General features: G+C 29.3%; 53 protein-coding genes (1 of these 53 running past the window's edge). 7 read left to right on the forward strand and 46 right to left on the reverse strand.

Features of this window, described 5'->3' with window-relative positions; all coding sequences use genetic code 11:
• Nucleotides 1–165: 165 nt before the first annotated feature.
• The 9 genes from LJD32_RS03825 to LJD32_RS03865 all read right to left on the reverse strand — a co-directional run bounded on the left by LJD32_RS03825 (nucleotide 166) and on the right by LJD32_RS03865 (nucleotide 9,756).
• A complete protein-coding gene (locus LJD32_RS03825) occupies nucleotides 166–1,473 on the reverse strand; it encodes a sensor histidine kinase (RefSeq protein ID WP_032090662.1) in 1,308 nt (435 codons plus the stop codon).
• Nucleotides 1,473–2,126: a response regulator transcription factor gene (locus LJD32_RS03830; protein WP_022001805.1), complete on the reverse strand. Its 654-nt coding sequence runs from the start codon at nucleotides 2,124–2,126 to the stop codon at nucleotides 1,473–1,475. The genes LJD32_RS03825 and LJD32_RS03830 overlap by 1 nt, the downstream gene beginning before the upstream one ends.
• A 94-nt stretch (nucleotides 2,127–2,220) precedes the next feature.
• A complete protein-coding gene (gene glmM, locus LJD32_RS03835) occupies nucleotides 2,221–3,573 on the reverse strand; it encodes a phosphoglucosamine mutase (RefSeq protein ID WP_227391784.1) in 1,353 nt (450 codons plus the stop codon).
• Between the two features lie 12 nt (nucleotides 3,574–3,585).
• The gene (locus LJD32_RS03840) at nucleotides 3,586–4,986 is read right to left on the reverse strand and encodes a YbbR-like domain-containing protein (protein WP_227391785.1); all 1,401 of its coding nucleotides are present in this window, start codon (nucleotides 4,984–4,986) and stop codon (nucleotides 3,586–3,588) included.
• Complete coding sequence (gene cdaA, locus LJD32_RS03845) at nucleotides 4,979–5,791, reverse strand: diadenylate cyclase CdaA (protein ID WP_032090665.1); 813 nt, start codon at nucleotides 5,789–5,791, stop codon at nucleotides 4,979–4,981. Before cdaA ends, LJD32_RS03840 begins: the two co-directional genes overlap by 8 nt.
• A 79-nt stretch (nucleotides 5,792–5,870) precedes the next feature.
• Entirely contained in the window at nucleotides 5,871–7,283 is a 1,413-nt protein-coding gene (locus tag LJD32_RS03850) for an MFS transporter (RefSeq protein ID WP_032090666.1), read from the reverse strand.
• On the reverse strand, nucleotides 7,267–7,923 hold the full coding sequence (locus LJD32_RS03855) for a YczE/YyaS/YitT family protein (RefSeq protein WP_032090667.1): 657 nt from the start codon (nucleotides 7,921–7,923) through the stop codon (nucleotides 7,267–7,269). The genes LJD32_RS03850 and LJD32_RS03855 overlap by 17 nt, the downstream gene beginning before the upstream one ends.
• Before the next feature lie 2 nt (nucleotides 7,924–7,925).
• On the reverse strand, nucleotides 7,926–8,582 hold the full coding sequence (locus LJD32_RS03860; protein ID WP_081918962.1) for a cyclase family protein: 657 nt from the start codon (nucleotides 8,580–8,582) through the stop codon (nucleotides 7,926–7,928).
• Nucleotides 8,575–9,756: an iron-containing alcohol dehydrogenase gene (locus LJD32_RS03865; protein WP_227391786.1), complete on the reverse strand. Its 1,182-nt coding sequence runs from the start codon at nucleotides 9,754–9,756 to the stop codon at nucleotides 8,575–8,577. Before LJD32_RS03865 ends, LJD32_RS03860 begins: the two co-directional genes overlap by 8 nt.
• 106 nt (nucleotides 9,757–9,862) lie before the next feature.
• Between LJD32_RS03865 and LJD32_RS03870 the strand changes: the two genes are divergently transcribed.
• On the forward strand, nucleotides 9,863–10,696 hold the full coding sequence (locus LJD32_RS03870; protein WP_119363815.1) for a MerR family transcriptional regulator: 834 nt from the start codon (nucleotides 9,863–9,865) through the stop codon (nucleotides 10,694–10,696).
• 8 nt (nucleotides 10,697–10,704) lie between these two features.
• On the opposite strand, the gene typA is transcribed toward LJD32_RS03870, so the two are convergent.
• From typA to LJD32_RS03900, 6 genes are all read right to left on the reverse strand, one after another.
• Nucleotides 10,705–12,522, reverse strand: coding sequence for a translational GTPase TypA (gene typA / locus LJD32_RS03875; protein ID WP_119363816.1), 1,818 nt, complete (start codon nucleotides 12,520–12,522; stop codon nucleotides 10,705–10,707).
• A gap of 105 nt (nucleotides 12,523–12,627) precedes the next feature.
• The gene (locus tag LJD32_RS03880) at nucleotides 12,628–13,422 is read right to left on the reverse strand and encodes a Cof-type HAD-IIB family hydrolase (RefSeq protein WP_032090671.1); all 795 of its coding nucleotides are present in this window, start codon (nucleotides 13,420–13,422) and stop codon (nucleotides 12,628–12,630) included.
• Nucleotides 13,423–13,513: 91 nt separating this feature from the next.
• Nucleotides 13,514–14,428 carry an Rpn family recombination-promoting nuclease/putative transposase gene (locus LJD32_RS03885; RefSeq protein WP_227391787.1) on the reverse strand — a complete coding sequence of 305 codons (915 nt, stop codon included), beginning with the start codon at nucleotides 14,426–14,428 and terminating at the stop codon, nucleotides 13,514–13,516.
• A gap of 61 nt (nucleotides 14,429–14,489) precedes the next feature.
• The gene (locus LJD32_RS03890; RefSeq protein WP_147580297.1) at nucleotides 14,490–15,653 is read right to left on the reverse strand and encodes a MalY/PatB family protein; all 1,164 of its coding nucleotides are present in this window, start codon (nucleotides 15,651–15,653) and stop codon (nucleotides 14,490–14,492) included.
• A gap of 2 nt (nucleotides 15,654–15,655) precedes the next feature.
• Nucleotides 15,656–16,501, reverse strand: coding sequence for a DUF3737 family protein (locus LJD32_RS03895; protein WP_147580298.1), 846 nt, complete (start codon nucleotides 16,499–16,501; stop codon nucleotides 15,656–15,658).
• 1 nt (nucleotide 16,502) lies between these two features.
• Nucleotides 16,503–16,736, reverse strand: a complete 234-nt coding sequence (locus tag LJD32_RS03900) for a hypothetical protein (RefSeq protein ID WP_199588461.1) — start codon at nucleotides 16,734–16,736, stop codon at nucleotides 16,503–16,505.
• Nucleotides 16,737–16,865: 129 nt separating this feature from the next.
• Between LJD32_RS03900 and LJD32_RS03905 the strand changes: the two genes are divergently transcribed.
• The gene (locus LJD32_RS03905) at nucleotides 16,866–17,786 is read left to right on the forward strand and encodes a LysR family transcriptional regulator (protein WP_227391788.1); all 921 of its coding nucleotides are present in this window, start codon (nucleotides 16,866–16,868) and stop codon (nucleotides 17,784–17,786) included.
• Nucleotides 17,787–17,817: 31 nt separating this feature from the next.
• Entirely contained in the window at nucleotides 17,818–18,732 is a 915-nt protein-coding gene (locus LJD32_RS03910) for a prepilin-type N-terminal cleavage/methylation domain-containing protein (protein WP_227391789.1), read from the forward strand.
• A gap of 442 nt (nucleotides 18,733–19,174) precedes the next feature.
• On the opposite strand, the gene LJD32_RS03915 is transcribed toward LJD32_RS03910, so the two are convergent.
• The 7 genes from LJD32_RS03915 to LJD32_RS03945 all read right to left on the reverse strand — a co-directional run bounded on the left by LJD32_RS03915 (nucleotide 19,175) and on the right by LJD32_RS03945 (nucleotide 31,464).
• A complete protein-coding gene (locus LJD32_RS03915) occupies nucleotides 19,175–20,614 on the reverse strand; it encodes a glycoside hydrolase family 1 protein (RefSeq protein WP_032090681.1) in 1,440 nt (479 codons plus the stop codon).
• A gap of 118 nt (nucleotides 20,615–20,732) precedes the next feature.
• Nucleotides 20,733–23,099 carry a diguanylate cyclase gene (locus LJD32_RS03920; RefSeq protein WP_227391790.1) on the reverse strand — a complete coding sequence of 789 codons (2,367 nt, stop codon included), beginning with the start codon at nucleotides 23,097–23,099 and terminating at the stop codon, nucleotides 20,733–20,735.
• 29 nt (nucleotides 23,100–23,128) lie between these two features.
• Complete coding sequence (locus LJD32_RS03925; RefSeq protein ID WP_227391791.1) at nucleotides 23,129–24,259, reverse strand: GGDEF domain-containing protein; 1,131 nt, start codon at nucleotides 24,257–24,259, stop codon at nucleotides 23,129–23,131.
• Nucleotides 24,260–24,335: 76 nt separating this feature from the next.
• Complete coding sequence (locus LJD32_RS03930) at nucleotides 24,336–25,403, reverse strand: 6-phosphofructokinase (RefSeq protein ID WP_032090684.1); 1,068 nt, start codon at nucleotides 25,401–25,403, stop codon at nucleotides 24,336–24,338.
• A 10-nt stretch (nucleotides 25,404–25,413) separates the two neighbouring features.
• Entirely contained in the window at nucleotides 25,414–27,453 is a 2,040-nt protein-coding gene (gene ppk1 / locus LJD32_RS03935) for a polyphosphate kinase 1 (RefSeq protein ID WP_227391792.1), read from the reverse strand.
• 114 nt (nucleotides 27,454–27,567) lie between these two features.
• The gene (locus LJD32_RS03940) at nucleotides 27,568–29,247 is read right to left on the reverse strand and encodes an EAL domain-containing protein (protein ID WP_227391793.1); all 1,680 of its coding nucleotides are present in this window, start codon (nucleotides 29,245–29,247) and stop codon (nucleotides 27,568–27,570) included.
• A 12-nt stretch (nucleotides 29,248–29,259) separates the two neighbouring features.
• The gene (locus LJD32_RS03945; protein ID WP_227391794.1) at nucleotides 29,260–31,464 is read right to left on the reverse strand and encodes a GGDEF domain-containing protein; all 2,205 of its coding nucleotides are present in this window, start codon (nucleotides 31,462–31,464) and stop codon (nucleotides 29,260–29,262) included.
• Between the two features lie 357 nt (nucleotides 31,465–31,821).
• On the opposite strand from LJD32_RS03945, the gene LJD32_RS03950 reads away from it, so the two are divergent.
• Together LJD32_RS03950 and LJD32_RS03955 are read left to right on the forward strand one after the other, a co-directional pair.
• Nucleotides 31,822–32,262 carry a transposase gene (locus LJD32_RS03950; protein WP_227391795.1) on the forward strand — a complete coding sequence of 147 codons (441 nt, stop codon included), beginning with the start codon at nucleotides 31,822–31,824 and terminating at the stop codon, nucleotides 32,260–32,262.
• Between the two features lie 62 nt (nucleotides 32,263–32,324).
• Nucleotides 32,325–32,609: a hypothetical protein gene (locus tag LJD32_RS03955; protein WP_227391796.1), complete on the forward strand. Its 285-nt coding sequence runs from the start codon at nucleotides 32,325–32,327 to the stop codon at nucleotides 32,607–32,609.
• 481 nt (nucleotides 32,610–33,090) lie between these two features.
• Here LJD32_RS03955 and LJD32_RS03960 read toward each other — a convergent pair whose 3' ends face one another.
• The 5 genes from LJD32_RS03960 to LJD32_RS03980 form a co-directional block, all read right to left on the reverse strand.
• Nucleotides 33,091–34,575 carry a glycoside hydrolase family 1 protein gene (locus tag LJD32_RS03960; RefSeq protein WP_227391797.1) on the reverse strand — a complete coding sequence of 495 codons (1,485 nt, stop codon included), beginning with the start codon at nucleotides 34,573–34,575 and terminating at the stop codon, nucleotides 33,091–33,093.
• 122 nt (nucleotides 34,576–34,697) lie between these two features.
• Nucleotides 34,698–35,636 (reverse strand): hypothetical protein, encoded by a 939-nt coding sequence (locus LJD32_RS03965; protein ID WP_227391798.1) that lies wholly within the window; start codon nucleotides 35,634–35,636, stop codon nucleotides 34,698–34,700.
• Nucleotides 35,637–35,717: 81 nt separating this feature from the next.
• Entirely contained in the window at nucleotides 35,718–36,365 is a 648-nt protein-coding gene (locus LJD32_RS03970; RefSeq protein ID WP_227391799.1) for an RNase H family protein, read from the reverse strand.
• Between the two features lie 62 nt (nucleotides 36,366–36,427).
• Nucleotides 36,428–37,372 (reverse strand): 3-hydroxyacyl-CoA dehydrogenase, encoded by a 945-nt coding sequence (locus tag LJD32_RS03975; protein WP_227391800.1) that lies wholly within the window; start codon nucleotides 37,370–37,372, stop codon nucleotides 36,428–36,430.
• A 115-nt stretch (nucleotides 37,373–37,487) separates the two neighbouring features.
• Complete coding sequence (locus LJD32_RS03980; RefSeq protein WP_227391801.1) at nucleotides 37,488–40,082, reverse strand: YhgE/Pip family protein; 2,595 nt, start codon at nucleotides 40,080–40,082, stop codon at nucleotides 37,488–37,490.
• A 150-nt stretch (nucleotides 40,083–40,232) separates the two neighbouring features.
• Here LJD32_RS03980 and LJD32_RS03985 point away from each other — a divergent pair, with 150 nt between their 5' ends.
• Nucleotides 40,233–40,664 (forward strand): Rrf2 family transcriptional regulator, encoded by a 432-nt coding sequence (locus tag LJD32_RS03985; RefSeq protein WP_032090692.1) that lies wholly within the window; start codon nucleotides 40,233–40,235, stop codon nucleotides 40,662–40,664.
• Nucleotides 40,665–40,708: 44 nt separating this feature from the next.
• On the opposite strand, the gene LJD32_RS03990 is transcribed toward LJD32_RS03985, so the two are convergent.
• From LJD32_RS03990 to LJD32_RS04000, 3 genes are read right to left on the reverse strand one after another with little or no spacing between them, the layout of a single operon-like run.
• Entirely contained in the window at nucleotides 40,709–41,302 is a 594-nt protein-coding gene (locus LJD32_RS03990) for a hypothetical protein (RefSeq protein WP_227391802.1), read from the reverse strand.
• A gap of 11 nt (nucleotides 41,303–41,313) precedes the next feature.
• A complete protein-coding gene (locus tag LJD32_RS03995; protein WP_147580314.1) occupies nucleotides 41,314–41,868 on the reverse strand; it encodes a chromate transporter in 555 nt (184 codons plus the stop codon).
• A complete protein-coding gene (locus LJD32_RS04000; protein WP_032090694.1) occupies nucleotides 41,865–42,425 on the reverse strand; it encodes a chromate transporter in 561 nt (186 codons plus the stop codon). Before LJD32_RS04000 ends, LJD32_RS03995 begins: the two co-directional genes overlap by 4 nt.
• Nucleotides 42,426–42,521: 96 nt before the next feature.
• Between LJD32_RS04000 and LJD32_RS04005 the strand changes: the two genes are divergently transcribed.
• Nucleotides 42,522–43,376: a LysR family transcriptional regulator gene (locus tag LJD32_RS04005; protein ID WP_227391803.1), complete on the forward strand. Its 855-nt coding sequence runs from the start codon at nucleotides 42,522–42,524 to the stop codon at nucleotides 43,374–43,376.
• Nucleotides 43,377–43,401: 25 nt separating this feature from the next.
• On the opposite strand, the gene rsmH is transcribed toward LJD32_RS04005, so the two are convergent.
• From rsmH to LJD32_RS04085, 16 genes are all read right to left on the reverse strand, one after another.
• Nucleotides 43,402–44,448: a 16S rRNA (cytosine(1402)-N(4))-methyltransferase RsmH gene (gene rsmH / locus LJD32_RS04010; RefSeq protein WP_227391804.1), complete on the reverse strand. Its 1,047-nt coding sequence runs from the start codon at nucleotides 44,446–44,448 to the stop codon at nucleotides 43,402–43,404.
• Between the two features lie 131 nt (nucleotides 44,449–44,579).
• Nucleotides 44,580–45,455 carry a YitT family protein gene (locus LJD32_RS04015; RefSeq protein ID WP_022001217.1) on the reverse strand — a complete coding sequence of 292 codons (876 nt, stop codon included), beginning with the start codon at nucleotides 45,453–45,455 and terminating at the stop codon, nucleotides 44,580–44,582.
• The gene (locus LJD32_RS04020; RefSeq protein WP_147580318.1) at nucleotides 45,436–46,194 is read right to left on the reverse strand and encodes a copper homeostasis protein CutC; all 759 of its coding nucleotides are present in this window, start codon (nucleotides 46,192–46,194) and stop codon (nucleotides 45,436–45,438) included. The genes LJD32_RS04015 and LJD32_RS04020 overlap by 20 nt, the downstream gene beginning before the upstream one ends.
• An 8-nt stretch (nucleotides 46,195–46,202) precedes the next feature.
• A complete protein-coding gene (locus LJD32_RS04025; protein WP_022001215.1) occupies nucleotides 46,203–47,309 on the reverse strand; it encodes a Sapep family Mn(2+)-dependent dipeptidase in 1,107 nt (368 codons plus the stop codon).
• A 1-nt stretch (nucleotide 47,310) separates the two neighbouring features.
• Nucleotides 47,311–48,267 (reverse strand): N(4)-(beta-N-acetylglucosaminyl)-L-asparaginase, encoded by a 957-nt coding sequence (locus LJD32_RS04030; RefSeq protein WP_022001214.1) that lies wholly within the window; start codon nucleotides 48,265–48,267, stop codon nucleotides 47,311–47,313.
• Nucleotides 48,268–48,305: 38 nt separating this feature from the next.
• Complete coding sequence (locus tag LJD32_RS04035) at nucleotides 48,306–48,827, reverse strand: GrdB-related putative oxidoreductase (RefSeq protein WP_022001213.1); 522 nt, start codon at nucleotides 48,825–48,827, stop codon at nucleotides 48,306–48,308.
• A gap of 13 nt (nucleotides 48,828–48,840) precedes the next feature.
• Complete coding sequence (locus LJD32_RS04040) at nucleotides 48,841–50,193, reverse strand: PTS sugar transporter subunit IIC (protein ID WP_117783191.1); 1,353 nt, start codon at nucleotides 50,191–50,193, stop codon at nucleotides 48,841–48,843.
• Between the two features lie 16 nt (nucleotides 50,194–50,209).
• Nucleotides 50,210–50,533 carry a PTS sugar transporter subunit IIB gene (locus LJD32_RS04045; protein ID WP_022001211.1) on the reverse strand — a complete coding sequence of 108 codons (324 nt, stop codon included), beginning with the start codon at nucleotides 50,531–50,533 and terminating at the stop codon, nucleotides 50,210–50,212.
• 15 nt (nucleotides 50,534–50,548) lie between these two features.
• A complete protein-coding gene (locus LJD32_RS04050) occupies nucleotides 50,549–50,869 on the reverse strand; it encodes a PTS lactose/cellobiose transporter subunit IIA (RefSeq protein WP_147580319.1) in 321 nt (106 codons plus the stop codon).
• Nucleotides 50,870–50,955: 86 nt separating this feature from the next.
• Entirely contained in the window at nucleotides 50,956–51,504 is a 549-nt protein-coding gene (locus tag LJD32_RS04055; RefSeq protein ID WP_227391805.1) for an RDD family protein, read from the reverse strand.
• 12 nt (nucleotides 51,505–51,516) lie between these two features.
• Nucleotides 51,517–53,412 (reverse strand): BglG family transcription antiterminator, encoded by a 1,896-nt coding sequence (locus LJD32_RS04060; RefSeq protein WP_195933024.1) that lies wholly within the window; start codon nucleotides 53,410–53,412, stop codon nucleotides 51,517–51,519.
• Nucleotides 53,413–53,515: 103 nt separating this feature from the next.
• Entirely contained in the window at nucleotides 53,516–54,196 is a 681-nt protein-coding gene (locus LJD32_RS04065; RefSeq protein ID WP_032090698.1) for a response regulator transcription factor, read from the reverse strand.
• Complete coding sequence (locus LJD32_RS04070; RefSeq protein WP_227391806.1) at nucleotides 54,196–55,560, reverse strand: ATP-binding protein; 1,365 nt, start codon at nucleotides 55,558–55,560, stop codon at nucleotides 54,196–54,198. Before LJD32_RS04070 ends, LJD32_RS04065 begins: the two co-directional genes overlap by 1 nt.
• A gap of 16 nt (nucleotides 55,561–55,576) precedes the next feature.
• Nucleotides 55,577–56,230, reverse strand: coding sequence for a potassium channel family protein (locus LJD32_RS04075; protein ID WP_032090699.1), 654 nt, complete (start codon nucleotides 56,228–56,230; stop codon nucleotides 55,577–55,579).
• Between the two features lie 8 nt (nucleotides 56,231–56,238).
• Nucleotides 56,239–57,564, reverse strand: coding sequence for a TrkH family potassium uptake protein (locus tag LJD32_RS04080; protein WP_147580323.1), 1,326 nt, complete (start codon nucleotides 57,562–57,564; stop codon nucleotides 56,239–56,241).
• Nucleotides 57,539–57,671 carry the end of a hypothetical protein gene (locus LJD32_RS04085; protein ID WP_117783195.1) on the reverse strand. It continues 290 nt past the right edge of the window, so 133 of the gene's 423 nt are visible here — the last part of the coding sequence; the start codon falls outside the window, past its right edge; its stop codon occupies nucleotides 57,539–57,541. Before LJD32_RS04085 ends, LJD32_RS04080 begins: the two co-directional genes overlap by 26 nt.

Genomic DNA, 57,671 nt, shown 5'->3' on the forward strand with positions numbered 1-57,671 from the left:
TAAATATTTTCAAACTTTTTCATAAAATCACTTGAATTTTATATAGTTAGCTCCTTAAAGTTTATTATACTCTTTTTCTCTATTTTTGAGAATTGATAACTCTAAAATAGTGCCACTCTTTATCAAAAAAAGCAACACTTTTTAAAAAAAAGATTAATCATTCGACTAATCTTTCTTTTGAATAATAAAACTTACACCATCAACTCTATTAACAGCTTCAACTTTATATCCATACATTGTTACTGTTTTATAAACAATAGATAATCCTAAACCAAATTGTCCTTTATGTCCTATTTCATAAGGTTGAAATAAAGATTCAGGATTTGAATTATCTATAGGTTCACCATCATTAAATATTTCTAAATATTGATCTTTTAAAATAATTTTAATTTCATGGTGTACATAACGAGCAGCATTTTCTATAATATTTTCAATACAAATACGCCAATAATCATCTTTTCCTTTAAAAGATGAATCTTGTAAATCTGTAATAATTTCTATTTGTGGATGCATAGCTGTTAATTGGAAAACAATATGTTCAATCAATTCTTTCATTGAACATGTTTCATCTCCAATTTGTCCACTTATGTAATCTAATCGATTTAAATATAGTAAACTTTTTACTTTCTTTTCTAACCGATCTGTATTTTCTAAAATAACATCCACTGATGAATCTTTATCTCCATAAGGATAAATATCATCCTTAATACTTTGAGCATATGTTTGAATTAAAGCAATGGGTGTTTTTAAATCATGAGAAATGTTATGAATCATTTCTTCTTTAATTTCATTTTGTCGATCTATCTCTTCTTTCATTTCTATTAATGAAGAAGATAAAACACCTATCTCATCTTCTCTTTGAATATGCAATTCACTTTCTTTATCATTTTTTATATCATCTATATAATTTTTAATAAGTTTCAATGGTTTTATTAAAGATGAAACCCAAATAAACAAAGCAAGTCCAATAATTAAAAAAGCAATATAAAAGATATCAATAACTTGATCCTTTAGATTATTAATCAATGTTTTAGAATAATCACTATAAACAAGTGAAATAATATAATTAGAATCATCCGCTTTTACAATTTGATAATATACTGTTTGGTCTTGCATTTTAACCTTTTCTTGTAATTTCTTTTTATTTTTCTTAACCATCTTATAAAGATCATTTTGAAAAACATAATCTAATATTTGATATTTCTTAGCAGAAATATTTTGCGCTGTTGTAAGCGTATCTTCATTAATGTTATAAGTAAAATGATAAATTTGTTTATCTGAACCTGCATAATCAGGAGAAAAATCATATGAGTAAAAATCATTTTGTGAGCGTGTCAAAACATCATACATTTCATTATCAATAACATGTGTTAAGTTGTTATCAATAATAGGCAATAGAATTGCTAAAACACCTATCGCAATAATTGAAAAAATAATAACAAGTTGTTTTTGTAAAGAATATTTCGTAAGCATTAATCTAAACGATATCCAAATCCATAAATCGTACGAATATTAATTTCTGGCATTTTTTTACGCAATCTTCGAAGTGTATCATCAACGACACGATCACTACCAAAATAATTTTCGTCCCATACTTTTGATAAAACTTGTTCTCTTGAAATAGCTAATCCTTTGTTATTTAAAAAGTAAACAAGTAGATCATATTCTTTTGTTGTTAAAATGATTTCATTATTGTTATAGAAGACTCTTCTTTTTTCTAAATCAATATCATAACCATCTATTTGTATCTTAGATGGATTATCATAAGCACGTTTTAATAAATTATTAATTCTTAAAATAACTTCTTTAATATTAAATGGTTTTGTAATATAGTCATCTGAGCCTTTTTCTAAACCAATAATACGATCAAATTCTTGATCTCTAGCTGACATAAATATAATTGGCATTTTAGGCTTACTTGCCTTTATTTCATTAAACAATTCAAAACCACTTGCCTTATCTAACATAATATCTATAAGCCATAGATGTACATCATCATCTTTATGAAGTAAAGCTTCATCATACGTATAAAATGAGCAAACACTATAGCCTTCTTTTTCTAAATAAGTTCTTACCAAATCATTTAGATTTTTTTCATCATCTATAATATTAATTTTAAATAACATCTTCTTCACCTCATTTGTATCCTATTCTATTATGACCTATTATAGTTAAAATATTGCCATAATATATGGCAATATTTTGTGATAATATGTGATTTTATCTTTCAATAACAAATCCGCGTTCTTTCATTTTAGAAATGATATAATCTACAGATTGTAAACATTTTTCATTTGTATCCGCTTCAACCATAACACGTACAACCGGTTCAGTTCCTGATTCACGAACAAGAACACGTCCTTCATCACCTAACTTATCTTCAACTTCTTTAATGACTTTTTGTACTTCAACATCATTTTGAGCTTCTTTTTTATCTCTTACATATACATTTTTCATTAATTGAGGATAAATTGTTACAGGTTCAACTAATTGAGCTAATGTTTTTTTGCTTTCAATAACTGCTTCCATAATTTTTAAAGATGTTAAAATACCATCTCCTGTTGTGGCATGTTTAGAGAAAATGATATGTCCTGATTGTTCTCCACCAATACAATGACCATTTTTCACCATGTTTTCATTAACATATTTATCTCCAACAGCTGTTTTTTCATATTTAATACCTTCTTTATCTAACGCTTTATATAAACCTAAGTTAGACATAACTGTTGTAACAATTGTATCATTAGATAATTCACCATGTTCTTTTAAATATTTACCACAAACATAAAGAATTAAATCACCATCAATAACTCTTCCAAATTCATCAACAGCTAAACAACGATCAGCATCACCATCATAAGCAAAACCAATATCTAATCCTTTAGATTTTACTAGTTCTTGTAATGATTCAATATGTGTAGAACCACAGTTTGTATTAATATTTAAACCATCTGGTTCACTATGAATCACATAAGTTTTTGCTCCTAAAGCATCGAAAACACTTTTAGCAAGATTAGAACTAGCACCATTAGCACAATCTAAACCAACACGAATATTTTTAAAAGCACGTGTAGGAATAGACATTAAATATCCTAAATATCTATTTCTACCTACTGAATAATCTGTTGCACATCCAATTTCATCTTTTGTAGCAAATGGAATTTCATCTACTTCGCCATCAATGTATTGTTCAATTAAATTTTCAACCCTCGCATCCATTTTATGACCATTACAATCTAAAACTTTAATTCCATTATCATAATATGGATTATGTGAAGCAGAAATCATAATTCCACAATCAAAACCATCTGTTCTTGTAATATAAGCAACACTTGGTGTTGTTGTTACATGCATTAAAGAAACATCTGCACCACTTGCTGTAAGTCCAGCAACAAGTGCATATTCTAACATATAAGAACTTCTTCTTGTATCTTTCCCAATAACAACTTGAGCATGATCTTTATTTCTTCCAAAATACCACCCAATGTATCTTCCTACTTTATAAGCATGTTCAACTGTTAAATCTTTATTAGCTTCCCCACGAAAGCCATCTGTTCCGAAATATTTTCCCATTTTAAATCTCTCCTATTTCTTTATATTTACGCGAATCTGTTCATCGCTATCTAAACGATATGTTAAAGTTTCGTCACTTAATTCTACTTCTAATTTCACATTATGTCGACCCTTTTTTAACCCAACGACATCTACATAGACCTTAATGTCATCATTTGTAAGAGCATTAATACGATCACTTGTACCAATAACTGTTAAATTGCATGTATCGCTTGACATAGAAACATTGCTTTCTTTGCCATTTTTTATTTGAATTGGTATATCCGTAAATTGTCTTTGTTCAGAAGGAACAAGCGTAATTGTTCCATCCACTTTAGTAAATGACATCTTATTAACTCCTGAAACACTTAACAATTTTAAGTCTTTAAATGTACGACCTTCTTCCAAATCACTTACATCCACTTTAACTTTAATATTATTAATATCCTTTAATTTACTTTCATCACCATAAATCTTTACTTTATCTTTTGAAAAAATCATTTGATCTATTGCATATCCATTAGCCACATTTCCTGTATATTCAGGTACAAGTGGAACTGTCTTACTATAATTAGACAATGAACAATCCACTTTAACAATTGAAGGAATAACACTTACATTTAAAGCTTTTCCACTTCGATCAAAAGCCTTTACTTTACATTCTTGAGTAAACGAATCTGTCACTCCCTTTAAATCAATAATTGCTTCAACAGAATAAACATTATCAATATTATCTTGTGAACCCCTTACTTCTACTTCACTATGTTCAATACTATCTACTGAAACAGAATGTTTATCCTTTAAGCTATCTTCATTTTTAAAACGATATCCTAAACTAAACGTTTTAGTTACCTTTTGTGAAACTGTTACCGTTACTGTTTGAGGAACAATGAGAACTTCTAAATCATTAGAGAAATTTCTTGATTTCAATTCTACTGTCTGTTCACCTTCCCCTATTCCCGAAAAATCAGCATATATTTCATAATTTTTCATCAATTTAGCATTATAAATATCAATAGAAGGACCAACTAAGCCTACACTTACAGTCTCTGGCATTCCAGCAACAACAAAATCATCTTGTAAATTTTCTATTTTCACAGGGACTTGTTGAATATAATCTCCTGAATTAGGTGTTGAAAATAAATTTTCAAAATTACCTCCATTAACTGTAAATAGTAAAATCGTTGCTAAAATAAATGATAATATTTTTAAAGATAATCCTGATTGTAACATTCTATCTAAAGTAGAATTAATAAAATTCATCACTTTAATAGCACCATTTACAAAAGCTCTTCCCCTTAAATCTATTTCATCATTAATAGATTGAGGAGTGATATGTTTTTCTTCTGTTTTTGGTTTTTCTTTTTCTTTTGAAATAAAATTTAAGAAAAAATCAGTTGTTGAATCACGATGTTCTTGATTATTTTTACTCATCTTCATCACCTTCTTCATCTTCTGATTTAAACCAACCTAGTTCATTAACTAAGCTTGCTCTTAATTCCTTTCTTGGAATTTTAATAAGTTCTCCTTTGATAGCAAAAGAAATCGTTCCTGTTTCTTCAGAAACTACAACTGTTAATGAATCAGTAATTTCACTTATTCCTAAAGCAGCACGATGTCTTGCCCCATAAATAGGTGAAAGATCCTTTTGAGTTGGTGGGAAAAAGGCAGCTGCACAAACAACACGGTCATCTTTAATAATAACTGCCCCATCATGTAAAGGTGTTCCTTCCCAAAAGATCGTATTAAATAATTCTGATTTAATATCGGCATTGATTTTAGTTCCTGTATTAATATAATCTATTAAAGATTGTCCTCTTTCAAAAGTAATCAAGGCCCCTGTTTGTGTTTCTGATAACTTTGTCACTGAATCAACAATTTCATCTAACAAATGTTCCTTTTGATCATTTGATAAACGTTCCATATGATAATCTCTTTTAGTTTGTCCCATTTTTTCAAGTAATGAACGAATTTCTGGTTGAAAGATTACAATTACCGCAATAATTCCCCAAGTCAAAACCGTATCTACTAAATAAGACATTGTTGAAAGTCCTAAAACACTTGTTACTAATTTAATTAACAAAATAATGAGAACCCCTTTAAATAACTGCATCGTTCTCATATTTTGTTTAAACATACTAATTCCTAAATATAAAATATACCACACTAATAATAAATCAATAATTGTACGAATAATGTTTAAAATTAATGATAGATTAACTTCTATACCTGCTATCATTTTATCCCCTACTTTCTTCAAACATATTATACTTGATGTTTTCTATTTTATAAAGAAAAGATAGATTTTTATTCAAAATCTATCTTTTCATCTTTATTATTAACAAATCTTTAAATTCTTCAATATTAATTTCTTGACCTTGTTCTTTTTTCTTTAAAGCTTCTAAAACATCTTGATATCTTTTCTTCGTAAGTGGATTTGTCATCATACAAATAATAGATAAAAGTAAACACATACACGTCACACCTATAAATAAAAGAGCAATTCCATGTTGTGTTGCTAAACTTTGGGTTGCTAATTGACCATTATAACCAATTTTATCCATACAGTTTCCTAAGATACTTACCCCAATAGCTGCTGCTATTTTTTGTGAAACAGTAGCCATTGAATAAAAAATACCATCTTTTCTAACCTTATTTATCAAACAATCAACTTCTACGCAATCACTAATCATTGCATAAATCACTTGATATAAAGCATTAAGTCCAACTACTAAAATACTTGTCATGATAACAGGACCAATAGCTGATTTTGGTTTTAAGATAAATAGAGGAAATACAATCATACATACAAACCAAATCCCCATCGAAATACACCAAGCTTTAGCTTTAGAATATTTGATGGACCATTTATTAATAGGAAACACCCAAAACAAAGCAACAATCCACATAATAATATTGACCATCGACACTTGCATATTACTTAATTGTAAATTATAAGTAAGGTAATAAACTAATACGCCTAAAAATACAGCTTGTGCTAAAATAGCAAAAATAAATGCTGCTGTTAAATGTAAAAAAGCTTTATTTCTTAATGGTCCATTTAATAAATCTTTAAAAGTTACTTTTTCTTTAATGATGACTTCTTGATTTTCATAACCTTTAGAAACTTTCCAACCAATTAAAATACTGATTGTACAAATAAAACCAAAAATAGCAAAACAAACAGACCAAGCATTCTTTATACTTCCTACAAAAGGAGCTAAAAAAGAAGTATATGCCATGATACCACTTCCTAAAGCAACCCCTACGATAGCCCAAAATGTTCTAATAGTGGCTAGTCGACTTCTTGTATCATAATCATTTGTAACTTCACCACTTAAAGATGTATAAGGAATATCTATTAATGTTTGAAATGTATAAAATAAAATGGCAACAACAATAAAATAAATCTTTTGTGTGGTTTCTACAAAATTCCATGACGTAAATAAAAGCCATGTAACAATTCCAAAAGGAATGGCAAAAGCAATTAAAAATGGTCTTCTTCGTCCTTTTTGAGGATCTCTTGCATCAGAAATCATTCCTACTAGAGGATCTGTAATGGCATCCCAAACAGTCCCAATAGTCATAATAAAACCTGCAAAACTTCCTGAAAGTCCTACAACATCTGTAAAGAAATATAAACCATAAGTCGTAAACATTGTAAATGTAAACAATGTTGCAAGACCAGGTAAGCCATACAAATACATTTGTTTTTTAGTCATCTTTTTCATCTGTCATCCCAGCTATCTTATAAGTATAAGGTTTAAAATAAGGTAATAATTGATCAATAACTGGTCCATAAACAAAAACTGCAATCAGTGTTCCTATCCCCCAAGAAGCTCCCATAAAAACTCCCAAGGCAAATAAAATACAATAAGAAACTGATAAACCTATACCATAACTCTTATGTAATAAATCAGCCATTGCAAAAGCAAAAATATCACTTGATTGATATCCAAGACCAATAGGAATATAGTAGGCTAGAGTAAGGATAATGATTAAAGATCCAGCAATAATGCAACCTACTTTTAAACCAAATGACATCGCATCTACAGGTGGTAATATTGGTGCTAAAAAATCTAACCAAACATTTTCAAATGGACCTATTAAAAAGCACCAAGCTAATGTTCCTAAATGTACTAAATCTCTTCTAATAATTAAAAATACAAAGAAAACAATTCCTTCAAAAACAAGTGCTGCTGTTCCTAATTGAACATGAAAAACATTAGATAGTCCTATTTCAAAAGTAGTAAGAGGATCGCTTCCCCATTCTGGTGAAACAAGTAAAGCGACCCCTAGAGCACAAAAGAAAATAGAAGGAATAATTGCAAGTAATCTACGTGTATATCCTAGAATAATCTTTTTATCCATCATTAATCCTCCCACTCAACAGCAATTGCTCTTACTGGTGAACCATCACAACCTACAACTTTCATTGGAATAGCAATAATATAAGGATTTTCAAAATCAATTCGATCAAAATAAGCCCAGTTTTCTCCAATCATTAAGCGTTTTTCAGAAAATAAATCATGAACTGGGAATTCTGTTCCACCTGTTTGATCAGCATTAATTGTATCAATTCCAATAAATCTAACACCTTGTTCTACTAAATAATGAGCAACTTCTCCATTAACATAAGGATGATGGAAAAATTCTTCTGTTCCTCTTTTTTTATACCAATTTGTATTAAATAAAACAATTTTACCAGGTGTAATTTGTTCTTTATAAGGTTCAATATCTTCCATTGTAATTGCTTCTTCAGCTTTTTTATCAGTGACTCTTACAACAATAGCATCTCCTAAAAAGAAATCTAACTCCATTTGATCAATTGTTGCTCCTTCATTAGAAAAATGATAAGGGGCATCTACATGTGAACCTGTTTGTGTTCCCATTACTAATGTTGATAAATTATAACCTTCATTTTCTAAAGTTGTTGCTACAGTAACTGACGGTTCAGGATCTCCTGGATAAATTGGTGTATCAGCTGTAAATTCCCATGATAAATCAACAATTTTTTTAATCTTATGCATTTTCTTTTTCTCCTTCATCTTTATAAGCTTTTTTTAATAATTCTAAGTAATCTTCTTTATGAATTTCTCTTGCATTATCATTTGATAAAACATTATCTGCTGATCTTTGAGCAATTGCATCAAACTTATCTTCAGTAATCCCTTTTATTTCTTTAATTTTAGGAATATTTAATCTTCTATTTAAATCTTTTACATATTGAACTGCACTATATGCATACTCTTGATCATTCATACCATTTCTTTCAATACCTAAAGCATCAGCAATATCTACAAATCTATCTAAACATGCAGGAATGTTGTATTCCATAATATATGGTAAAAATAAAGAATTAGCGACACCATGTGGTGTATCAAACCATGCACCAACTGTTTCAGCAAAGGCATGAACAGCACCAACATTAGAGCTAATAAATGACATACCTCCTATTGTACTTGCTATCATCATATTTCTTCTTGCTTCTTTATCATGACCATTTACATAAGCTTTTTCTAAATTTTGAGCAATTAATGAAATTCCTTTTAAAGCAAGCGCATCTGTAATTGGTTGATGAACTTTAACTGTGTAAGCTTCTATACAATGTGTTAAAGCATCCACTCCACAAGATGCTGTCAGTGATTGTGGTAAATCTAAAGTAATTGTTGGATCACAAATTGCAAGTGTTGGAATCATATGAATAGGATCCCCAACTGTCATTTTATACATTCTTGCTGTATCTGTAATGACTGCACACCATGTAACTTCACTTCCTGTTCCAGCAGTTGAAGGAATACAAATAAGTGGTAAAATTGAATGTTCTAATTCTACATCTCCCCATTCAACAGTTGTTTTTCCGTTTGTAACAATTGCAGCAACTGCTTTTGCTTGGTCCATTGCTGACCCTCCACCTAAAGCAATGATGGCATCTACCTTTTCTTCAATAGCAACTTTTGCCATTGCATCACAATCTTCTGCTCTTGGATTAGGTTTTACGTTTGTTTCTAATAAATATTCAATTCCTTCTTTTTCTAAACTTTCTTTTAATACTTGATAATGAGCTGATTTAGATAAAAAATCATCTGTAACAATCAACACTTTCTTAAACCCTAATGTTTTTACTTCATTCCCTGTTTCATTTAAAACACCATATCCTTCTACAATACGTGTTCCATGAAAAAAATTATTGACTTCTAACATATTTTCCTCCTGTTTCTTAACTCTACGTTTATTTTATGCTATATTGTAACTATACAATCAAGTGTTATTTGTGAATTTTTTAATTTAGGAAAGGATTGGCTAAAAAATGGATAATTTTTATGTTTCACCAACAGAATTTGCAAGTATTTCAGGAGTGAGTCGTCAAACTTTAATTTTTTATGAAAAAAAAGGTATCTTTTTACCTGCATATAAAAACGAAAAAGGCTATAGATTTTATTTAATGTCTCAATTAGACATTATAGCTACTATACAGTCTCTTCAAAAGATAGGACTTTCTTTAGAAGAAATCAAAGATTATATTGAACATCGTAATGCTCAAAGTACGTATGAATTATTTTCTAATAAGATTAATACTTTAAAAGAGATTATTACTACCTATCATAAAATGATCAATATGATGGAAACAAAATGTCAACTTATTACCAAAGCTAATCAAATATTGACAGATATGGTATATATCGAATATCGAGATGAGATTAAAATTATTAAAAGTGATTATATTCCTTTTAATAGTAAAGAAATCAATCAGTATAAAATTTTAGGAGAACATATTAAATATAGAAAAAAACAAAACCATTCCTTAGGACATGCTATTAGTGGAATGGTTGAATGGAAAAAAATGTTAAAGTCAAAAAGAAAGAAAACATTTTATCAATATTATTATACAATTTTAGATAATCAACTAGAAGATGAAAATTATGATATTATACCTTCTGGTAACTATTTAGTTATTTATCATAAAGGAACTTATGAAACATCTTATCAATCCTATCATCTTTTTTTAGATTATGCTAAAAAAAATCATCTAGTATTAGATGATATTGCTTATGATGAAAGTTTAATTGATGAACTTACTGAAGCAAATCCACAAAATTATATTACACAAATTAGTGTCAAATTTAAAAAAGAGCTCGAATGAGCTCTTTCTTATCCGTTATTTTTTCTATATTGTTGTCTTCTTTCGTTTTCAGTTAAATAGCGTTTTCTTAAACGAATATTATTTGGTGTTACTTCTACAAGTTCATCTTCATTAATATAATCTAAACAAGATTCTAGATTAAATTGACGAGGTCTTTTTAAAACAACTGTAGAATCTTTTGATGATGAACGTGTATTTGTCATTTGTTTACCTTTAGTAACATTAACAGTTAAATCATTATCTCTACTGTGTTCACCAACAATCATACCTTCATAAACATCCACACCAGGACCAACGAACATAACTCCACGATCTTCAACACTTCCAAGTGAATAAGCTGTAGTTTGTCCACTATCAATTGAAATTAAAACTCCTAAGTTTCTCTTACCAACTGTTTCACCTTCCATTGGACGGTAATCAATAAATGAGTGAGAGATAATTCCATATCCTTTTGTCATAGTTAAGAAGTTTGTCATAAATCCAAATAAACCTCTTGATGGAATTGTATAAACAACACGTGTTTGTCCATCACGAGAATCCATTGTTTCTAAGACACCTCGACGATATCCAAGTGATTCAATAACCGCTCCAATACAATCATCAGGTGCTTCAATAGTTACTTCTTCATATGGTTCACATAAAACACCATCGATTTCTTTCATGATTGCTTTAGGTTTAGAAACTTGTAATTCATAACCTTCACGTCTCATATTTTCAATTAAAATAGATAAGTGTAATTCTCCACGTCCAGAAACGATCCATTCTTCTCTATTTTGAATTCTTTCAATTTTTAATGAAACGTCTCTATTTGTTTCTTTAAATAATCTTTCTTCAATTTGTCTAGCTGTCACAAATTTACCATCTTGACCAGCAAATGGTGAAGTATTTGTTCCAAAAACCATTTGAATTGTTGGTTCATCAACATGTAATAATGGTAAGGCTTCTTCTTGACCAGTTGTACATACTGTTTCACCAACACCAATATCAGCAAGGCCAGCAATAGCAACGATATCTCCTGCACTTGCTTCTTCAATTTCAATACGGTGTAATCCAATAAATCCATATAATTTTTGAATTCTAAATTGACTATGGCTTCCATCAGCTCTTACACAAGTGACTGATTCATTAACATGAATCTTACCTCTTTGAATACGTCCGATTCCAATACGTCCTACATAATCATTATAGTCTAATAAAGCTGGTTGGAATTGTAAAGGTCCATCAACATCTACTAATGGTTCAGGAATTTCTTTGATAATCATATCAAATAAACAATCCATATTTGGTACTTGTGTTGAAATATCAGGATCTAAACTTGATGTTCCTTGTAAAGCTGAAGTATAGATTGTTGGGAATTCTAATTGGTCATCATCTGCGCCTAATTCCATAAATAATTCTAAGACTTCATCCATAACTTCATCAATACGTGTTACAGGCCTATCTACTTTATTAATAACTACGATAGGTTTTACTTTAGCAGCTAAAGCTTTCTTTAAAACGAAACGTGTTTGTGGCATTGTTCCTTCATAAGCATCTACTACTAATAAAACACCATCTACCATGTTCATGATACGTTCTACTTCTCCACCAAAGTCAGCATGGCCTGGTGTATCCATGATATTGATTCGATAATCTTTATAATTAATTGCTGTATTTTTAGCAAGAATTGTAATTCCTCTTTCTCTTTCAAGGGCATTGCTATCCATCGCACGTTCACTAATTTGTTCACGGTCTTCTAATGTTCCAGATAGCTTTAATAATTGGTCTACTAATGTTGTTTTTCCATGGTCTACATGGGCAATAATCGCTATATTTCTAATATTCATACGCTACTCTCCCTTCGATAACTTCCTCATTATATCATAATAATTTGAATTGTCATTATTTATTTTTTATGTCAAGAATTATTTTTCAATGTAAGAGTTTACACTCTATAATTCATTCAATACTTCTTGTTTGATCACCTCTAAAACACCTTGATGATCATTACTTTTAGCAATGCCATAAGCAATATCTTTAATACGTGGAACAGCATTGGCCATAGCATAACTATATTTTACCGCTTTAAGTAAAGTATAATCATTCATTTGATCACCAAACGCCATACATTCTTCCGGTTTGATATTTAATTTTTTTTGTAATAACTTGATAGCTACCCCTTTATTAATATCTTCATTTTGAATATCGATCCATTCATTACCTGAAGTTGTTGCCTTAACACCTTTATCTAATCCTCTAGCAATATCATCAGCATAACGGATAATTTGATGACTAGGATCATAGATTGCTATTTTCATAATTTCGTCATCAATTTCATCATAACTTTCTACAAATTGATAATTACAATAATATGTACGAACAACTGATTCTAAATGTTTAAATTCACTTAAACAATACGCACTTTTTACACCACATAAAATCATATTCAATTCAGGATGTTTTTCTACTAATTGAATAACCGCTTGTACTTGTTCCTTTTTTAAAGTATTAGTTGAAATAAGTTTTGCTCCTTTAGCTATATAACTCCCATTTTCACCAATAAAATACATTTCATTAGAAATTGGTAAAAATTTTTGATATAAACGGAAATATTGATTTCCTGAAGCAATTACAAACTTAATTCCTTTTTTTCTAAGTTCAGCAAAAATATCAAAAAATTCCATTGAAAATCTTTTAGAAGAATCTAAAAAAGTTCCATCCATATCTGTTGCTATTAATTTAATCATTCACTTCTCCCCTTTTTCTTCAAAAATATATTAAAGAAATATAATTTATTTTTCAATATTAAAGCAAAAGAAAAGTACGATTTTTCGTACCTTACTTTCCTATTATTCTCTTTATTACTTCTAAATCTTCATTATTTAATAACATATCAAAGATTTCATCATACTGTTTTTCTGTGAGATTTTCTAACCAACTTATATCTTCATTTGGATATTTCATTTTATAGAACTTTATGACATGCGATTTCGATTTTTCTTTTTTTCCTTCAGCTCTTCCTTCAGCCTTTCCTTTAGCTTCTCCATCGACATAATGAGCTATCTTATCAAATTCAGCCTTTTCATAAGCCCAGGCTTCTTCTCTTAAATTCATATCTTCCATAAACTTATCATATTTTTCTTTCATGATTTGTCCCACCCTTGTCATCTTTATTCTATCACATTCATTACCTTTTTCAATGACATAACAAAGCTCTTCTAATTCATTTAAATGATCTTTTCCCTTTTCTTTAACTATTTTTTCAATTTCTTTTAAAAACACATAATAAATATGTATTAAACTTCCTTTATCATCATAATATTTATTATCCATAATACTAAATTTTCTTATTAATTCATGATATTCCTTATCTTCTTCATGATAAAGAATTATTTGATATACCGGTTGTAACTTTCGATATTCATCTCCACTTTTTACTTGTGAAGCAATATTTTTAAAAGCATAATATTGAAATCTTCGATGCAAACTTTCAAATAATCCCGTTGATTGCACTTCAATATTGATATACTCTCCTTCTTGGGTTTTTACTCTAACATCTAAAATAGATCTTTTTTCCCGATAGTGATGTGTCATTAACTCTGAATTAATAACATAAAGTTCTTTACAGCGAATAGGTGTTATTTCTTCAATAATCTTTTTTAGAATATACTGGCATCCTTCATCTTCATTATCATAAACAAAATACTTAAATAATAGGTCATTATAAAATGGTATGGTTATCTTCTCTTTCATCTTTTGGTCCTCCTATTATTTATATTGTATTTTTTCATACGTTTTTCTTTAAAAAAAGAATTTATTTGTTTTGATACAAATAAATTCCTTCTTTAAAACGATTTAAACCATCTTTTAATCTTTCAAATGGGCAAGCTACATTCATACGAATAAAAGCTTTTCCATTTTCACCATATTCTAGACCATCACTTACATAAAGACCTGTTTTCTTTCTTATAAAAGAAGTGAGTTCAACACTATCTAAACATACCTTATGACAATCGATCCATAAAAGATAAGTTGCTTCTGTAGGCACTACATAAACATCTTTGATTTCTTTTTGAATAAATGAAATCGCATAATCTTTATTATTTTGAATATATTGATTTAATTCATTAAGCCAATCTTCACTTTGATTAAAAGCTGCCTTTGTGGCACAAATCGCAAAACTATTTGGTTCTGCCACTTCATCCGTATTAATTCCTCGATTGACTTTATGTCTTAATACTTCATTTGGTACAACAATACAGGCTGTTTGCATCCCTGCCATATTAAAGGCTTTGGTTGGTGCAATACACATAATTGTATTTTCTAAATTTGTTTTTGAAACGGAAGCAAAAGGAATATATTCTTTTTGAGGATTGGTAATATCACAATGAATTTCATCACTTAAAACAATAACATGATGTTTTGCACATAAATCACCAATTCTTTGTAAAGTTTCTTTATCCCAAATTTTACCTATTGGATTATGGGGATTACAGAAAATCATTAATGTTGTTTGACTTAAAGAAAGTTTTCTTTCTAAATCTTCAAAATCAATATGATATTCTTTTCCATCAAAAACAAGGTCACTTGATAAAACATGTCTTCCATTATTTAAAATAGAATTATAAAAAATATTATAAACTGGTGACATAATCAAAACATTTTCACCTACTGTTGTCACCTTTCTAACTACCGAAGAAATAGCAGGAACAACTCCTGTAACAAACATCATCCAATCTTTTTCCATATGAAAATGATGTCTTCTTTCCCACCAATTTTGATAAGCTTCAAAATAATCATCAGGTACCGTATTATAACCAAAGATTTTATGATCCACCCTATTATGTAAAGCATCTATAATAGCTGGAGCTGTTTCAAAGTCCATATCAGCTACCCACATAGGAAGTTCATTTTCTTTAACATCCCATTTATATGAATTTGTATTAAAACGATTGGTCATCTTTGAAAAATCGTACATCTTTACATCTCCTTTAATTGAATCTTTGTTTGACTTGGATCAATGATTTGATCATCAATAATCATTTCACCAATACTCTGTGCACTAATTTTACCAGAAATAGGATTTGTAATACTATCAATATGACTTACAATTTGTGCATCAATATCTTTGCAGAATTCAAAAGCTAGAGTGGTATTAATTAATTTACAATTTACCATCTTTAATCCTTCGATATAACATAATCCTTGTAAACTTTCAATTGTACAATTCACAAAAGTAATATTTTTCGTATTCCATGCTAGATATTCACCAATAATTACTGAATCATAAACCGTTACATTTTCACAATTCCAAAAAGCATCTTTTGAAACAAGTTTTGAATTTCTAACAATAATATTCTTACCACCATCAAAGCAATAATTTCCTGATAAATTCAAACCATCAATTTCAATATTTTCACTATTCATTCCAAAGTAATCACCTTTAGCAACCACATTATATAACTTAATATCACTACATTTCCATAAGGTTTCTTGAGCATTGACCATATTAACATTTTCTAAAGAAATATGTGTCCCTCTTCTAAATGTTTTAGGCGCATCAATCACGCTATCTTTAATATTAATATGATGAGTATACCAAATACCTGATCTAGCAGTTTCAAGTAAGGTACTGTTTTCTACATTGATATGATTACAATACCATAGTGGATATTTCCACTTAAAAATACTTCCACTAATATCTATATGATCACTTTCTTTTAAAGGCGATTCTCCATCTGCAAAAATACTATCTTCTACTTTTAAATCATGACTTTTAAATAAAGCTCTTTCACCTTTTAAATAAGCTTGTTTAACTAATTCCATCTTAATCCTCCTTCATTTGTTTCTTTAACGTATATATTAAATAATCTAAACAATCTATTTTCTTTTGTTCCTCATGCAACTTATCTAATAAACAACAACGATGACACTGTAATGATTTTATCAACATCTTCAAATCATCATTATTATATTTTTTAATACACTTTGTAATAAGTTCTTCATCACATCCTGCATCTTTTAAATTCATAATTAATTCTTCAATTACTTCTTTTCCCAAAGCTCTCACCACTTTCCTTTATTATTGTAATTCTTTATCTCTATATTATCAAATACCTATAACAAATACATTTCTATACTTGCAAGGCATAATAAAGATGATTAAAATAAGCATAAAGGATGTGAAATCATGGAATTTAGACTTCTACAATATTTTCTTGCGATTGCAAGAGAGGAAACAATTTTAAAAGCGGCTGAAAGCTTAAACGTGACTCAGCCCACTTTATCAAGACAAATGAAAGAACTTGAAGATCATTTAGGAAAACAACTTTTTATTCGTGGTAATCGTAAAATCACTTTAACAGAAGAAGGTATTTTACTTCGCCAACGTGCTGAAGAAATTGTCAGTTTGGTTGAAAAAACAGAAAGTGAAATTATGCTATTCGATGAAACTTTAAGTGGTGAAGTATGTATTGGTAGTGGTGAAACGTTAGGCATCGAAATCATTTGTAAAGCCATTCAACGTGTACAAGAAGATTATCCACGTATCCAATTCCATTTATTTAGTGGTAATGAACAAGATGTGACAGATCGTCTTGAAAAAGGTCTGATTGATTTTGGTATGATCATTGAACCCGCTAATATTTATAAATACAATCATTTATCTTTACCTTATCAAGACTTATGGGGCATCTATATAAAAAAGGATCATCCTCTTGCTTTAAAAGAATCAATTACTCCTCAAGATTTAATTGATGTTCCTCTTCTTTGTTCCTCACAAGAATTAAAATATAAACAAATAGAAAATTGGGCCAATTCTTATTTTTCTAAGTATCATATTATTGCAACCTATAATTTAATTTATAATGCCAGTATTTTAACAAAGGAATGTAATGGAGCTGTGATTTCTTTAAAAAACCTCATTGATACAAGTAATGAAAGTTCTTTGTGTTTTAGAACCCTTGAGCCACAAATCACTTCATCACTTGCCTTTATTTGGAAAAAATATCGCGTTCTTTCTAAACCTGCACAATATTTTTTAAAAGTATTAGAAGAAGAAATAAAAAAAGCTCATAAATGCCCACAAATTAATAAAAATATGATAAAGTAAAATTAATCATTCATTAAAGAAGGGGGTGCCTATGAAAAGAAAAAATAAAGGATTTACTCTTGTAGAAATAATAGTAGTTCTTCTAATTATCGCCATTCTTGCAGCCATCGCTATTCCAGCTTGTCAAGGATACCTTGAAGAAAGTCGCGAATCGCATGACCTCATCAACGTTCGTGCTGCTTGTACAGATATCATTGCGATGGGAAAAACAGGATATAAAACAGATATTGTAAGAGAAGTAGAACTTACACAAAAGAAAGATGATTGGCAAGCTTTTGATTCTGTAACTATTGCTGGTATTACGCACAAGAAATCAGATGGTGACACTGATAACTGGAAAGGAATTCCTAAAGACGGTGGTGTTTGTGAAATCTCATACAATAAAGAAAAGAATACTGTTGTTTTTAATTGGAAAGAAAGTAAAACAGAAGAATCCACTATTGATTTTTCATCGAATTTACATAGTGCATTAAATAATAGCGGTTTATTAGAAAATGATCTTAAAAAGAAATCTTTTTTTGAAATTGATTCGAAATGTGATGGTTCAACAATGGTTCCAAAATTAATAGAACAGATTGAAAATAAGAGTTTATTAAACCATGGTACATGGGCCTATTATGGAAATCCACAAGAAAAAACTGAAAGATATTTATTTTGGACTTCAGTTGATACAGATAAAATCAATGCTAACACACAAATTCCTGTCATTATTAGTACAGCTGATGGAAAATTCTACATTTCATCATCAACGACTGCACGAAAGCGAAAAGATAGTGCTCATAAACCATATATAGCGATTGCTCCAACCGGTAGTGGCAATTCTAGTCAATATAAATCATACATAACTGGAAAAGATCAATACAATACACTTGAAGAGGCTTATAAAGCTTATGCTAATGTTGTAAAAAATGATTATCCTAAATACAAAGATACTTTACCACAATAGTAATAAACACACCTAAAAGACGCGGTATGTACTTCCAAAGTCTTCACTTACCGAAGCCTGACAGTTACACTGCTTTTACTGTGTAACAAAATAAGCAGTCAAAAATAGAAAAAGAACAATGAAACAGCAAAAGCTGAAACATTGTTCTTTTTTGTTATATAATTTATATATGAAAAACAAAATGATTCTAACGCATTACAACTATCTTCGCCAATAAATTAAGGTATTAATTCGATAAAGATGACATGGTTGTTTGTTACTAAAAAGAGTAATTCTATCTAAATATTATCTTCTTTATTTCTATTTCTAGCTATCAGGCTATTTTTAGTTTATCACTTGAGGCTTTTTGCTTAACGCTAAAACTCTAGAGTTACCACACGCAAGCACGTGGTATTAATTTTATAACAAAGTAATAAAAGAGCTCAATTGAGCTCTTTTACTATTATTTTAAATCTTCTCCATTTGTTTCGATGACTTTTTTATACCAATAGAAAGATTCTTTTCTTCTTCTAGCAAAATCTCCTGTACCATCATCATATCTTTCTACAAAGATAAATCCGTAGCGTTTTGCCATTTCTCCAGTTGAAGCAGAAACTAAATCAATACATCCCCAAGGTGTATATCCTCTTAAATCAACACCATCTAAAACAGCTTCATGCATTTGTTCAATATGACTTCTTAAATAATCAATACGATAGCTATCTCTGACTTTACCATCTTCATCAATTGTATCATAAGCCCCTAACCCATTTTCTACAACAAAGATTGGTAATTGATAACGATCATAAATTTCATTTAGTGAATATCTTAACCCAACTGGATCAATTTGCCATCCCCAGTCAGATGCTTTTAAGTATGGATTAGGAACTCCACCTAAGATATTTCCTTTTCCACCTTCTTTTGTTTTATCAGCAGTTTGACAGTTTGACATATAATAAGAACATGTATAGAAATCTACTGGACCAGTTGCAAGAATTTCTTCATCTCCTTCTTCCATTTTAATTTCAATATTATTTTCTTTAAAATATCTCTTTATGTAGTTTGGATATTTACCACGACATTGAACATCACTGCAGAACCAGTTCATTAAATGATTCTTTTGTTGATTTTCAATTTGATCATCTGGATTACATGTAAGACCATAACTTGTGGCCATGATTTGCATACATCCTACTTGATAGTTTGGATCAATTTCATGTGCCATTTTCACTGCTAAAGCACTTGCTACAAATTGATGATGTAATCCTTGGAAACGGTTTTGAGGAACATCTACTTGATCCATAAATTCCATTTCTTTAATCTCATTTAAAATACCTTGTCCTAAAAATGCTCCCATTGCTGTTGTTGCACTATTGATTTCATTAAATGTTAGCCAATATTTTACTTTCCCCTTATAGCGAGTAAAAATAGCTCTACAGAAATTTAAGTAACAATCAATCATACGACGATCTACCCATGAATTCCATTTTTTTGTTAAGTTAAATGGTACTTCATAGTGAGAAATTGTAATGAGTGGTTCAATACCATATTTTAAACATTCATCAATTAATTCTTCATAGAATTTTAAACCTGCTTCATTAGGTTTATCTTCATCACCATTTGGGAAAATACGTGTCCATGCAATAGAAAAACGATACATTTTAAATCCCATTTCCGCAAATAACGCAATATCTTCTTTGAAGCGATGATAATGATCAATCGCATCATGACTTGGATAGAATGTCCCTTCTTCTAATACTGGTGTAATTCTTTTACTTTTTGTAGCAGTTCCTCCTGTACAAATATCTGGACAAGAAATACCTTTACCACCTTCTTGCCAGCCTCCTTCTAATTGGTTTGCAGCTGTTGCTCCACCCCAATAAAATCCTTTTGGAAAACTCATTTTTCTTCCTCCTTGTTTTGATATACAAAATTTCAAAAATCATTATAGCTTATCCTTTGAAAAAACACTTACTTTTTTCAGTATTGTAAAATCACTTGACAAACACAAAAGGTGAACCTTAATCCACCTCACTTGTTTTCTTTACAACGATCGAACGCTTTGATTTCTTTCCTTCATACATCAATTTATCGGCTTTTTTAATTGCATCATTGACTTTTGAATTTCCATAAATACCCCCAACAGTAATTGATAATGATAAATCTTCATAATCATCTACTTTTGTTTGTTTTACACATTCACTAATTTGATACAACCGAGTTGTAAAAGTATCATAATGAATATCTTGGAAAACAAGTAAAAATTCATCCCCACCATAACGTATAAAGATATCATCAGCTCGAATGCATGATTGAATAGCTTTAGAAACAGCTTTGATTGCTTGATCGCCAGCATTATGACCATATTGATCATTAATTGCCTTAAAATTATCGGCATCGATCATTGCTACTGCTAATACATCATTGATGTATTGAACGTATTCTTCATAATAACGTCGACTATAAGCATTAGTCAAAACATCTGTATAGTATTCTTTATTATAAGTTACGATATCTTCTAAGAATCGTGTTTTTCCATGAGCTCCTAAAATAATATCTTCTTTTGTTTTATAAACAAGTTCTAAGACCCAAGGACGCTCATCCACTTCTACATACTGCGCAATAATGGCATAAATGTCATAATCAACAAATTCTAATTTAAAAGCTTGCCCTTTTTTGATATACGCTTGCTTAGAAATACAATTGACACAAACATCTTTTCTTTTCCAGTAATCATAACAATTGCCTTCAATAATTTCTATTTGATCATTCTCTGCTTTTGCGGATTGATGTTTTCGAAAATCTATCAAACGAACAACCGTAAAAATATCTTTTAAGGATTCAATAAAATCTTTTATTTCAGTATATGTATATTTTAAAGAAATATTTTCTTGAATATTATGTATAACTTGAATATTGTTGTCTTTAACTAGTTTTCCAACAAATCCTTTATAAACACTTCCATTCCATCGCGTACTTGCTTGTAAATGATACCATTGTTTTTGTTTTCCAACTTGTGCATAAATCTTTAAATCAACCTCTGGATTTAAATGTGTTGTTTCTTTGAGTTTATCCTTAAGTAATTTAATTGTTGATTTATTAAAAAAAGAAAATTCATGATTTTTTGGGTGATAAATTATTTCATCAATTCCTAGATCTTTTGCTGCTTGTGAAGAAATATAAACAGCATCTTTAAATGCATCGTATTCAAATGTCATTTCCTGAAAAAATTTTCTGTTTTGAGACTCATTATTTTTTTCTTTAGGCATTTCACTTCTAAATTGTTTAATAACTAGCTCGTCTGTCATCTTTGAAACAACTGCTTGATCTGCATAATTTTCATTTTCAAATAAAGAAGCTTTCATTTCTTCACTAATATCACAAAGACATTCTAATAACAGGGGATTAAAAACCCCACATTGACCATCAATAATCATCTTCATAGCTTGTCCATGACTATATGCTTTTTTATAGCAACGTTCACTCGTAAGAGCATCATAAACATCCGCAATTGAAACAACTTGTGCTGAAATAGGAATTTGATCACCAACTAATCCATCAGGATAACCATGTCCATCATATCTTTCATGATGCCAACGACATATTTGATAAGCATACTCCAATAAATCATTATTATTGTAGTTAGGAACTGTTTTCAACATTTCTGCACCAATCAAAGAGTGTTGTTTTACGATTTCAAATTCATCTTTTGTAAGTCGTCCCGGTTTATTTAAAATCTTTTCATCAATTGAAATTTTTCCAATATCATGTAAAGATGAAGCTGTACTAATAAGTAAGATATCCGCATCACTTAACTTATATTCGTGCGATTTTTTACCCATTTGTAATAAAAGCATTTTTGTAATTGTTTGAATATGTTGTATATGTAAACCACTTTCGCCATTTCTAAATTCAACGATATGTCCTAAGACATTGATTAATGTCGTATTATTGTTTACTCTTTTTTGAATTTGTTGTTCTACTAAATGAACCAGTTTCTTTTGTTTTTCATAAAGCATTAAAGTGTTTTTAATTCTTCGATTAATAATATAACTTTCAAAAGGTCTCCTGATATAATCAGTTGCTCCAAGTTCATAAGCCTTTTCCATAGAAGTCGAATCTCCTTCTGAAGAAATAATAATAACAGGAAGATATTCTAAATAACGTTGTTCCTTCATCTTTTCAAGAACTTGATAACCATCCATATTAGGCATTACAATGTCTAATAAGACTAAATCAATCGATTTATCTTCTTTTATCATTTCTAAAGCTTTTTTTCCATCTTCTGCTTCTAAAATTTGATATTGATTCCTCAATAATTCGCATAAAATTATTCGATTAATCTGGGCATCATCAACAATCAATATTTTTGCTTTTCTTTTTGGCATACACATACTCCTTCCATGACTCATTTTTATCACTTTTTCACATTTTTATTTAAATACATATAGCGATCTGCTTTTTCAATAAATTTTGGAATATAATTTAATGACTCATCATATTTAGCATAACCAATACTCACACTAAAATCTGGTAAACCTTCATAAGATTGTTGAAATAATCTTTGTAAATCATTAAATACAGGAGTTATTTCCTCATTTTTATCTCTTTCACATACCATGATAAACTCATCTCCACCATAACGTGAAATAAAACAATTATGTAAATATGCAATTTGTTTTAAAATATCAGCTGTTTTTAAAATGATTTGATCTCCAACAACATGCCCAAGTTCATCATTTATCTTTTTAAATTGATCAATGTCTAATAAAAATAAATAAAGATCTTTTTTTTGATGATTTTCCTTCATTTTCATTGTTAAATAAATATCCAATTGTTCTCGGTTATTGATTTTGGTAAGCGGGTCTAATGAAATAAGGTTTTGTTGAAAATAATTATAAACAATAAAAATCGAATATGTGAGTCCTAGATTAAAAATAAGTAAATGATCCACTGTAATTTGAATTAACGCAGTAATAAAAGGAAGAAAAGAAAAACGAACAATCACTTTATATTCCTTTTGATATAAGTAATTCTTTGCTTTTTTAGATAAAAATCCTGCTTTTATTGAAAGATAAAGGATATAAGCAAATAAAATAAAAAAATAGAATGGTAACAATTTGCCACGATGATAGTTTCCTACTTGATCAATAACAAATAATCCATGTGTCCAATAAGAAAGCAAAGAAGATCCTATAAAAAAGATGAGAGGAATAAAAGTAAGCACTAATATTTTTTTATGCTTCAAAACAGCTGAATGAAGTGTTTTTTGGACATAAACATACCAAGAACAAACAAGCATTGCTAGTGAACAAAAATAGAAGCTATTAAATATTCCACTTTGAATCTTACTAAAAGTAAGAAAATGTTTTACATTCATGATCCAAATTGCATCCATAAACAAATAAACACAAGCCCAAGCAATGGTATAATAAAAATAGTTCCAATGATCATTTTGTTCACGATTGATATACATTTGATATAAAATTCGAATCAATAACAATAAACAAAAAATATCCATTTCTAAACTCATTATTTCACTACTCATAATACACCTTCATTCATATCAATATAGCCTTATTATACACTATTTACTAATGCAAAAAAACACCGTTAAACGGTATTTATTCGCCAAATGTAATCCCCATTTTTTTAGCACTCGAAACAACTTCACACTCAGGATCAACAAATTTTAATTTACCTGCTGTTTCACTTAAAGGAATTGCTTTGATTTCATTTTTATCAAAAACAACAAGTTTTCCAAAATCTTTGTTTAAAAGAAGATTTGCCCCATATACCCCAAAGCGTGTTGCCATAAAACGATCATAACCACAAGGATTGCCTCCTCTTTGAATATGCCCAGCTAACGCCACACGAATTTCATTAGGAATCAACTCTTGTAATTGTTCAGCGACTTCATAAGCAACCGAACGTCCTTGACGACTTGCAACTTTTGCTTTGTATTTTTTCTTTGATAAAAGACTATCTTCTTCACTAATCGCTCCTTCTGCACAAGCAATGATTGTATATTCTTTTCCTGTTTTTTGATTTTCTTTAATTTTTTTCGCAACCACTTTAATATCATAAGGAATTTCTGGAAGTAAAATCGCATCCACTCCTGCTGCAATACCTGCCTGTAAGCAAATATGTCCTACTTTATGTCCCATGATTTCTACAACGAAAACTCGACTATGACTTTTAGCGGTTGTTTCAATTTCATTTAAATAGTTTGTTGCAATATCGACCGCACTTTGAAAACCAAAAGTATAATCTGTACCCCATGTATCATTATCGATTGTTTTAGGAAGCCCTATCACATTTAAACCTTCTTGTGCTAACATGTTAGCCGATTTTAAAGAACCATTTCCTCCTAAAACCACAAGACAATCAAGTTTCAATTTCTTGTATGTTTTTTTCATAGCTTCAACTTTGTCAAAACCATCTTCAATAACACGCATTTTTTTAAAAGGACAACGTGAAGAACCTAAAATCGTTCCACCAACATTTAAAATATCTTCAAAATCACTTAAAGACATCTTTTTATATTTTTCATACATCAATCCTTGATAACCTTTTAAAAAGCCAATGATTTCAATATCTTTTCTTTGTTGGTAAAGTGCTTTCACTAAACCACGCATTGTTGCATTAAGCGCTTGACAATCACCACCACTTGTAAGAATTCCAACTCTCATAAAACTCCTCCTATTTCACATCATTTTTAAAAAAGTATTCTTGACTATTCATTTCTCTATTTTTATTTTTTATACGTTTGTATTTACCATTATTTTCTAATGAACATGCTTTTACATTATCACGAAGCATACAATCAAACATTGTTAGTAACTTATGTTTTAATTTTTCATCTAATACAGGCGCTGCCACTTCAACACGTCTTTCAAGATTTCGTGTCATTAAATCAGCTGAAGAAATATAAACAGTTGGATTATTTTTACCGAAAATATAAATTCTAGAATGTTCCAAATATCTTCCAACAATTGATAGAACTCGGATATTTTCCGTTGCTTCTTCAACACCAGGAATAATACAACAAATTCCCCTTACAACCATATCAATTTGAACCCCTGCTTGACTTGCTTCAATAAGCTTATCAATCATCTTTTTACTTGTTACTGAATTACATTTAAAGCCAATATAAGCTTCTTTTCCTTGTTTAGCAAGTTCGATTTGTTCATCGATATACTTAAAGATATGACTGATCATACAATGTGGTGCTACCATGAGTAAATCTGTATGATTTTCGGTTTCACCTAAACATAAATGATTAAAGACTCCATTAATTTCTTCTCCGATTTCATATTTAGAAGTCATTAATGATAAATCTGTATAAAGTCTTGATGTTTTTTCATTATAATTTCCCGTACCAATTTGGCTAATATATTGAATTCCTTTTTCATTTTTATACGTGATTAAACATAATTTAGAATGCACTTTTAAACCATCTAAACCATAAATCACACGACATCCGGCCTCTTCTAAACGTTTCGACCAACCAATATTATTTTCTTCATCAAAACGCGCTCTTAATTCAACTAAAACAACAACTTCTTTTCCATTTTCTGCTGCTTTAATTAAAGATTTTACGATTTTAGAATTCTTTGCTACACGATAAAGTGTCATTTTAATACTTACCACATTTTTATCATTACTTGCTTCATCTAAAAGTCTTAAAAATGGTGACATAGATTCAAACGGATAAGAAAGTAATAAATCTCTTTTTAAGATTTGTTTAATCATTGGTACTCTATTTTCAACGAATGCATTATTTCTTGCTTCTAAACGTTTATAGAACATACTTGGACAAATATATCTTAAACGCTCTCTTAATTCACCCACAAAACCAAAATCAAGAGGTGAATTATTAATGAAAACTTGATTTTTCTTTAAATTCAAGAAATTCATCAACATAAGTACTTCAAGTTCGCCTAATCCTGGCGTCATTTCTAAACGCATTGGCGAAAGTTTTCTTCTTTGTTTAATTAAGTTTTCCATCATTTCTCGATAATCTTCATGTCCTTCTAATGAATGATCATCTTCATCAATATCCGCACTTCTTGTTACACGAATAAGTGCTTTTTCTTTTACAGTATATTTAGAAAAAATACGTGAAACAAAATGTAAAATAATATCTTCTACTAAAATAAATTTTTGTGGTTGACTTGGAAGTGCAATCAGTCTTTCATCCATCGCATTAGCACAAGAAATAATTCCCATTTTTCTTTTACCTTTTTTCGATTCAAGGCGTACAACGACATACATTTCACGATTGTTGATAAATGGAAATGGTTGTCTTTTAGAAATAACTTGTGGTGAGATGAGTGGTAGTAATTCTCTTTCAAAATAATCAGCAAAATAACGACGGTCTTCCTTGCATTCAATATCTTTATATTTTATTACTGACCATCCTGATCGTCCAAGTTCTGACATCACATTTTCATAAATACGATCTTTCTTTTTATTAAGATAATGGACTTTTTTTAAACAGGCTTTTAATTGTTCTAAACCCGTCATTCCTGTTTTATTGTCTTTGGAATCTGGATAAAATAACATTTGGTCATAAAGTGATCCTATACGTACCATAAAAAACTCATCTAAATTTGTTTGATAAATTGAAATAAAGCTTAACTTTTCCGCAAGTGGTACTTGTGGATCTTTTGCTTGCATTAAAACACGATCGTTAAATTTAAGCCATGATAACTCTCTATTTTCTCGGCATACGTTCATTTTTATTCCCCCAATGTATAATTTATACACTCTTTCTTATTTAATATAAAAACATTTTATACTTTCAACAATCTACCATCTATCAAGTTTATGTAAAATTCAAAAAAAGAAGAATTATTTTTTCTTAATTTGTCGATTATAAAACTCATCTTCTGGTGTTGGTTTTCCAAAAAGATAACCTTGAATATAATCTGGATTTAATTTTTTGATTTCTTGAAGTTCTTCTTCCGTTTCAACACCTTCAATACATACATTCAATTTCAAAGAATGTGCCATTTCAATAATATAAATCAAAATACTTCTTTCATAATTTGAAGAAAGTGCTTTTTGGGTTAAAACACGATCTATTTTAATATAATGCGGTGTTAAATCACTTAAACGATATGCATTTGAATAACCTGTTCCATAATCATCCAAAATAAGCGTAATCCCTTCTTCTTTCAATGATGACCAAAGTTTTTTATAATGATATGTATTTTCTAAATAACCTGATTCTGTTACCTCAATTCCTAACAAAGCAGGTTTTAAGTTAAAATCTTTTAAAGCTTGTTTAATTTCATCTAAGATCTTACTTTTAATAATTTGTACATAGGACAAATTAACATTCACCTTAAATTTAGGAATAAATTCTTGCCACTTTTTACAACAAGCAACTGCTTGTCTTAAAATCCAACGACCAGCAGGAATAATTAAACCAGATTCTTCTAAAATAGGAATAAATTCTGCTGGTGAAATAAATTCAATTTGTTCATTTCTTTTCATTTTAAAACGCATTAAAGCTTCTGCACCTATAAGATTTCTTGTATGTATATCAATAATTGGTTGGTAATAAACATCAAAATTCTTAAAATTGTGATCAACTGCATTTTGTAATTCAACACGAATTTTTCTTCTTCGAATGAATTGTTTATATTTATCTTGTGTAAAGAAATAACAACTATTCTTTCCTTTTTTCTTAGCTTCGTTTAAGGCAAAGTCTGAATATTTAATAAGTGTATCATAATCTTTCATTTTTTTATCAATCTCAACAATCCCTACTGAAATCGTATAAACCACGCGATATACATTCTCTTCTAAAGCAACCTCAACTGATTTTTTTAATTCATCATAAAGTTCTAAGATATCTTCTTTTGAGTGATTTGCTAAGTCCATAATTATAAAGCGGCCATTCCCCAATTCGTAAATCTTTTGATTTTCATTGATACACGATTGCATACACATAGAAAACTGTTTTAAAATTTCATCTCCACACTTTAAACCAAAACGCCCATTGATTTCGTCAAAATCATCAATACCAATTTGCATAAAATAACCTGTAATATTATTTTTACTTTTAGAAGAAACATACTCCTCTAAACTTGGTTCTCTTAAAAGTCCACTAATATTATCTGCTTTTTGTCTTTTTCCAATTTCATTAACACAACCAATAAGGTATAAAGGTTTATTAAATTCATCTAAAATCACATCACCTCGACAATTGACCCAAACTGGATTATGTTGTCGATCTAACCAACGATAATGTAAACTATGCTCCGTAATTTCTCCCGATTTAATTTTATTGAACTCATCAAATAATAAAGGGAGATCGTCTTCATAAACAAAATAATTATGGGCTTTTGTTGCATCACAAAAATGATAATTTGGCAAACAAAAACGACTTACGGCATGTTTTGAAATACTATAATAATCATTTTGAATATCAAAAAGATATAAATAATCATCCATACTTCGATTAAATAATTGAATAGCTTCTTCCAATTGTTCTCTTGAAAGATTTATTTTATTTTTTTTCAAAACAGTTCCTCCTTATCCTTTTTTTCCTCTTTGTATATGTTTTTCCTTTTTTCTTTCATACATTAATGTATCTGCCAATCTAATGGTATGATTTAAATCAAAAGGACTATTATAGTCAAAGACACTTATTCCATAGGATAAACTAACATAATAAGGTAAATGATATTTTTTATTAAAGTATTGTGTTCTTTCTTGAATTAATGAATCAATTTGAATAATAAAATCTTCATTTTTACAAGTAAACGCAATACCAAATTCATCGCCACCTAAGCGTCCAATAACAGCATGTGTTTGAAAAATATCATTTAGTATTTCACACACTGTTTGAATTGCTTTATCTCCCTGGTCATGTCCAAATGTATCATTAATATATTTTAAATTATCTAAATCCCCTATAAAGAAATAAAGATTTTTGGAAAGTTCTTTATATTTTTTATAAAGAACTTTAATATTTTGAATAAGTCCTCGTCGATTATAAACATGAGTTAATTCATCTGTATTAGAAATACTATTTAGTTCTCTAACAATGGCATTGACATTTAAAGATATCCCAATTTGATTAGAAAGATATTCAAGTGTTTCTAAATCAAAATATGTACAATCCGTCACCAAAAAGCCATAAAAATTTTCATTAGAGTAAATGCTTGTAAGTATTTTATAAGGTTGCTTTGCAAGATTTAAAACATCTTTTAGTAACACATGTGTATTTTTAATAGGCTGTCTTTGACCATTTTCTACATTTATAATTAATTCCATTGTTTTTGGCATGATAAATGGTCTAAATTCATAAGTCATAACAGGTGTTTCAAAAAGATAAAGCTGTGCATTATGAATACCTAGAGAAGGTATATTATCCGCAATAGCATAAATATCATCATTCAATGATTCAAACAACATCCCTTTATTCACTTGTCCAATACTTCTCATTCTCCTTGTATAGCGCTTTTCTTTTAACAAAAGAAGATAATTATAACTACTAATCATTTGTAAATAAATATATTGTTTAAAAGATTGGAGTTTTATTTTATCTTCCATGTTGAGGTAGTTTTCAGTATTTATTAAAAATGATAGACATAAAAAGAGTCTTTCTAAATCCAAATAACGAATATCATCTTCATTAAAAATCAAATTAATATAATCTCCTATTTGTTGATAAACGCGATGTTTCGTACAATCTTTTACCGAAAGATCCAATAAATAAGTAAAGAAACTCCATACAGTTTTTTGATAATTGGAACTATAAACCAATTTATTATCAAAAACATATTGTGTCATTCCTTGAGCTATATATTCATTACTTTCTTTTTCAGCTCTACAAAAACGAATAAATTCACCAATTTCAGTTTCTTCATAGTTTTCACAATCAACAGAAAGACGAGGAATAAAATGGGCATCAATGTATTGATTTTGTGTAGAACCATTTTTATAAAGATCATAGCCTTGTTTTATTCCTAAATAAGCAATAAAAGAAGCATCCGCATGACAAGAAGCAAGTGGTGGAACCATATGTGTTGATTCTGGTTTATCATCAAAACCAGACACCATAATATCTTTACCTACACGTTTTCCTATTTTTTCTAATTCACGATATAAATAATAAGCAATATCATCCGTCACGCACATAATTCCATCTAATTCAGGATTTTCTTGAAGCCATTTATTCATTAAATTCCCTGAATCAATATTATAACCCGGTGTTGATAAAATATATTTTTCTTCAAAAGGCATATCATGACTTGATAAAGCTTCTTGATAACCTGCAAGTCTTTGTTTGGCAGTAACCCCGCTATCATAACCAGTAATAATTCCAATATGTTGACAATGATTTTTTTCAATCATATAACTTACAGCATTATAAACACTTTTTTTGTTATTATAGATAACAAAAGGATAACCTTTTATTTGTGAATTTAAAGTAACAACTGGTATATGAAAATATTTTGGAAAAGCCTCTCTTGTTTTTTGATCCGTACGACAAATACTTGAAGCGGGAATAACTAAAAAATCTAAATCCAAATAATTTGCAAAAGCATAGACATTTGCTTTTTGATAATCAGAAGATTGTACAAACTTTACATTTGGATCAACTGAACCACCAAAAAAGATAACAAGTTCTATTCCCAGTTCTTTACACGCTTCATTTGCTCCTCGACATATTTCCATATTATAATCAGAGGCACTTGTAATCATAAGTCCTGCTTTAATTGAGTGTTCCATTTTTTCACCTCTTTTCATCAATTATAACACAAACCTATAAAAAAGATAAAAAAAAGACCAAATGGCCTTCAGATAAATTCTACAAGTCTTGTACAAATTTCAAAATGTTATTGTCAAAAAATTATTTAAGGAAGAAAAACCTGTTCATGATTTGTCTATGATGTTTATTATATTTTTTCTTAGATAAAAATCAATTTATTCTTATCAAAAGCAAAAATAAAAGCGATTACATTGTTAAAAAACTTAATTAACCATCTGACACATCTTTTGATTTAACACCGTTATTATCACTTTAAACCGAGGAGTATTATCTATCACTTCTTTAAAATATTATATACTTGTCTTAAAGAGGTTACTATGGCTAAAAATCAAAAACCAAAAAAGGATTCTTTAATTACTTTAACTAGAAAATATGCAAATAATCATAATGAATGTGTAAAATTTTTTTTCAAAATGAAATGGCCTGTTGGCTTTTACTGTGAAAAATGTGGATGTACACATTACTATTCTATTAAAAGAGGTGACGTCTTTCAATGTAAAGAATGTGGTCATCAACATTACCTACTTTCTAATACTATATTTCAAGATAATAAGTTAGATCTTTATAAATTAATTTTAGGAATGTATCTCTTTTTTACGGCAAATAAAGGTCTTTCTGCGATTGAATTAGCTAATGAATTAGAAATAAATTATAAAACAGCGCTATTACTTTGTAGAAAATGTAGGATTCTTATGTCCCAAAGTAACAGTGAAAAAATTCTGGATAGCTTTTTTATGAAGCAGACGTTGCTTATATAGGCTCAAAAAGTAAAGAAAAACACAAACAAGGAGTTGCTACTGAACAGCAACCCTTTTTAGTAATGTTATCAACAGATAAAGAAAATAAATATCCAAATTTTTTAAAATTAATGTCAGTAGCTGTAGATAGTACAAATAATATTGTTAGATTCATCTCAAAAAAAGCAATACTTTCAAAAGAAAGAATACTAAACACTGATGGAAAAACAACTTTTTTAGGATTAACTGATAAAATAACATTAAAATCAGAAAAAATACTCTATGATGAAGAAAATCATAGATTGTATTGGCTTAGTGTATTAATTGGTGATATAAAAATAATATTACAGGTATATATCATGGAGTAACTAAACGTGACTTACCTTTGTTTTTGAATGAACAAGAATGGCGTTTCAACCATAGATATACTGGAAAGAACTTCATGAACAAAAATAAAGAAATATGTTTTGAAATCACATCCATGTCCTAAAAAAGCAATTATTACTGTACTCAATTTATCCGAACCATACTATGCACATGTGTCAGATGGTTAATTAAGAAAAAAAATAAAAAAAGGACAAACCAGTATAAAAAACTTATATATGGCAAATAGTCTATATAAATGAGAATAACTGATATATTACTTAAAAAACTCAAGAAAAGAATTTTCATAAAAGACCAACGAATATTAAGCAATAATGAAATCATTTCATAAGTCATGATAAATAAGATACCATTCATACAATAAGTTAATTCTACATAGATATCCATCTTGCTTACCCCTTTATCATCAGATATGATTACACTAAAAAAAATGTCAAAAAAAGATGTGATTTTTAAAATCACACCTTATTCATCCTCTAATAAAACTTCTCCATTAGATTCAATTATTTCTTTATAACGATAATAAGAATCTTTTAATTTTCTTTCTAGCGTACCATGTCCATCATTAAAACGATCTACATAAACAAAACCATAACGTTTTTTCATTTCACCAGTACCAGCTGATACAACATCGATTGGACCCCAATATAAATATCCTCGACAATCAACACCATCTTCAATAGCATCATTAACATTCTTTAAATGTTCTTCAATATAATGAACTCTGAAATCATCATGAATTTCACCTTTTTCATCAATATTTTCATCTAAACCAACACCATTTTCTACAATTAATAATGGTAAATGATAACGATCATATAAAACATTTAAAGTATAACGTAATCCTACCGGATCAACAGCCCATCCCCAAGGTTGAGGTGCTTTATCTTTAAGATATGGATTATCACGGCATATAAGTCCACCTGTATCTACTTTTAAGTTCACATCACGATCAAATGTTGTTGAACGATAATAACTAAATGATAAGAAATCAACTGTATTTTCTTTAATCAATTTTAATTCTTCATCACTAAATTCTACATTTACTTGATCTTCTTTCCATACTTTCTTTAAATAAGTTGGTACAATACCTAAGCAGAACGGATCTGCCATAAAGAAAATATTCATACGTTGAGCATCTAAAGTTCCAACAACATTTAAAGGATCACAGTTATATGGATAAGTAGCTACTGATGAAGCTGTCATCATACAGCCAATTTGGTAATCTTCACTAATTTCATGTCCTAATTGAACTGTTTTCGCATTTGCGACTAAGATATTATGATAAGCATCCCATTGGTCTTGTTTTGTTGTTGAACCAATTGGATCACTAGGATCTTTAGGATCTTTGATTGTAAGAACCCCACCAGCAACAAGCGGCATTCTAAATAACGCATTGACTTCATTAAATGTAAGCCAGAACTTAACTTTTCCTTTATAACGTGTAAAAACAGTTTTTACATAACGTAACCAAAAATCAATTAATTGAGGATTAGACCATCCACCATATTCAGTAATTAAATGTAATGGGGTTTCATAATGTGATAAAGTAATGACAGGTTCCATTCCTAATTCATTCATGCATGCAAACATATCATCATAATAAGCAAGACCTGCTTCATTTGGTTCAAGTTCATCCCCATTAGGGAAAATTCTTCCCCAAGCAATAGAAGTTCTAAAACTATTGAATCCCATACCTTTCATTAATTTTAAATCTTCACGGTAACGATGATACCCATCTACGGCATCATGTGATAAATAAACTTTATCAGGATTTAATTTCATTTCATATTTTTTCTTATCTTCATTCCATTGAATACCAGGATCTTTAGACATAATACCTACAAGTACATCTGTAACGTTCGGTTGTTTCCCATCTTCCAACCAAGCACCTTCATATTGATTAGCAGCAATAGCGCCACCCCATAAAAAATCTTTTGGAAAACTCATTTTCTCTACCTCCGTTTATCTAGGAGGTATTATAACACTTACAAAACAAGAGATTTATTCGTTTCATAATATGAAAAAAAGAGCAATCTTTTTAATTACTCTTTAAACATATCTTTTAATCATTAAGATTGAAAATGCTTTTCAATACTCTTTTTTTCATTCTCTGATAATTTTAAAATGTTTGTTGCTCTTTGATATGAACAATTTAACTCATTCATCACATTTCTTACATGTTCTATATTCTTTTCTTTACGTTCTATTTTTTTGCCTTGGTTGATTACTTGACTAATTCCTTGACTGATTCCTTCATTTCTTGCTTTTCTTTCAAGATAGTTTGCATAATCACACATTTCTTTGACCTCCCTTTCTATTTCCTTAAATCCATATCCTTTATCTTTCTTCCCTTGATAGTCTATTCTATTATTTAAAAAGACTACTAATGGCATGAGTACTTCATCATGTTTTGGATACTTTTTTGTAGTATCATGTTTCTGGTTCAAATATATCATAACAAGTTCTTCCTCGTCATAATTTTCTTTGTTTCCTTCTTCTCCATTCTTCCTTTCTTTTTTTACTTTGTAAACATCTACATCTCCATCTTTTCTTTTTGTTGCTTGTGGCATGATCCACAATGAATAGACTTTCTTCATTCCATCATAGTTTTTATCATCATATTCCCTTCCCCATTGTATTGTTAATATCCTTAGTACAGATGCTCTTCCTCTTGTTACAAGTGAATAACCTGGATGAATATTATTTTGTATTTCAACATTTAAATAGATTCGTTTATTGGTTCCATTTAATTGAGGAAGATCAACACAACATAACATATCAAACTTTACTGTTCCATAGTTTGGTATCATATTTTCATTATTGAGCCACCTAAAACGCTGTTCATCCTTGATGCTTTTCATAATTTCTTTAACACTTAAATGTCTTGCCTCTTTTACAAATTCATGAATCATTCTTGCTAGCATCTCCTGATTCCCTACGATTGCTTTACAATGTTGATCTAACATGATTTTATGGTTGGTTATTGTATTTTGTATTACCGTTTCCATAAGTAGTCCTCCTACTTATTTATTCGCTCTTTTTTTGTTTTTTTCTTCTTTTTTGTAAAAAAATTGGAAATTTCTTTCCAATTATCTACCGAGCGCTAAGTTAGCAAGTTCATCTGCTCGATCATTATATCGATTGATTTTCGTTTTATTTGCGACATGTGATTTTACTTTCACAAAAGTAATTTCAATTTGTTTTTCATATTCTTTCATTTGTTTTACATAAAGATTTTCAAGTCTTTCATCTTCATTAACCCACGCTCCTGTTGCATAGAAAGCAACACCTTCATAATCATGAATTACATACATTTTCTTGTATCCTTGTTGAATGCAATAAGAAACTGCATCTAACGCTGCTTTTAATTCTCCCATAACCTGATTATATTCTACAAATTCATCATCAAATTTTTGACAGTTTGTATAAATTTCTTGATTATTTTCAACAATTATTACACCAAAGCTATAAGCATAACATGTATCTCCATTTGTTAAACAACTTCCATCTACATAAGCATATGGTACATCTTTTTCATTTAAATTAAGTTGTGATTCATCCATTGTTTGTTTAAAAGATGCAATATAGTTCTCTACATCTTTTAACTCTTCTTGCGAAAACCCCTTATAAACATATTTTCCTTCGCTTACAAGTTTTTGACATTCGCTCCATTGTTTAAATTTATAAACCTCTTTTGTTAGTTTATCAATTGCGACATACAGTACCTTTTTGGCCATTTTTCCATCTCCATCCCTCTTTATAGTTATAATAAATAAAAAGAAGAATACAAACAATTCTTCTAATATTTATAAAAACCTTCACCTGAAGCCATTCCAAGTTTTCCTTCATCAATATATTTTTTTAACATCTTAGCCATTCCTTTAAAATTATAAGGAGCTAAAAATGAAGGAACTTTTAAATACATTGAAACAATATTATAAGCTGTCGTAAGTCCTACCGTATCTAAAATTTGGAAAGGTCCTTTAGGAGCACCTGTACCTAAAGTCCAAGCTTTATCTATACTTTCAGGATCGCTAACCCCATTAACATAAAGATCCATACCTGAAAATAATAAAGGAACAAGCATTGAATTTAATAAATATCCTGATTTTTCTTTACGAACAGGTAATGGTATCATTCTTATTTCTTTAGCAAAATCCATAATCAAATTAAAATATTTTTGATCCGTTTGTTTTTGTGCCATGACTTCTGTCATATTATTTTTCCAAATACTATTTGCAAAATGTAATGATAAATATTTTTCTGGACGTTTTGTATATTTAGCGAACTTCGATGGTAATAATGTAGATGAATTCGTAACGATAACTGTCTTTTCAGGTAATAAATCTGCCATTTTTTTATAAATATCTATTTTTTGTTCTACATTTTCAGCCATTGATTCAATAATTAAATCGGCATCACTGACTGCTTTTTGTAAATCTAATTCTAATTTAATATTTTCATAGGCCTTATTAGCTTTTTCTAAACATTGTTCTTTATCAAAATCTTCATAATCACTAATACCCATGGCCCAATTTTGAGGTGTCTTTCCTTTATCGCTATCCATTAAAGTAATCGTATCATGATAAACCTCTTTTAAATGATCTAATTTAGGCTGACATCTTCCTATACTTCCTTCACTTCTAAGCCAAATCGTTACATCAAAACCACAATAAGCTGCTTGATAAGCAATTTGACTTCCTAAAACGCCTCCACCAATAACAACAACATTTTTAATTTCCATAGATTCATCCTCCTACCTTTATTTTACCATTTTGTTAAAATATTCACAAAAAATATTTTCGCTTTTAGTTTGAACTACATATAAAAAAGAACCCTATTTCTAGGATTCCTTTATACTATTCAGCTTTTGTTGAATTTACTTCTTCAAACATTTGAGGAATTGCATGTTTATCTTCTTTGTTTTTATATTTGAAGTAAACAACTGTTAATAATGAACATACTATTAAGATTCCTGCAAACACTGCAATTTCAACTGAAATTGAAGGAGCTGTCATACTAATTGTTTTTCTAAATCCATCTACACTATAAGTATATGGTACAAATTTATGAATAGCTTTGTAGATAGCTGGACCTGTATCTAATGGATATGTACCAGCAGAACCACCTAAGTTAACAATCATGAATACAAGTAATAAGAAGTCACCAATAAATCCAGTTGTTAAACTTAATAACATGACAAGTGACATAAATGCCGCCGATACGAGAATTGCAAGTAAGTATGTTAAACCTAAATTAACAGGTTCAAATCCATTAATTAATCTTAAAGCAGTAACCATTACGATAGCTGCTAATGTAGAAACTGTATACATAACAGTTGCTTTACTTGCCCAATATTTCCATGCATTTTCAGCTTTTTTAATACCATGTCTAATTGGATACATTAAAGCAAATGCTAAGCATGTTACATATAAACCAACTGACATCATATAAGGAGCCATTGCATGACCGTTATTTTCAACTTTAGAAATTTCTTTATGACTTGTTTCAACAGGAGTAGCTACCATATCAGTAGTTTTATCTGTTGAATCAATCTTACTTTCTTCTGCACCAGATTTTAATGCATCATTTAAAGTAGTTACACCATCAGCTGCACTCTTAATTCCATCACCTAAAGTATCAGAACCAGCAGCCAACTTACTAGCACCATCACTAATTTGACCAGCACCATCAGATAATTGATTAGCACCATTCATTAATGTAGCATTATTGCTTACTAATGTTGAAGTACCTGTAGCCAATTGATCAACACCACTTGTTAAAGCTGTAATTCCTTTAGTTAATTCAGGAACATTACTGTTTAATTTTGAAGTACCATCAGCTAAAGCAGTAGCACCACTTGTTAAAGCTGTATTGTTATCAGCGATTTGTGTTAAACCTTTTTGTAAACTATCCACACCAGCTGTATAAGCTTGAACACCTGCAACTAAAGCATCTTTAGAATCAACAGTTACTTGTTTAATATTTCCATCATTGTCAACAGTTACATATTTACCACCATTAACTTTTGCATTCACTTCATTTAATCCAGCTTGAACTGTTTGAGTTCCACTTACTAATCCTGTAGGAACTTTTGTCCCATCTGTTAAAGTTCCACCATTAAGAGCTACATCTAAATCATTTAAACTTGATTTAGTTGAACTAGATAATGTATTAATTGCTGTAGATGCACCTGTTGTATAAGTAGCAACCGAATCCATATATGAAGCTACACCGTCTTTATATTTATCTACAGGGAAATAATTTGTTAAACCATAAGCATCGATTTCTGCTCTTGACATTCCACTAGTTAATAATTTACTAGAAATTCCTTGTTTTTGAGCATCACCACTTGCATTTAATGTTTTAATTAATGTAGCATAATTATCTAATGATGTTTTTCCATCAGATAATTGAGTCAATGAATCTTGACTTGCTGCCATAGTTTTTTTGGAAGTTTCAAGATTTTCTTGTAATTTTTTTACACCATCAACTACTTGTTGATTTCCTGCAACTAATTTTTCAGCACCTTCACCTAATGCTTTAACACCTGCATTTAATTCTGTGTTATTTTCAACCAATTGATTTGCACCAGCTAATGCTTGACTTACACCTGCTGTATAATCACTAACACCTTTATTTAATGCTTGAGCGCCAGTATTTAAATCACTTACACCACTAGCTAATGTAGGAGTAGCACTACCTAAAGCACCAACACCTGTTTTTAATTGGTAAATACCATTATTTACTGTAACAACACCATTTGTGTAATCTTTTAAACCTTTAGTTAAAGTATTTGTACCATCTTTAAATGTTAAAGAACTACTTGCTAATACTTTTAAGTTATCACTAATAGTTTTGTTACCATCTTCTAATTGAGTCATACCATCAGATAATTGTTGAGTACCATCGCTGGCTTCAGCAAATCCATCTGACATTGTTCCAATTGAAGTAAAGATTGTTTCAGCATATGTTTTTGTTACTGAAGCTGAAACTTCAGCTTTAATTTTTGCGATTGCTGAATCATCCATTTTTGATGCAACATAGTTTGTACCTGGGTTTGTTGTATAATTTAAAACCATCTTTTTAGGATTTTTATCCAACAAAGTTGTTGCATTTTTGGAGAAATTGCTTGGAATCGTAATGACCATATAATAGTCACCATTTTTTAGTCCCTTATTTGCTTCTTTTGAATTTACAAAATGGAAATCTAATGAATCGTTATCTTTTAATTTTTTGACTAATTGATCACCAACGTCTAATTTCTTATCGTTGTATTCAACTGCCTTATCTTTATTCACGACAGCGACAGGAAGATCTCCACTGTTTCCATATGGATCCCACATAGATCCAAGGAAGACAACTGTGTAAATACTAGGAATAAGAATAAGAGCAACTAAAACGATTTGAATCCAATGATTTTTTAAAATGTTTTTCCACTCTTGCTTAATCATAAATATCCTTCTTTCTATCCTCTATAGACATTTTACATCCATAGATATATAATGTCTATAGAGTATTATAATTTTTTCAATATAAATGTCAATATTCTTACATACAAAATATAAAAAATTAGTTATAATAAAAAAAGGGAAGGGATTACAATGAGAATTAGAAAAAGTTTTGAACAAGCAATTTGTATTTTATTGCTTATTGGTACAAGTGAAGGACCACTTAAAAGTCATGAATTAAGTAAAATGTTAGATGTTTCTGATTCATATTTAAAAAAAGTAACTAGACAACTTGTAGTAGCTGGTCTTATTACCTCTAAGGCAAGTAAGCTAGGTGGTTTTATTTTAAACAAAAAAATGAATGATATTTCTTTTTTAGATATTTTTGAAGCAATTGAAGGAAAAGAAAAATTTATTGAAACTACACATTTAGTTGATAAAGTCTTTGACCCAGCATTAAATATTCAACATACAGAAGATATCATTATCAATCATTTAGATGCTGCTGAAAATCAATATAAACAAAAACTCAAAGAAATCAATCTTGGTGAAATTACAAATTATGTTCATCAAAATTCAATCTAAAAACAGGCTTGGGAATTCCCTAATAAGCCTGTTTTTAATTTAATCTATTTATTAAATAACAATTCTAATAAATGAACACCATTTCCTTTTCCTAAAAGAATTCCTTTTAAACATCGATTACAAACACAAATAATTTTCTTATTATCAAATTGTTGAACATATTCTTGCATGTATTTTTCTTGTACATCTTTAGGATAATGTGATAAATGTGTATCATCTAACGCTTTTGATTCATAATGGAGTGTTCCACAAAAAATAGAATTGTCTTTATTATTTTTCATTTCAATAACTTCGATATTCATTTTCTTTAAAAGATTTCTAACAGCTTGATGTACTTCAGGATGATTTCTATCACGAAAACAATCCTGTAAATACATTTTTTGTCCATGATAATCAGGAAAATCAAAATTATCTAATTGATCAAAATATTCCCAAACAGACATAGTCTTTACTTGATTCTCTATTTGCTTTCTACAAGCTTGACATACATATAAACCAATATCGCCTTTTTCAAATTCTCTTTTATCAATTTTACAACATCTTGCAATCGGCATTTGTTTTTCAAAATAATCTCTTACTTTTTTTGCTGTTTGAAGATGCATTGTAGCAAAGTTACAACTTGGATAATAAATATACATTCTCTTTCCTCCTAAATTATTTGAATAACTACTTCACTGATTCCTGCAAGAACCATAACTAGAATTGGATTTAACTTATATTTTCTAAGTAAAAGCAAACAGATGATAAAAACAATAATTGCATGGTATCTTATATAAGAAATACCAATTAATGAATCTTTAAAAAATGAAGAAATCAAAATACTGATTCCACTAATCGCAATCATTGAAACAACTGCTGGTCTTAAATAAGCTAAAATTGTTTTCATTACTTTCATATCTTTATATTTTACATAAAAATAAGCAAGTAATGAAACAATGATACATGAAGGTAAAATACAACCAAAAGTGGCAATAAGAGCACCGGGTAAATGAGCTACATATTGTCCAACAAATGTTGAAGAATTGACCGCAATGGGTCCTGGTGTCATTTGGGAAATCGTAATAAGATCCGTAAATGTATTCTGACTGATCCAATGATAGGTGGAGATTACTTGTTGACTAATAAGTGGTAAAGCGGCATAACCACCCCCAAAGCTAAAGAGTCCTATTTGGAAAAATGCCCAAAATAATTGTAAATAGATCATGCTTTTTTCCTCCTCATCACTAAATCAATAATAGCAAGTAAAATACATCCTAAAATAATGTACATAATATTAATATTAAAGAAATAATTCAAAACAAATGAGACAATCATAATTAAGATATTTCTACCTTGATGTTCATCCATGACACTTAAAGCCATATCATAAACAACACTTACAATAATTGCTCCAATTCCTGCACGCATTCCAAGTAACATCGCACTTATGATTTTATTCGTAATAAATATTTTATAAAAATAAGCTATCACACTAATAATCACAATAGGAGGAATAATTGTCCCTATCACACAAACAATAATCCCTAAAATTCCTGCCATTTTATATCCTAAAACAATCGCTCCATTAACAGCTATTGCTCCTGGAGCACTTTGTGCAATCGCTACTAAATCCAACATTTCTTTTTCATCAATATAATGAAGTTGATCCACAAATCTTTCTTTTAATAAAGAAACAATCACATAACCTCCACCAAAAGTAAATGCTGATAAATAAAGTGTAGAGGTAAACAATTCCATTAATAATTTCCTTTTTTCCTTCATTTCTATCACCTATTTCATCTTAATACACATTGATTCATCTGTAAAATATTATATAATTATATTATACATAGGTATTTACCTATATAAGGAGGCGTTATGACATTTAGACATCTAGAAATCTTTATGAGTGTTTATCAAAATCAAAGTATTACTAAAGCATCCAAAGAATTACACATTAGCCAACCTTCTGTTTCATTAGCTATTAAAGAATTAGAAGAAAAATATCAAACACCCTTATTCGATCGTATGAACCGTCAAATTTATCCTACAAAAAAAGCTCATCTTTTATATAATCATTCATTACAGATTCTTTCATCTCTTGAAAATATGGAAAATGAAATGTATGAAGATCATGTAGAAAATATTTCTTTTGGTTGTAGTGTCACTATGGCACAAGTTTTTTTACCTCAATTATTAAAAAAATTAAAAATGATTTATCCAACTATTCATTTTCATATTATCGTTAATAATCTTGAATATATAGAAAATTTACTTTTAAAAAATGAACTTGATTTTGCTTTAATTGAAACAACACCGCTTCATCAATTAAAAAAAATTGCTTTCTATCAAGATGAACTTGTTATTGTTGTTCATCAAAAGCATCCTTTATTAAAAGTAAAAGATTTAAAAGAATTAGAACATTTTGATTATTATTCACGTGAAAAAGGAAGTTCTATTTATGAACTTGTTCATAGTTATTTTATAAGTCATGATTTAGATATTGTGCCAACTATTGAATGTACAAATCCTCATGCTTTAATTGAACTTGTTAAACAAAATGATGGTTTTACGATTCTTCCTTATTCTTTAGTTAAAGAATCAAAAGAAATAACTTATTTAAAAAATAATGATTTTCAAATACAAAGAACGTATCATATTGTTATACATAAAGACAAAAAACTCTTTCCTCTCTATCAAGAAATATTTGAGCTTATTAAAAAAAAGGAATAATGACCAAAAATCATTATTCCTTTTATTATTTAGCTTTAATTGCCCAACGCATTTTTGTTGATTTAGCTCTTGAATTTCGATGACATTCTTCTTTAGTTGGTCGTATTACATTTCGACATACATCTTCATAAACACCACTATTTTTCATTTCCTTAAAAGCCTTTTTAACAATACGATCTTCACCTGAATGGAAAGTTAAAATAGCTACTCTTCCTCCTGGTTTTAAAATATAAGGTAGTTTTTCAACAAATTCATATAAAACTTCAAATTCTTGATTGACTTCTATTCTTAAAGCTTGAAAAACTCGAGCTGCTGTTTTATTAACAATATCTTTTCTATTTTTATCTTCAATAAAATTTAATGTCTTATCAATGATTTTATAAAGTTGACGTGTTGTTTCTACTTCCATTCCTGAACGAATAAAAGAATATATGTTTTTAGCTAAAATATCAGCATAAGGTTCATCAGAGTTTTCTAATAAAATATTTTCTAAATCTTCTCTAGATAACTCTTTTAATATCTGAGAAGCGGGTCTTCCAGCTTTAGGATTTAATCTTAAATCTAAAGGTCCATCTTTTTTATAAGAAAAACCTCTTTCTGGATTATCAATTTGCATTGATGATACACCTAAATCTGCTAAAACAAAATCAAATTGTCCATATTTTTCGCTTACTTCGTCAATATTTCTAAAGTTCGTTAAAATAGATGTAAAAAGATTTTCATCAAATCCTTTATTTCTAAGTCTTTGTGTTGTCTTTTCAATTTCAATCGAATCAATATCTAATCCATAAACATGACCTTGTCCATCTAATTTTTCTAACATTTTAGATGTATGTCCACCATAACCTAACGTACAATCTAAACCAACTTGTCCTGGTTGAATATCTAAAAACTCTAATATTTCATCTACCATAATAGAAATATGCATTCCTGCAGGTGTACTTCCTTTAGAAATTACTTTTTCAATCGTTTCAGGATACATTTCTGGATCTAATTCTTTATATTTTTCTTCAAAATTTCTAGGATGTGTTCCTTTATATCTTTTTCTTCTTTTATGTATTTGTTCACTCATAATTATTCCTCATCTCTTTACTCTTTATAATATAACGAATAATCTTTTAAGAAACAATAGAAAGATAACAGACTTATTATTAGCAGTAGTAAAAATATTTTTTCTATTTTGGATATATAAAAAATAAGTTTTTATTCTATTGGTTGTTGATAAAAACCACCATAAAAATTTTCAGTTTTTATAACATTAACTATCAAATCAGGATCCACATCTTTCATTAAGTCTATAATATCTTGGACTTCATAACTTGAAACCACTGTATGTAATAAATTCATTGGCTGTTTTGAATATCCTCCAATAGCCTCAACACAAGAAATACCATGACGATAATATTGGATATAGGCCTCTACAATTTCTTTTGATTTTTTTGTTGTTATTTGTAATGTTACACGTTCATAACGATGGTAAAAAGAATCGATTGTTTTTGTTGAAATAAATTGAAATAAAATAGAATATCCTGCATGGATCCAACCAAACATTGATCCAAATATCATAAGAATTAGAGTATTAAAAACAAAAACATATTCCCATATAGATTTACCCTTTTTATTAGAAATATAGAGAGCAATAAAATCTGTCCCTCCAGTGGAAGCATTTCCTCTAAGTACAAGAACTGCCATTAATCCATAGGAAACTCCCCCAAAAGTAATATTTAATAAAATATCATTAAATAAAGGTTGAAATTGACACACTTTTAAAAACAAACTCGCTAAAAATACTTGTAGTAATGAAAAAAGTGTAAATCTAGGGCTAATATTTTTATAGCATAAAATAGCAACCGGTACATTTAAAACAATCATGCCTAATGATGTTGAAAACGAAAAGCCAAAATAAGTAGAAGTAATTTTCTCAATAAGAATAGCTACCCCTGTAAATCCACTTGATAATAAATTTGCAGGTTGAATAAAGACTTGAATGACATACGCTTGACTTAACGCAGAAATCAAAACACAAAGAAACGTTACCAATGTTCTTGCTTTTTTATTTTTATTTAGTTTTTTTATCATATATACTTTTCACAATTTTTTCAACTAATTCCTTAGAGACAACATCATAATCATTTTCATGAGGAACAGGGGCATAAGCATAAGAGACCTCATGTCTGTGTGTTGTTGCATCATTGACCCAATCTTTACAAGAACTATGAACTTGATAAATTCCTGTATACTTCATCATTTCTTTGGCGTTACTTGCATTCATGCCACTTCCTGCAAGAATTTCAATTTGACTTCCATATTTTTCTTGTAAATTTTTAATTAGATCTTTTCCATCTATTGCTTTAGGTTTTAACCCACTTGTAAGAATACGATCCACTCCTAATTCAATTAATAATTCTATCGAAGTATAGGGATCTTCAACACAATCAAATGCACGATGAAAAACAACTTCTCCTTGATAACTTTTTATGATTTCTATCATTTCTTTTGTTTGTTTAATACAAATAGAACCATCTTTATTTAAACAACCAAAAGCTATTCCATCGGCTCCATTTTCTAATAAAGACTTTGCATCTTCTTTCATCACTTCAAATTCAATCTCGTTATAACAAAATCCTGCTCCTCTTGGTCTTACCATCGTAATTACTTTTAAGTTTGTATTCTTTTTTGTAAGTTTTAAAGTTGCTAGAGATGGTGTTAAACCGCCTAAATGTAAAGCATTATTAAGTTCAATGCGTTTTGCTCCACCATGATAAGCATTTAAAGCATCTTCATAACTTCCACAACATATTTCGATTATTCTTTCCATACTCTCTCCTATAACATTCCTAAATAATAAATTCCTAATGCATATATTTTTGCATTTGTATTCAAATCCTCAATTTTCATCCATTCATTTGGTTGATGTCCAATACCTTTTTGACCCGGAAAACTTGGACCAAAAGGAACAATATGAGGCATTAATTTAGCGTAAGTTCCTCCTGTAGTGGTAACAGGTGTTCCATCTAAATGCGTTATTTTTTCATAAGCCTTAGACAACAAAGAAACCATTGGGCAATCTTTTTCAAATTTTACAGGAAAATAATGTTGAACACATGTTACTTCCATGTTTTTTGCTTTTTCTCTAATTGTTTCAACAATTGTTTCTAGCGTCATATTTGCAGGATAAGAAAATGTGACCGAAAAAACAAGTTTACTTTTTTCATGTTTCAATACAAAATTACGCATTTCATTTATACCAAATTCTTCATCTTTAAAATCTAAACCGAGTTTTTCTGCATTTGTATTAGCATTTAAAAAATAGTTATTAATAAACAAAAAAAATTCATCAACTTGTTTTTCTTTAGCACTTATTTCAATAACAGCTCTTCCTCTTTCTGCATAAACCACAGGATACTTACAGTCCGGTGTCCACCCCATGACTGGCGGCTTTTCATGTTTTAAATAATACTCTAAATCTTTAAATCCAGTTTCTTCATCACAGCCAAAAATAATTCTTACAGGCTTATGAAGTTTAATATTTAGTTCTTTAATCGCATATAATGCATACAAGCATGTCATAATTGGACCCTTATTATCTAATATTCCTCGTGAATAAATATATCCATCTTCTTCATACGCACTAAATGGGGGATGTTTCCAACCTAAACCTGTAGGTACAACATCTAAATGTCCAATAATGCCAATATAATCTTCACCTTTACCATATTGTGCATATCCTATATAATGATCTAAATTTTTTGTTTCAAACCCTAAAGATTGAGCAATTTCTAAAACCTTGTCAAGTGTTAAAGCAATATCTTTACCAAAAGGTGCCCCTTGTTGAAAAGTTCCTTCAACACTTGGCATTTTTACAATCGTTTTAATATCCTCAATCATTCTTAAAGAAAGCATATCTATTTTTTTTATAATTTCTTCTTCCATACTATTTTTCCTCTAAAGGTGCCATCCTTGTTTTCATATAATGATCAAGCCATTCTTGACTTGCAACTTCATGAATACATTTTCCATCTTTATTTTTTGTAAGATAAACAATTGGTTCTTGATTTTCCGTTGCCACCGCAAATGAAAATCCTTCAATATTAGTTGCAACTCCCCATTCTCCTTTATTATTCATTGCAATTAACGATAGATCCCCTGCATGACCTCTTCTTTCTTTTAAACGATGATCAAGTTGATTAACTGCTTTTTCACAAGCTGCTTGAGGGTGCATACCTTCTGCCATTAAGCGAACGATTTCATAAGAAATACATCCTTTCATTAGATCTTCTCCCAATCCAGTTGCTGAAGCTCCACCTACACTTGAATCAACATAAAATCCTGAACCCGCTATTGGTGAATCTCCAACACGTCCTTTTTTCTTCATAAATAAACCACTTGTTGAAGTTGCTGATGTCATTTTCCCTTGTTGGTCAAGACATACCATACCAACTGTATCATGTCCTGCATAAGGTTTTATTTCTTGTTCACGGACTTCTTTCACTCTATTTCTATAATGAATTTTAGCGCGGTCTGTAAGCATATTTTTACGTTCAAAGCCTTCTTTATGAGCAAATTTTTCAGCCCCTTCTCCAACTAAAATATTATTTACTTTTTCTTTAGATAAGCGTCTAGCAATTGATACCGGATTTGCAAAATCTTTAATAGCCGCAACTGCTCCAATACTTAATGTATTTCCATCCATATAAGCTGCATCTAACTCTACTTCCATTTCTTCATTAGGAAGTCCTCCATAACCAACTGATTTATAATAAGGAAAATCTTCAACTGCTTTTATTGCTGTTTCTATTGCATCTCCTGCATCTCCTTTTTCTTGTAAAATATGGCTTGCTTCACTAATTCCTTCAACAGCCATACGCCATGTTGCTATTATTCCCCACATTTTCTTTCCTCCTAGTAGAAAGGATGCTAAACAGCATCCTAAAAACAAAATTTTTCTTTAAATTCTTCAATTTCTTTTTCTTGGTAAAGAGCCTTTGCAAGAACACACATTCCCTCTAAAGACTCATTTAAACCTATACCACCCTTTTTAGGTGTTTTAATAATACATAATTTATCTTTATATTCGTTAATCGTTTCTTGATTATCATCTGACATGGCCGCAATTGCTTTAGAAGATGTATTTTGATTAATATCGTAAGCAATTCTTGCTGCCATTTTTCCATAATTCAAATAATTAAAACAAGGACCACACATTACAACATCAGGTTTTAATTTATTCACCATTGCGCATAATTTTCGACTTACTTCGTCAGGATTTTTTAGATACGTCCCGTCTCCACAATAAAGACATGCCACGACTTTTCCATCTACTTTCTTTAAAAATGGTTCCATCATAACTGCCGGACCAACAGCTTCCTTTTTTGCTCCTAAAGGAATATCATGATCGTCTTTAATACCAGCACCTGATTGAATTTGGTCATAAATCATGATTATTTTCATAAATTTTCATCTCCTACAAATCATCAAATGAAAGATCATCTAATGAAATATCATCCTCTTCTTCTTCATCATTTTGCATATTATTTTCTTCTTCAAGATATTGTTTATCCATTATTTTAATAAATGGCATATAGATAAAGATTCCTAAAATTAATAACAACACTTGTAAAAGAGCTCCTGCCCAATTTGTTGCAAGGAAACCAGAAATAACAATTGGTGTTGTCCAAGGAATATTAATTCCAGAACAAATTGGTACTAAATTCATAGCCATTGCAAAATATGAAATAACAATATTCACTGTTGGAACTAATACAAAAGGTATTAATAATGTTGGATTCAATACAATTGGTAATCCAAAAACAATTGGTTCATTAATTCCAAAAATACCAGGAACAAAAGAGAGTTTACCTAAATTTGTAATACGTTTTGATTTACAGAATAAAAGCATCGCAATAACTAATGATAAAGTAGATCCTGCTCCACCAAAAGTAGCAAATAAATCTTGGAATTGTTGGCAAATAATATGATGTTCACCAGCAATATTTCCTGCTGATAATGTTTGTAAAATTGGATTGAATACGGCACCAACAACCGAACCACCATTTACTCCAAAGAACCAAAATAAATGTAAGAAAATATAAGCAACAACCATTGCTCCTAATGTATCTCCTAAATTTAATAATGGTGTTTGTAAAAATTCAAAAATAATTTGGAATACATTTGTACCTAAAAAACCAAATAATAAGTTAATTGTAAAGAATACGATCATTACCATCGCCGCTGGAATTAACGCAGCAAATGATTCTTCAACTGTAGGTGGAACACCTGCTGGCATTTTAATTGTCCAACCTTTACGTTCCACATATGTATAAATATGGACTGATAAAAAAGCACACATAATTCCGACAAAAATACCCTTTGATCCTACCCAACCTAAAGGAATACCACTTAAACTTACATCAACTGCTTTACCTGCCACATCAACACTACCGCTAATTGAATATGGCATAATTAAAAACCATGAAACAACGGCAACGGCTGCACCAAATATCTTATTTGTATTCATTTTTCCAGCAAAGGAATACGCTATACCAATTACAGCAAAGATTGCCATAATATCAAAAGTAGCCCCTGCTGGTTTTGAAATAAAAGATGCTAATGTCTGTCCTGTTGAAGAATTAACCACAGTTGTTTCTAAAAAATTAATCCAACCTTGAATTGGAAAGTTCGCTATCAATAAGAAGATAGAACCTCCAATTAATAATGGAGTTGAAACAAGAAAACCATCACGAATTGACATGAGGTACTTATTTCTCCCAATCGCCTCCGCTAGAGGCATTAGTATTTTTTCAAGTTTTTTCATCATAAGACTTGTCCTCTTTCTATTTTTTATTTGATTTAATCAGTTTAATTGCTGATTTTAACACTTTTTCACCATTCATCATACCGTAATCCGCTTGATCAATGACCGCAATAGGAATACCTGTATTTCCAAATTGTTCAACTGTTTCTTCATACATATATTTCACTTGTGGACCTAGTAAAATACAATCAGGGGTATCTTTTTCTATAATTTCTTCAAGTTTATTGTGTGAAAAAGCTGCCACTTTAATAGGCAAATTGTGTGCATTAGCGACACTTTGCATATTACTCGCTAACATACTTGTTGACATTCCTGCACTACAAAATAAATAAATTTTTTTCATTCTCCTTCTCCCTTCTTATTTTTCTAACGAATAAAGACGTTGGTTCAATTTTATAATTTCAAGAGCCATCATTTTAATTGTTTCAGCAGACATAAGTTGATCTTCTGCATGCATCAATAAAATATTTGGTACAACTTTTTCACCATTTGCTTCTTTTTGTATCAAACCTGCATGTGCTTCATGTCCTTTTACAAATTCCTGATCTCCCTCTTTTATTTTTGCTTTAGCTAAATCAAAATCACCTTTTTCAGCAATTTTCATTGCTTCAATATAAAATGATTTTGCTACACCTACCGCAGAAATAATTTGAAAACTAACTAACTCTAAATTGTCCATTTTTGTTCCTCCAATATCTTTACATCTATTATTATAAATATTTCTTTATCTTTAGGCTGATAGAGACGTTTCCTAGCAATAGGAAATCAAACACTTACAACCTTTGTATTTCCTATATAGTCATGTATTGCACGATGTTCCTTGGTAAAAATAATCATCAACGTACTTATTCCTCCCACAACAAACCCAACATACATCATCATTGAAACAATATTTACGTGTATGCATAAAGAAACAAGTTGATGCCACAATGCACTTGCACTCACAAAAATACCTTCAATTACAATCATTCCTAAACCTTGTCTTAAAACCAATAATTTTAACGATACTTCTTGATTATTATTTTGAATAATTTTAACTTTACATATTCGTTTTCCTACAGTCTGTCCTTTATAAACAAAGAAAGGAATATAAATGTAGTAAAACAAAGCAAAAATTACTCCTATAATCCCCGCAATAAATCCATAAGGTTGTTGAATTTTTAATAAATTTTGTTTTAACATTGTTCCATACAATTTTTGTGAAACCACAGCAATTGGAAAAGCAGCACAAAGTGCTCCTAAATACCAATCAATAAAATAACTAAGCACTCTTCTTGTTAAAGGTGCATTTATATATATATTTCTTTTTGTCATCTTCATTAGCTCCTAAGCGATAATTTCTTTCATAAATTCTTCATAATTATTTACTTCTAATAATTGTTCAAATTTCTTTGAATTAGCGACAATACTTGATAACCAATCAAAAAATATTTTTAATAAATGATTATCTGTTTCTCTAATTCCCAATAAAATAATAAATTTCACATCAAATTCTCCCCATTTCACACTTCTATCTAAAATCAATACAGAAATACATGATTTTTTGGTAGATACTTCTATAGAATGTGGAACAGCAAAACCATACATAAATGAGGTTGCTGAGACTGCTTCTCTTTTAAAAACATCTTCTTTGTATGCTTTTGTAGCTAAATCATTATCTATCAATTCATCACATAAATAATTTAAAATTTCTGTTGTATCATGAAATGTTTGATGAACATGAAATAAATTTTTTTTAATAAGTTTTTTTAACATCTTCACCACATCATTGTGATAAAGCTTATTATCTAATTCATTAAGAAGCTGAAATACTTTACTTTCATCTTCGTTATTTACAAATAAAGTTATTTGAAGAGTTGGTATGTCAAGTTGATGTTTTAAGGGAACTGTTGTTAAAATGAAATCTGGTTGACATTGTTCAACCTGCAATTCTTCAAAAAAATGAAATATCTCAAGAATTTCCATTCTCTCCCCAAATCTATTTTTTAATTTTTCTACACAAGGTATAGATAACATTTGATTGTGAGGAATGATGACTATTCCCCGATGACGATACATACTTTGGCTTCTTTCATAAGCTGCTCCCAAATGTAAAGCAAGAAATGCCAGCTCGTTTTCGTTAATAGTGTATCCTGTGCATTCAGTAATAACCTCACCAGAATGTACTGCCATTTCAAAAACCAAAGGGTATTTTCTTTTAATTTCCTTTAAATAAAGGTTTGTAACTTTAACATTATTCACTTGTCTTTCCAATAAAGACTGTAAATGTGTAATTAATCCAAGTTTTAAATCATAATCATTTGAAAGATCTATACCAAAATATTCCTTTATTTTATCTATAATTGTATAAAAAATATATTTCAAATTTTCACTTTCTTTTCTATTTCTATTATAGAATTTTCCACTTTTCCCCAATAAAAGATACGAAAATAAAACCACTTCATCTTCAATAACGGGTATATGTATCACTTGCGAAACTTTTGAAAAAAAATCTTTCGCCACCTTATATTCTAAACTATCCTTCAGTTTTTCATTATAAGTTTTATCTTCAATATAGTTATGATTAATAATTCTTTCTATTGAAACACCTGCATGTATCATAATCATAGGAAAACTCACATCTCTAATATAGTAATCATTCATTTCACAAACTTCTTCTAATATATCTTTAACTTCTAATAAATCAAAATTTTCCCATAAATCAGCAATAGAATTTAAATTCATAAAATTCCCTTTAGTTTCTTCTGTCAGCAAATCTTTGTAAAGTTTTCTTTTATCTGCTTCATCTCCTACTAGATAAATTGTATTTTTATTACGAACAATTTTTAAACTTGAATAACTACTAATCATTCTTCTAATTTTCTTTAAATCATTATCTATCGAATATCCACTAATAAAAACTCGATCTTGCAATTGAATTAAGTTAATTTCACTTTCTTTAAACAATAATTCCTGTATTAACCAAACACATCTTTCATGTGATGTTTGTGGAATAATTTCCTTGGGTTCAATATCTTGTTTTGATAAAAGTGTTTGATCAATATGATAACCTTTCCTTTTATCAGCACTAATTAACAAACAATCGTAAAATTGATTAATATTCTCTATATCATTACGTATCGTACGATCTGTAACATTTAGAATATGCGCCATCTCTTTTCCAGTAATCCATTTTTTATCATTCAATAGATCAATTACATGCATTTGTCGATCATTTAACATATCTTTTTTCCTCCATTTATTATCATTATAACAGTAATTTTTTTTACACAACATTAATTGTGTTTCCTAATTGTTAGGAAATAAAAAAACAAGGTTTCCCTTGTTAATCTTTAAAATAATAACCAACACCTACTTCTGTGACAATAAAATGAGGATGATTCGTATCTTTTTCTATTTTTCGACGAAGAGTAGCCATAAATACTCTTAATGCATTTTGATTAGAATGATCTTGATAACCCCAAATTTCTTTTTGAATATAATTATGTGTTAATACTTTACCACGATGTTCAATTAAAAGCTTTAAAAGATTAAATTCAATCGGTGTTAAATGAATTTCTTCTTGATCTATTAATACCTTTCTAGAAATAAAATCAACATCTAAATAATCCTTTTGATATTTCTTTATTTCTTCATCTTCTTTTTTAGATAATCTTTTAGCAACTCTAATTCTAGCTAAAAGCTCTCCCATATAAAATGGTTTTACAACATAATCATTTGCCCCTAAATCAAGTGCTTTGATTTTTTCTTGTTCTTCTAATCGTGCAGAAACAACAATAATAGGTTTTGAAGAAATTTTCCTAATTTCTTGAATTACTTCAAGACCATCAATATCTGGTAAACCTAAATCTAAAATAACGATATCAGGTTGATGACTATAAAAAAGACTTAATGCTTCATGACCCTTTGTTGTCATTAATATACGATATCCTTCTTGTTCAAAAGACATTTGCAAAAAATGAGAAATATATGGATCATCTTCTACAATCATAATTAAATCATTCATTATACATTCAACTCCTTATCACTAGGAATAGTAAAAATAAAACATGCTCCATCTTTTTCATTCTTAGCCCAAATTTTTCCACCATGAGCTTGAATAATTGCTTTACAAATAGCTAACCCTAAACCAATTCCTTTTTGACTATCATTAGAAACATTGGTATCTGTTACAAATTCTTCAAAAATATGATCTAAAATATTTTTAGAAATTCCAGATCCTGTATCTTTAATCATAAACTGTACTTCATCTTCTAATTTCTTTACATGAATCGTAATTTGATCTTTTTCTTTTGTATACTTGATTGCATTATTTAAAATATTAATAAATACTTGAACCATTAATTTACCATCTACATTAATAAATAATAAATCTTGAGGTACATCTACAACCACATTTCTTTTTTCTAATTCAGGTAAATGTTGTATTGCTTCATAAATCAAATCATCTACAACTTCTAAGTTTTTATGTAAAACTAAATTTCCACTTTCTATTTTAGACATGTTTAAAATATTTTCAACGATTTGAGTAAGCCAATGTGCTTGATCATGTATGTCTTTTGCAAGTGAATAAACATCCTCATTTTTAAGATGATCTTGATTCATCATGAGTTGACTTGCTCCAACGATTCCTGTAAGTGGTGTTCTTAAATCATGTGAGATACTTCTTAACATACTGTTAAGCATATGTTCTCTTTCCATCGCTACCTTTATTTTTTCTTGTTCTAAATAAGTAAGTTCTCTTTCTAAAGCATTTCCTAATTGGTTAGCAGCTGCTTTAATGATAATCATTTGATCTTCATTGAGTCCTTGATGACTTAATATTTCAATACTTCCTAAAACTCGATTCATTCCTATAATAGGAATTACATTTTTACTTTCTTCTTTTATTTCCAAGGAAATATTTGTTTTTATTTGAATACTTTCTTCAATATATTGATTTCCTTTTAATAAAATATATTCGATACCTGAAACATTCAATAATCTTTCTGATAAGCTATATAATTGTTTAGAAATACTTTCATTCTTTTTAGAAATAATAATTTGTTTTTGAAAACGATCCGTTAAACTACAGGCAATAACAGAAGTCATCAAAAAGAAAAGAATAAGCATAAAATCATTAGGATCACTAATATGAAAATCATAGTTAGGATCAATATATAAAAAGTTAAAACATAATACACTAATAATAGATGCTAATAAACCATAAAAATATCCTTTAGTAAATGTAGCAATTAATAAAACTCCTACAATAAATACCATTAAAATATTTTCTTTCCTAATTCCCATTGAATTTAAAGTAAATGAACAAAATAATTCAATCGAAATAATAATACCAAAATAAACTAAATACCTTAATTTTTCTTTCATAAAATCACCAAGATCATCATGACATACATTTTAGAATCATATCAACATCTTTTTTCTTTCCTATAACTAAAAGATGATCTTCTATATTAAAAACATAATCTACCGAAGGTAAAAAATCTGTTTTATTATCTTTTTTGATTCCTATGATATAAATATGAAAAGCTGCTCGAATATTAATTTGTTTAATTGTTTTTCCTAACCATTGACGTAATGCAGGAATTTCATAAATAGAATATTCATTATCCAATTCAACATAATCATACAAATTATCATTACTTACACGCACTGCTAATTTTTCAGCACTGTCACGATTAGGATAAATAACCTCATCCGCCCCATTTTTTAATAAAAATTTAGCGTGTATATCTCTTGTTGCTTGTGAAATAACATACTTGGCTCCTAATTCTTTGAGCAAACTTGTAATTTCCAAACTACTTTGGAAATTTGTTCCAATACAAACAAAACAAATATCAAAATTAGCGACACCAAAACTTTGCAAAACATCTTCATTTGTACAGTCCCCTATTTTAATATTCGAAATCAATTTTGTTAGATCTTCTAAACGAGATTCATCTTTATCTACGATCATCACTTCATTTCCAAGTGAAATCATATTACTTGCTAGATGGTGACCAAAACGTCCCATTCCTATAATTAATACTGTTTTCATAACTCCTCCTACCCAATAGCTATTTTTTCTACTGGATTTTTACAATTTGAAATTTTCTTTTTTCTTGAAAGACTTAAAGCTAAAGTTAAACTTCCTACTCGACCACAATACATTAATAAAACAATCACAATTTTAGAAAGCATTGTCAGTTGTCTTGTAATCCCTGTTGAAATTCCTACTGTTCCAAGTGCTGAAAAGATTTCAAAAAAAACATCTTGCATTGGAAGTTGAGGTTGCATGTCAAAAAGTGCAATTGCACTTATAAAAATAAATATAAAATTTATTAAAAAAACGGAACATGCTTTTTTTATCGTTTTACTATCAAAACGACGATTAAAAGCATTGGCTTCACTTTTATTGGTCATTGTAGCGTATACAAAAATAGTCAAAACTGCAAAAGTCGTGGTCTTAATACCTCCAGCTGTTGACCCAGGACTACCACCAACAAACATTAAAAACATCATTAATAAACTTGTTGAAGGTTTTAAATGAGAAACATCAACTGTATTAAAACCAGCTGTACGACAAGTCACAGATTGAAAAAATGAAGCTAAAATCTTTTCTTCTTGAGACAAGGAAGAAAGTGAATTTTGACATTCAAATAAATAAAATAATACGGCTCCGCCAACAATTAAAATAATTGTCATTATTAAAACGATTTTTGTTTGTAAAAGATATTTTTTAAACTTAAACCCTTTTTCATAAATATCTTGCCAAACAATAAATCCTAGACCTCCTATAATAATCAATGCCATAATTGTTATATTAACAATTATATTAGAAGCATAAGGAGTTAATGAACCATAAGGTTCTATTATTCCAAGTATGTCAAATCCTGCATTACAAAAAGCAGAAATCGCATGAAAGATTCCTAAATAAATACCTTTTAATAAACCAAAATCTTCTATAAAAACAAGACTTAAAATAATTGCGCCAATTCCTTCAAATAAAAAAGTTCCTTTTATAATATGTTTAACAAGTTTGACCCCACCTGCTAATTTTAAAGAATTGACACTTTCTTCAATCAAGCCTCTCTGTCTTAAACTAATTTTTTTCTTAAGATAAGTGGCTAGAAAAACCCCAATCGTAATAAAACCTAAACCACCTATTTGAATTAAAAGTAAAATCACGATTTGTCCAAACAATGTCCAATGTGTTGCCGTATCATAAACAACTAAACCTGTTACACAAGTGGCACTTGTCGCTGTAAAAAGCGCATCTAAAAAATCCGTATGATCACTAGAAACAGGTAACAAAAGTAAAAACGTTCCAACTAAAATAACAATTGCAAATCCTAATGCAATGATTTCAACATTTGTTCTTCTTTTGATCATATAAATGTTTTATTAACCTTTCTATGTCTTCTATTGTTTGTAACAATTCAATATTTTCTTGATATAATTCTTCATACTTTTGTTTGCCAATTAAAGAATAAACTTGG

It is taken from the genome of Faecalibacillus sp. TM498, assembly GCF_020589955.1.
GTDB lineage: Bacteria > Bacillota_I > Bacilli_A > Erysipelotrichales > Coprobacillaceae > Faecalibacillus > Faecalibacillus intestinalis.

What these genes read in the sequence shown, in the direction of transcription:
- LJD32_RS03825 (WP_032090662.1), bottom strand. Translation starts at nt 1,473, where the DNA reads ATGCTTACGAAATATTCTTTACAAAAACAACTTGTTATTATTTTTTCA.
- LJD32_RS03830 (WP_022001805.1), bottom strand. Translation starts at nt 2,126, where the DNA reads ATGTTATTTAAAATTAATATTATAGATGATGAAAAAAATCTAAATGAT.
- glmM (WP_227391784.1), bottom strand. Translation starts at nt 3,573, where the DNA reads ATGGGAAAATATTTCGGAACAGATGGCTTTCGTGGGGAAGCTAATAAA.
- LJD32_RS03840 (WP_227391785.1), bottom strand. Translation starts at nt 4,986, where the DNA reads ATGAGTAAAAATAATCAAGAACATCGTGATTCAACAACTGATTTTTTC.
- cdaA (WP_032090665.1), bottom strand. Translation starts at nt 5,791, where the DNA reads ATGATAGCAGGTATAGAAGTTAATCTATCATTAATTTTAAACATTATT.
- LJD32_RS03850 (WP_032090666.1), bottom strand. Translation starts at nt 7,283, where the DNA reads ATGAAAAAGATGACTAAAAAACAAATGTATTTGTATGGCTTACCTGGT.
- LJD32_RS03855 (WP_032090667.1), bottom strand. Translation starts at nt 7,923, where the DNA reads ATGGATAAAAAGATTATTCTAGGATATACACGTAGATTACTTGCAATT.
- LJD32_RS03860 (WP_081918962.1), bottom strand. Translation starts at nt 8,582, where the DNA reads ATGCATAAGATTAAAAAAATTGTTGATTTATCATGGGAATTTACAGCT.
- LJD32_RS03865 (WP_227391786.1), bottom strand. Translation starts at nt 9,756, where the DNA reads ATGTTAGAAGTCAATAATTTTTTTCATGGAACACGTATTGTAGAAGGA.
- LJD32_RS03870 (WP_119363815.1), top strand. Translation starts at nt 9,863, where the DNA reads ATGGATAATTTTTATGTTTCACCAACAGAATTTGCAAGTATTTCAGGA.
- typA (WP_119363816.1), bottom strand. Translation starts at nt 12,522, where the DNA reads ATGAATATTAGAAATATAGCGATTATTGCCCATGTAGACCATGGAAAA.
- LJD32_RS03880 (WP_032090671.1), bottom strand. Translation starts at nt 13,422, where the DNA reads ATGATTAAATTAATAGCAACAGATATGGATGGAACTTTTTTAGATTCT.
- LJD32_RS03885 (WP_227391787.1), bottom strand. Translation starts at nt 14,428, where the DNA reads ATGAAAGAGAAGATAACCATACCATTTTATAATGACCTATTATTTAAG.
- LJD32_RS03890 (WP_147580297.1), bottom strand. Translation starts at nt 15,653, where the DNA reads ATGTACGATTTTTCAAAGATGACCAATCGTTTTAATACAAATTCATAT.
- LJD32_RS03895 (WP_147580298.1), bottom strand. Translation starts at nt 16,501, where the DNA reads ATGGAATTAGTTAAACAAGCTTATTTAAAAGGTGAAAGAGCTTTATTT.
- LJD32_RS03905 (WP_227391788.1), top strand. Translation starts at nt 16,866, where the DNA reads ATGGAATTTAGACTTCTACAATATTTTCTTGCGATTGCAAGAGAGGAA.
- LJD32_RS03910 (WP_227391789.1), top strand. Translation starts at nt 17,818, where the DNA reads ATGAAAAGAAAAAATAAAGGATTTACTCTTGTAGAAATAATAGTAGTT.
- LJD32_RS03915 (WP_032090681.1), bottom strand. Translation starts at nt 20,614, where the DNA reads ATGAGTTTTCCAAAAGGATTTTATTGGGGTGGAGCAACAGCTGCAAAC.
- LJD32_RS03920 (WP_227391790.1), bottom strand. Translation starts at nt 23,099, where the DNA reads ATGCCAAAAAGAAAAGCAAAAATATTGATTGTTGATGATGCCCAGATT.
- LJD32_RS03925 (WP_227391791.1), bottom strand. Translation starts at nt 24,259, where the DNA reads ATGAGTAGTGAAATAATGAGTTTAGAAATGGATATTTTTTGTTTATTG.
- LJD32_RS03930 (WP_032090684.1), bottom strand. Translation starts at nt 25,403, where the DNA reads ATGAGAGTTGGAATTCTTACAAGTGGTGGTGATTGTCAAGCGCTTAAT.
- ppk1 (WP_227391792.1), bottom strand. Translation starts at nt 27,453, where the DNA reads ATGAACGTATGCCGAGAAAATAGAGAGTTATCATGGCTTAAATTTAAC.
- LJD32_RS03945 (WP_227391794.1), bottom strand. Translation starts at nt 31,464, where the DNA reads ATGGAACACTCAATTAAAGCAGGACTTATGATTACAAGTGCCTCTGAT.
- LJD32_RS03950 (WP_227391795.1), top strand. Translation starts at nt 31,822, where the DNA reads ATGGCTAAAAATCAAAAACCAAAAAAGGATTCTTTAATTACTTTAACT.
- LJD32_RS03955 (WP_227391796.1), top strand. Translation starts at nt 32,325, where the DNA reads ATGTTATCAACAGATAAAGAAAATAAATATCCAAATTTTTTAAAATTA.
- LJD32_RS03960 (WP_227391797.1), bottom strand. Translation starts at nt 34,575, where the DNA reads ATGAGTTTTCCAAAAGATTTTTTATGGGGTGGCGCTATTGCTGCTAAT.
- LJD32_RS03965 (WP_227391798.1), bottom strand. Translation starts at nt 35,636, where the DNA reads ATGGAAACGGTAATACAAAATACAATAACCAACCATAAAATCATGTTA.
- LJD32_RS03970 (WP_227391799.1), bottom strand. Translation starts at nt 36,365, where the DNA reads ATGGCCAAAAAGGTACTGTATGTCGCAATTGATAAACTAACAAAAGAG.
- LJD32_RS03975 (WP_227391800.1), bottom strand. Translation starts at nt 37,372, where the DNA reads ATGGAAATTAAAAATGTTGTTGTTATTGGTGGAGGCGTTTTAGGAAGT.
- LJD32_RS03980 (WP_227391801.1), bottom strand. Translation starts at nt 40,082, where the DNA reads ATGATTAAGCAAGAGTGGAAAAACATTTTAAAAAATCATTGGATTCAA.
- LJD32_RS03985 (WP_032090692.1), top strand. Translation starts at nt 40,233, where the DNA reads ATGAGAATTAGAAAAAGTTTTGAACAAGCAATTTGTATTTTATTGCTT.
- LJD32_RS03990 (WP_227391802.1), bottom strand. Translation starts at nt 41,302, where the DNA reads ATGTATATTTATTATCCAAGTTGTAACTTTGCTACAATGCATCTTCAA.
- LJD32_RS03995 (WP_147580314.1), bottom strand. Translation starts at nt 41,868, where the DNA reads ATGATCTATTTACAATTATTTTGGGCATTTTTCCAAATAGGACTCTTT.
- LJD32_RS04000 (WP_032090694.1), bottom strand. Translation starts at nt 42,425, where the DNA reads ATGAAGGAAAAAAGGAAATTATTAATGGAATTGTTTACCTCTACACTT.
- LJD32_RS04005 (WP_227391803.1), top strand. Translation starts at nt 42,522, where the DNA reads ATGACATTTAGACATCTAGAAATCTTTATGAGTGTTTATCAAAATCAA.
- rsmH (WP_227391804.1), bottom strand. Translation starts at nt 44,448, where the DNA reads ATGAGTGAACAAATACATAAAAGAAGAAAAAGATATAAAGGAACACAT.
- LJD32_RS04015 (WP_022001217.1), bottom strand. Translation starts at nt 45,455, where the DNA reads ATGATAAAAAAACTAAATAAAAATAAAAAAGCAAGAACATTGGTAACG.
- LJD32_RS04020 (WP_147580318.1), bottom strand. Translation starts at nt 46,194, where the DNA reads ATGGAAAGAATAATCGAAATATGTTGTGGAAGTTATGAAGATGCTTTA.
- LJD32_RS04025 (WP_022001215.1), bottom strand. Translation starts at nt 47,309, where the DNA reads ATGGAAGAAGAAATTATAAAAAAAATAGATATGCTTTCTTTAAGAATG.
- LJD32_RS04030 (WP_022001214.1), bottom strand. Translation starts at nt 48,267, where the DNA reads ATGTGGGGAATAATAGCAACATGGCGTATGGCTGTTGAAGGAATTAGT.
- LJD32_RS04035 (WP_022001213.1), bottom strand. Translation starts at nt 48,827, where the DNA reads ATGAAAATAATCATGATTTATGACCAAATTCAATCAGGTGCTGGTATT.
- LJD32_RS04040 (WP_117783191.1), bottom strand. Translation starts at nt 50,193, where the DNA reads ATGATGAAAAAACTTGAAAAAATACTAATGCCTCTAGCGGAGGCGATT.
- LJD32_RS04045 (WP_022001211.1), bottom strand. Translation starts at nt 50,533, where the DNA reads ATGAAAAAAATTTATTTATTTTGTAGTGCAGGAATGTCAACAAGTATG.
- LJD32_RS04050 (WP_147580319.1), bottom strand. Translation starts at nt 50,869, where the DNA reads ATGGACAATTTAGAGTTAGTTAGTTTTCAAATTATTTCTGCGGTAGGT.
- LJD32_RS04055 (WP_227391805.1), bottom strand. Translation starts at nt 51,504, where the DNA reads ATGACAAAAAGAAATATATATATAAATGCACCTTTAACAAGAAGAGTG.
- LJD32_RS04060 (WP_195933024.1), bottom strand. Translation starts at nt 53,412, where the DNA reads ATGTTAAATGATCGACAAATGCATGTAATTGATCTATTGAATGATAAA.
- LJD32_RS04065 (WP_032090698.1), bottom strand. Translation starts at nt 54,196, where the DNA reads ATGAATGATTTAATTATGATTGTAGAAGATGATCCATATATTTCTCAT.
- LJD32_RS04070 (WP_227391806.1), bottom strand. Translation starts at nt 55,560, where the DNA reads ATGAAAGAAAAATTAAGGTATTTAGTTTATTTTGGTATTATTATTTCG.
- LJD32_RS04075 (WP_032090699.1), bottom strand. Translation starts at nt 56,230, where the DNA reads ATGAAAACAGTATTAATTATAGGAATGGGACGTTTTGGTCACCATCTA.
- LJD32_RS04080 (WP_147580323.1), bottom strand. Translation starts at nt 57,564, where the DNA reads ATGATCAAAAGAAGAACAAATGTTGAAATCATTGCATTAGGATTTGCA.